Source organism: Streptomyces sp. NPDC048623 (genome assembly GCF_040650755.1).
In the GTDB taxonomy this organism is placed as follows: Bacteria; Actinomycetota; Actinomycetes; order Streptomycetales; family Streptomycetaceae; genus Streptomyces.
Genome location: NZ_JBEZHV010000014.1, coordinates 57672 through 115342, shown reverse-complemented (window position 1 = coordinate 115342; position 57671 = coordinate 57672). Strand labels below are relative to the sequence as shown.

The 57671-nt window shown below is 71.7% G+C and carries 53 protein-coding genes (2 of these 53 cut by a window edge); 48 read left to right on the top strand and 5 right to left on the bottom strand.

What is annotated here, in order from left to right:
* On the bottom strand, positions 1-1484 hold the 5' portion of the coding sequence (locus tag AB0C73_RS21285) for an elongation factor G-like protein EF-G2 (RefSeq protein ID WP_362532296.1). Its footprint begins 718 nt before the window's first position; the window shows 1484 of its 2202 coding nt (coding positions 1-1484); its start codon is at positions 1482-1484; the stop codon falls past the left edge of the window.
* Positions 1485-1822: 338 nt separating this feature from the next.
* Here AB0C73_RS21285 and pgsA point away from each other — a divergent pair, with 338 nt between their 5' ends.
* From pgsA to AB0C73_RS21210, 15 genes are all read left to right on the top strand, one after another.
* Entirely contained in the window at positions 1823-2482 is a 660-nt protein-coding gene (gene pgsA, locus AB0C73_RS21280; protein WP_362532293.1) for a phosphatidylinositol phosphate synthase, read from the top strand.
* Between the two features lie 95 nt (positions 2483-2577).
* On the top strand, positions 2578-3510 hold the full coding sequence (locus tag AB0C73_RS21275; protein ID WP_362532490.1) for a phosphatidylinositol mannoside acyltransferase: 933 nt from the start codon (positions 2578-2580) through the stop codon (positions 3508-3510).
* On the top strand, positions 3507-4664 hold the full coding sequence (locus AB0C73_RS21270) for a glycosyltransferase family 4 protein (RefSeq protein WP_362532291.1): 1158 nt from the start codon (positions 3507-3509) through the stop codon (positions 4662-4664). Before AB0C73_RS21275 ends, AB0C73_RS21270 begins: the two co-directional genes overlap by 4 nt.
* 57 nt (positions 4665-4721) lie before the next feature.
* The gene (locus AB0C73_RS21265) at positions 4722-5264 is read left to right on the top strand and encodes a hypothetical protein (RefSeq protein ID WP_362532289.1); all 543 of its coding nucleotides are present in this window, start codon (positions 4722-4724) and stop codon (positions 5262-5264) included.
* An 89-nt stretch (positions 5265-5353) separates the two neighbouring features.
* Entirely contained in the window at positions 5354-6304 is a 951-nt protein-coding gene (pdxS, locus tag AB0C73_RS21260) for a pyridoxal 5'-phosphate synthase lyase subunit PdxS (protein ID WP_362532286.1), read from the top strand.
* Between the two features lie 6 nt (positions 6305-6310).
* On the top strand, positions 6311-6898 hold the full coding sequence (gene pdxT, locus AB0C73_RS21255) for a pyridoxal 5'-phosphate synthase glutaminase subunit PdxT (protein ID WP_362532284.1): 588 nt from the start codon (positions 6311-6313) through the stop codon (positions 6896-6898).
* A 62-nt stretch (positions 6899-6960) separates the two neighbouring features.
* Positions 6961-7713 carry a YebC/PmpR family DNA-binding transcriptional regulator gene (locus AB0C73_RS21250; RefSeq protein ID WP_362532282.1) on the top strand — a complete coding sequence of 251 codons (753 nt, stop codon included), beginning with the start codon at positions 6961-6963 and terminating at the stop codon, positions 7711-7713.
* 130 nt (positions 7714-7843) lie between these two features.
* Positions 7844-8401, top strand: coding sequence for a crossover junction endodeoxyribonuclease RuvC (ruvC, locus tag AB0C73_RS21245; RefSeq protein ID WP_362532279.1), 558 nt, complete (start codon positions 7844-7846; stop codon positions 8399-8401).
* A complete protein-coding gene (ruvA, locus tag AB0C73_RS21240) occupies positions 8398-9030 on the top strand; it encodes a Holliday junction branch migration protein RuvA (RefSeq protein ID WP_362532276.1) in 633 nt (210 codons plus the stop codon). The genes ruvC and ruvA overlap by 4 nt, the downstream gene beginning before the upstream one ends.
* A 266-nt stretch (positions 9031-9296) precedes the next feature.
* A complete protein-coding gene (gene ruvB, locus AB0C73_RS21235; RefSeq protein ID WP_362532274.1) occupies positions 9297-10388 on the top strand; it encodes a Holliday junction branch migration DNA helicase RuvB in 1092 nt (363 codons plus the stop codon).
* A 174-nt stretch (positions 10389-10562) separates the two neighbouring features.
* Positions 10563-11018 carry a preprotein translocase subunit YajC gene (yajC, locus tag AB0C73_RS21230; protein WP_362532271.1) on the top strand — a complete coding sequence of 152 codons (456 nt, stop codon included), beginning with the start codon at positions 10563-10565 and terminating at the stop codon, positions 11016-11018.
* A gap of 144 nt (positions 11019-11162) precedes the next feature.
* Complete coding sequence (secD, locus tag AB0C73_RS21225) at positions 11163-12941, top strand: protein translocase subunit SecD (protein ID WP_362532269.1); 1779 nt, start codon at positions 11163-11165, stop codon at positions 12939-12941.
* Between the two features lies 1 nt (position 12942).
* Complete coding sequence (gene secF / locus AB0C73_RS21220) at positions 12943-14019, top strand: protein translocase subunit SecF (RefSeq protein ID WP_362532267.1); 1077 nt, start codon at positions 12943-12945, stop codon at positions 14017-14019.
* Positions 14016-14567, top strand: a complete 552-nt coding sequence (locus tag AB0C73_RS21215) for an adenine phosphoribosyltransferase (protein WP_362532265.1) — start codon at positions 14016-14018, stop codon at positions 14565-14567. Before secF ends, AB0C73_RS21215 begins: the two co-directional genes overlap by 4 nt.
* 286 nt (positions 14568-14853) lie before the next feature.
* Positions 14854-17319, top strand: a complete 2466-nt coding sequence (locus AB0C73_RS21210; protein ID WP_362532263.1) for a bifunctional (p)ppGpp synthetase/guanosine-3',5'-bis(diphosphate) 3'-pyrophosphohydrolase — start codon at positions 14854-14856, stop codon at positions 17317-17319.
* 95 nt (positions 17320-17414) lie between these two features.
* Here AB0C73_RS21210 and AB0C73_RS21205 read toward each other — a convergent pair whose 3' ends face one another.
* Both AB0C73_RS21205 and AB0C73_RS21200 read right to left on the bottom strand, forming a co-directional pair.
* Positions 17415-18644, bottom strand: coding sequence for a DUF349 domain-containing protein (locus tag AB0C73_RS21205; protein WP_362532261.1), 1230 nt, complete (start codon positions 18642-18644; stop codon positions 17415-17417).
* Between the two features lie 210 nt (positions 18645-18854).
* Entirely contained in the window at positions 18855-19640 is a 786-nt protein-coding gene (locus AB0C73_RS21200; protein ID WP_362532259.1) for a peptidylprolyl isomerase, read from the bottom strand.
* Between the two features lie 164 nt (positions 19641-19804).
* Between AB0C73_RS21200 and AB0C73_RS21195 the strand changes: the two genes are divergently transcribed.
* From AB0C73_RS21195 to rpsD, 5 genes are all read left to right on the top strand, one after another.
* Positions 19805-20524 carry an MBL fold metallo-hydrolase gene (locus AB0C73_RS21195; RefSeq protein ID WP_362532256.1) on the top strand — a complete coding sequence of 240 codons (720 nt, stop codon included), beginning with the start codon at positions 19805-19807 and terminating at the stop codon, positions 20522-20524.
* A 10-nt stretch (positions 20525-20534) separates the two neighbouring features.
* Positions 20535-21797 (top strand): histidine--tRNA ligase, encoded by a 1263-nt coding sequence (gene hisS, locus AB0C73_RS21190; RefSeq protein ID WP_362532253.1) that lies wholly within the window; start codon positions 20535-20537, stop codon positions 21795-21797.
* Between the two features lie 158 nt (positions 21798-21955).
* On the top strand, positions 21956-22591 hold the full coding sequence (locus AB0C73_RS21185; protein ID WP_362532250.1) for a vitamin K epoxide reductase family protein: 636 nt from the start codon (positions 21956-21958) through the stop codon (positions 22589-22591).
* Positions 22592-22645: 54 nt separating this feature from the next.
* Positions 22646-24001 (top strand): replication-associated recombination protein A, encoded by a 1356-nt coding sequence (locus AB0C73_RS21180; protein WP_362532247.1) that lies wholly within the window; start codon positions 22646-22648, stop codon positions 23999-24001.
* A gap of 402 nt (positions 24002-24403) precedes the next feature.
* On the top strand, positions 24404-25018 hold the full coding sequence (gene rpsD, locus AB0C73_RS21175) for a 30S ribosomal protein S4 (RefSeq protein WP_265867159.1): 615 nt from the start codon (positions 24404-24406) through the stop codon (positions 25016-25018).
* A 34-nt stretch (positions 25019-25052) separates the two neighbouring features.
* Here rpsD and AB0C73_RS21170 read toward each other — a convergent pair whose 3' ends face one another.
* A complete protein-coding gene (locus AB0C73_RS21170; RefSeq protein ID WP_362532244.1) occupies positions 25053-27224 on the bottom strand; it encodes an AAA family ATPase in 2172 nt (723 codons plus the stop codon).
* Positions 27225-27399: 175 nt separating this feature from the next.
* Here AB0C73_RS21170 and AB0C73_RS21165 point away from each other — a divergent pair, with 175 nt between their 5' ends.
* The 14 genes from AB0C73_RS21165 to nusB all read left to right on the top strand — a co-directional run bounded on the left by AB0C73_RS21165 (position 27400) and on the right by nusB (position 40693).
* On the top strand, positions 27400-27831 hold the full coding sequence (locus AB0C73_RS21165) for a DUF948 domain-containing protein (RefSeq protein ID WP_362532241.1): 432 nt from the start codon (positions 27400-27402) through the stop codon (positions 27829-27831).
* 5 nt (positions 27832-27836) lie between these two features.
* On the top strand, positions 27837-28190 hold the full coding sequence (locus tag AB0C73_RS21160) for a hypothetical protein (RefSeq protein ID WP_362532239.1): 354 nt from the start codon (positions 27837-27839) through the stop codon (positions 28188-28190).
* A complete protein-coding gene (alaS, locus tag AB0C73_RS21155; protein WP_362532236.1) occupies positions 28190-30859 on the top strand; it encodes an alanine--tRNA ligase in 2670 nt (889 codons plus the stop codon). The genes AB0C73_RS21160 and alaS overlap by 1 nt, the downstream gene beginning before the upstream one ends.
* A 2-nt stretch (positions 30860-30861) precedes the next feature.
* Positions 30862-31326 carry a Holliday junction resolvase RuvX gene (ruvX, locus tag AB0C73_RS21150; protein WP_123954413.1) on the top strand — a complete coding sequence of 155 codons (465 nt, stop codon included), beginning with the start codon at positions 30862-30864 and terminating at the stop codon, positions 31324-31326.
* Positions 31327-31427: 101 nt separating this feature from the next.
* A complete protein-coding gene (gene mltG / locus AB0C73_RS21145; RefSeq protein ID WP_362532232.1) occupies positions 31428-33191 on the top strand; it encodes an endolytic transglycosylase MltG in 1764 nt (587 codons plus the stop codon).
* The gene (locus tag AB0C73_RS21140) at positions 33191-34018 is read left to right on the top strand and encodes a shikimate dehydrogenase (RefSeq protein ID WP_362532229.1); all 828 of its coding nucleotides are present in this window, start codon (positions 33191-33193) and stop codon (positions 34016-34018) included. Before mltG ends, AB0C73_RS21140 begins: the two co-directional genes overlap by 1 nt.
* 209 nt (positions 34019-34227) lie before the next feature.
* Positions 34228-35412, top strand: a complete 1185-nt coding sequence (gene aroC, locus AB0C73_RS21135; protein WP_362532227.1) for a chorismate synthase — start codon at positions 34228-34230, stop codon at positions 35410-35412.
* Positions 35409-35927, top strand: a complete 519-nt coding sequence (locus tag AB0C73_RS21130; RefSeq protein ID WP_362532225.1) for a shikimate kinase — start codon at positions 35409-35411, stop codon at positions 35925-35927. The genes aroC and AB0C73_RS21130 overlap by 4 nt, the downstream gene beginning before the upstream one ends.
* Entirely contained in the window at positions 35924-37018 is a 1095-nt protein-coding gene (gene aroB, locus AB0C73_RS21125; RefSeq protein ID WP_362532222.1) for a 3-dehydroquinate synthase, read from the top strand. The genes AB0C73_RS21130 and aroB overlap by 4 nt, the downstream gene beginning before the upstream one ends.
* Positions 37015-37470, top strand: a complete 456-nt coding sequence (gene aroQ, locus AB0C73_RS21120) for a type II 3-dehydroquinate dehydratase (protein ID WP_362532219.1) — start codon at positions 37015-37017, stop codon at positions 37468-37470. Before aroB ends, aroQ begins: the two co-directional genes overlap by 4 nt.
* A gap of 148 nt (positions 37471-37618) precedes the next feature.
* Positions 37619-38437 (top strand): AAA family ATPase, encoded by an 819-nt coding sequence (locus AB0C73_RS21115; RefSeq protein WP_362532217.1) that lies wholly within the window; start codon positions 37619-37621, stop codon positions 38435-38437.
* A gap of 90 nt (positions 38438-38527) precedes the next feature.
* Positions 38528-39634 (top strand): aminopeptidase P family protein, encoded by a 1107-nt coding sequence (locus tag AB0C73_RS21110; RefSeq protein ID WP_362532214.1) that lies wholly within the window; start codon positions 38528-38530, stop codon positions 39632-39634.
* Positions 39635-39683: 49 nt separating this feature from the next.
* Positions 39684-40250, top strand: a complete 567-nt coding sequence (gene efp, locus AB0C73_RS21105) for an elongation factor P (protein ID WP_362532212.1) — start codon at positions 39684-39686, stop codon at positions 40248-40250.
* Positions 40251-40252: 2 nt separating this feature from the next.
* Positions 40253-40693, top strand: a complete 441-nt coding sequence (gene nusB / locus AB0C73_RS21100) for a transcription antitermination factor NusB (protein ID WP_362532209.1) — start codon at positions 40253-40255, stop codon at positions 40691-40693.
* A 172-nt stretch (positions 40694-40865) separates the two neighbouring features.
* On the opposite strand, the gene bldD is transcribed toward nusB, so the two are convergent.
* Positions 40866-41369 (bottom strand): transcriptional regulator BldD, encoded by a 504-nt coding sequence (gene bldD / locus AB0C73_RS21095; RefSeq protein ID WP_362532207.1) that lies wholly within the window; start codon positions 41367-41369, stop codon positions 40866-40868.
* 247 nt (positions 41370-41616) lie between these two features.
* On the opposite strand from bldD, the gene pyrR reads away from it, so the two are divergent.
* From pyrR to AB0C73_RS21025, 14 genes are all read left to right on the top strand, one after another.
* Entirely contained in the window at positions 41617-42183 is a 567-nt protein-coding gene (pyrR, locus tag AB0C73_RS21090) for a bifunctional pyr operon transcriptional regulator/uracil phosphoribosyltransferase PyrR (protein WP_362532204.1), read from the top strand.
* Positions 42184-42269: 86 nt separating this feature from the next.
* Complete coding sequence (locus tag AB0C73_RS21085; protein WP_362532201.1) at positions 42270-43262, top strand: aspartate carbamoyltransferase catalytic subunit; 993 nt, start codon at positions 42270-42272, stop codon at positions 43260-43262.
* 2 nt (positions 43263-43264) lie between these two features.
* Positions 43265-44551, top strand: a complete 1287-nt coding sequence (locus tag AB0C73_RS21080) for a dihydroorotase (RefSeq protein WP_362532199.1) — start codon at positions 43265-43267, stop codon at positions 44549-44551.
* Complete coding sequence (locus AB0C73_RS21075) at positions 44548-45156, top strand: hypothetical protein (protein ID WP_362532196.1); 609 nt, start codon at positions 44548-44550, stop codon at positions 45154-45156. Before AB0C73_RS21080 ends, AB0C73_RS21075 begins: the two co-directional genes overlap by 4 nt.
* Positions 45153-46295 (top strand): glutamine-hydrolyzing carbamoyl-phosphate synthase small subunit, encoded by a 1143-nt coding sequence (carA, locus tag AB0C73_RS21070; protein WP_362532193.1) that lies wholly within the window; start codon positions 45153-45155, stop codon positions 46293-46295. Before AB0C73_RS21075 ends, carA begins: the two co-directional genes overlap by 4 nt.
* Positions 46288-49596 (top strand): carbamoyl-phosphate synthase large subunit, encoded by a 3309-nt coding sequence (gene carB / locus AB0C73_RS21065; RefSeq protein ID WP_362532190.1) that lies wholly within the window; start codon positions 46288-46290, stop codon positions 49594-49596. Before carA ends, carB begins: the two co-directional genes overlap by 8 nt.
* 55 nt (positions 49597-49651) lie before the next feature.
* On the top strand, positions 49652-50761 hold the full coding sequence (locus AB0C73_RS21060) for a quinone-dependent dihydroorotate dehydrogenase (protein WP_362532188.1): 1110 nt from the start codon (positions 49652-49654) through the stop codon (positions 50759-50761).
* Positions 50758-51594, top strand: a complete 837-nt coding sequence (pyrF, locus tag AB0C73_RS21055; protein WP_362532185.1) for an orotidine-5'-phosphate decarboxylase — start codon at positions 50758-50760, stop codon at positions 51592-51594. Before AB0C73_RS21060 ends, pyrF begins: the two co-directional genes overlap by 4 nt.
* Positions 51595-51917: 323 nt before the next feature.
* Entirely contained in the window at positions 51918-52241 is a 324-nt protein-coding gene (mihF, locus tag AB0C73_RS21050) for an integration host factor, actinobacterial type (RefSeq protein ID WP_362532182.1), read from the top strand.
* Between the two features lie 73 nt (positions 52242-52314).
* The gene (gmk, locus tag AB0C73_RS21045; protein ID WP_362532180.1) at positions 52315-52878 is read left to right on the top strand and encodes a guanylate kinase; all 564 of its coding nucleotides are present in this window, start codon (positions 52315-52317) and stop codon (positions 52876-52878) included.
* A 52-nt stretch (positions 52879-52930) separates the two neighbouring features.
* Complete coding sequence (gene rpoZ, locus AB0C73_RS21040) at positions 52931-53203, top strand: DNA-directed RNA polymerase subunit omega (RefSeq protein WP_030810584.1); 273 nt, start codon at positions 52931-52933, stop codon at positions 53201-53203.
* Positions 53204-53319: 116 nt separating this feature from the next.
* Positions 53320-54537 carry a bifunctional phosphopantothenoylcysteine decarboxylase/phosphopantothenate--cysteine ligase CoaBC gene (coaBC, locus tag AB0C73_RS21035; RefSeq protein WP_362532177.1) on the top strand — a complete coding sequence of 406 codons (1218 nt, stop codon included), beginning with the start codon at positions 53320-53322 and terminating at the stop codon, positions 54535-54537.
* 240 nt (positions 54538-54777) lie between these two features.
* Positions 54778-55986, top strand: coding sequence for a methionine adenosyltransferase (gene metK, locus AB0C73_RS21030; RefSeq protein WP_362532175.1), 1209 nt, complete (start codon positions 54778-54780; stop codon positions 55984-55986).
* Positions 55987-56097: 111 nt separating this feature from the next.
* A protein-coding gene (locus tag AB0C73_RS21025; protein WP_362532172.1) for a primosomal protein N' crosses the window boundary here: on the top strand, positions 56098-57671 show its 5' portion. The gene runs 580 nt beyond the window's last position; 1574 of the gene's 2154 nt are visible here — the first part of the coding sequence; the start codon lies at positions 56098-56100; the stop codon falls past the right edge of the window.

Here is a 57671-nt window from a genome sequence, read left to right as displayed (position 1 = left end):
TCGCCCAGGCACCACAGGACGACCTGGTGGGTGTCCTGGTTCTGTTCGAGCCGCATCGTCGGGTCCTCGGCGACCAGTCGCGCCAGGCCCTGGGACAGCCGGTCCTCGTCGGCCTTGCTGTGCGCCTCGATCGCCAGCGGCAGCAGCGGCTCCGGCATGCTCCACGGTTCCATCAGGAGCGGGGCGTCCTTGGCGGACAGGGTGTCGCCGGTCTCGGCGCGCGCGAGCTTGGCGACGCAGGCGAGGTCGCCGGCGACGCAGTGGGCGAGGGTGTGCTGCTGCTTGCCGAAGGGGGCGGTCAGCGCCCCGATCCGCTCCTCGACGTCGTGGTCCTCGTGGCCCCGGTCGGCCAGGCCGTGCCCGGAGACGTGCACCGTCTCGTCGGGCCGCAGGGTGCCGGAGAAGACCCGGACCAGCGAGATCCGGCCGACGTACGGGTCGGAGGAGGTCTTCACGACCTCGGCGACCAGCGGCCCGTCCGGGTCGCACGCCACCGCGGGCCGGGTGCCGCCCTCCGGGGTGGTCACGGCGGGGGCCTCCCGCTCCAGCGGGCTGGGGAATCCGCCGGTGATCAGCTCTAGGAGCTCGACGGTGCCCAGGCCCTGCTTCCCGCCGTCCGCCGCCGGGGCCGCGGCGAGCACCGGGTGGAAGGAGCCGCGGGCGACGGCCTTCTCCAGGTCGTCGATCAGGGTCTTGAGGTCCACGTCCTCGCCGGCGAGATAGCGGTCCATCAGGGTCTCGTCCTCGCTCTCGGCGATGATCCCCTCGATCAGCCGGCCCCGGGCCTCCGCGATCAGCGGCCGCTGCGCCTCGTCGGGCGGGTCCTCCCGCCGTACCCCCGTGGAGTAGTCGAAGATCCGCTGTGTGAGCAGTCCCACCAGGCCGGTGGCCGGGGCGTGCCCGTCGGCGCTCTCGGCGCCGCGTACCGGCAGGTAGAGGGGGAGGACGGCGTCGGGGTCGTCGCCGCCGAAGAGCGTGCCGAGCAGGTCGGTGAGCCGGGTGAAGTCGGTGCGTGCCGTGTCGAGGTGGGTGACGACGATCGCCCGGGGCATGCCGACCGCGGCGCACTCCTCCCACACGGCGCGGGTCGAACCGACGACCGCGTCGGCCTCCTGCGCCGCCGAGACGACGAAGAGGGCCGCGTCCGCCGCGCGCAGACCGGCCCTCAGTTCCCCGACGAAGTCGGCGTATCCGGGTGTGTCCAGGATGTTGATCTTGTAGTCGCCCCATTCGACGGGGACGAGCGAGAGCTGTACGGAACGCTGCTGGCGGTGCTCGATCTCGTCGTAGTCGGAGACCGTCGCGCCGTCCTCGACCCGGCCGGCCCGGTTGACCGCGCCCGCGGTCTGGGCCAGTGCCTCGACGAGGGTCGTCTTTCCCGATCCGCTGTGGCCGACCAGCACCACGTTCCGCACCTTCGAGGGCCGGTCGGCCGTTGGAGCCCTGCCGGCGGCTCCGGAGCGGGGGTTCGCCTTGTCGCCCATGATGTGTTCCTCCCGACTGCTCGTACCTGCTCGTACGGTGTGGGGACGCGGGCACGGGGGAGGGGCGGCACCTGGCCGGCGGCGCACGGCCGCCCGTCGCGTGCGGCTCGCCTCCGGCGACGCCCGCGGTTGTCCTTCGAGCTTTGCACCGACGTCACGGTGCGTCCATACGTCGTACGCGCGGCGGTCGCCGGCCGGTGCGCGCGCCGCCGCCCGCGCCGCCGCCCTGGCCGTCCCCAGGGTGCCGCCGCTCCCGCCGGGGCCCGCGTGGCTACGATGGGCGAGCCGGTGGCCGTAGGGGCCGCGCGGCCCACGAACATCGGGAAGGCCACAAGGCCATGCTGAACAAGTACGCGCGTGCGTTCTTCACGCGTGTCCTCACGCCGTTCGCCGCGTTTCTGCTCCGCCGGGGGGTCAGCCCCGACGCCGTCACGCTCGTCGGCACGGCCGGGGTCGTCGCCGGCGCGCTGGTCTTCTTCCCCCGCGGAGAGTTCTTCTGGGGGACGATCGTCATCACGCTGTTCGTGTTCTCGGACCTCGTCGACGGCAACATGGCCCGGCAGGCCGGGATCTCCAGCCGCTGGGGCGCCTTCCTCGACTCGACCCTCGACCGGGTCGCCGACGGGGCGATCTTCGGCGGCTTCGCGCTCTGGTACGCGGGCAACGGCGACGACAACGTGCTGTGCGCGGTCGCGATCTTCTGCCTCGCCAGCGGCCAGGTCGTGTCGTACACGAAGGCGCGCGGCGAGTCGATCGGTCTGCCGGTGGCCGTCAACGGTCTCGTCGAACGCGCCGAACGCCTGGTGATCTCGCTGGTCGCCGCCGGCCTCGCCGGACTCCACGCCTTCGGCGTGCCCGGCATCCAGGTGCTGCTGCCGATCGCGCTGTGGATCGTGGCGGTCGGCTCGGCCGTGACGCTCGGACAGCGGGTCGTGACCGTACGCAGGGAGTCGGCGGAGGCGGACGCCGCCGCCCGGGGGAGCGAGGCGACGTCATGAGCGACCCGAAGGGCGGGAACGGCCCGGAGAACGGGAACGGTCCGAAGGGCGGGAGCGGCCCGGAGACCGGGAACGGCCCGAAGGACGCGAGCGGTCTGAAGGACCGGGTGACCGACGGTCTGTACGGGCTCGGCTGGGCCACTGTGAAGAAGCTGCCGGAGCCGGTGGCGAAGGGCCTCGGCCGGCGGATCGCCGACACCGTGTGGAAGCGGCGCGGCGCGAGCGTGCTGCGCCTGGAGTCCAACCTGGCCCGGGTCGTGCCCGACCCGACGCCCGCGCGCCTCGCCGCGCTCTCGAAGGCCGGCATGCGCTCGTACATGCGCTACTGGATGGAGTCCTTCCGGCTCCCGGCGTGGAGCAGGGAGCGGGCGGCGGGCAGCTTCGACCCCAAGGACGTGCACCATCTGACGGACGGGCTCGCCTCCGGCCGGGGCGTCATCCTCGCCCTGCCGCACATGGCGAACTGGGACCTGGCGGGGGTGTGGGTGACCCGCGGGCTCGGCGTGCCCTTCGCCACCGTCGCCGAGCGGCTCAAGCCGGAGTCGCTGTTCGACCGCTTCGTCGCCTACCGCGAGTCCCTCGGCATGGAGGTGCTGCCGCACACCGGCGGCTCCGCCTTCGGCACCCTCGCGCGGCGGCTGCGGGCCGGTGGCCTGGTCTGCCTGGTCGCCGACCGCGACCTGTCCGCCTCCGGCGTCGAGGTGGACTTCTTCGGCGAGCGGACGCGGATGCCCGCCGGGCCCGCGATACTCGCCCAGCAGACGGGGGCGCTGTTGCTGCCGGTGACGCTCTGGTACGACGACACCGACGTCATGAAGGGGCAGGTGCACGCCCCGGTCGAGGTACCCGCGTCAGGTACCAGGGCCGAGAAGACGTCCTCCATGACACAGGCCCTCGCCGACGTCTTCGCCGGGGGCATCGCCGAGCACCCGGAGGACTGGCACATGCTGCAGCGGCTGTGGCTCGCGGACCTGGAGAAGCGCCAGGAGAAGCGACAGGAGAAGGGGCAGGAGGACCGGACGGCGTGAAGATCGGGATCGTCTGCCCGTACTCCTGGGACGTGCCGGGCGGCGTCCAGTTCCACATCCGCGACCTCGCGGAGCACCTGATCCGGCTCGGCCACGAGGTCTCCGTCCTCGCGCCCGCCGACGACGAGACCCCGCTGCCGCCGTACGTGGTGTCGGCGGGCCGCGCGGTGCCCGTCCCGTACAACGGCTCGGTCGCCCGGCTCAACTTCGGCTTCCTGTCGGCGGCCCGGGTGCGGCGCTGGCTGCACGAGGGCACCTTCGACGTGGTCCACATCCACGAGCCGGCCTCGCCCTCGCTCGGGCTGCTCACCTGCTGGGCGGCGACGGGGCCGCTGGTGGCCACCTTCCACACCTCCAACCCGCGCTCGCGGGCGATGATCGCCGCGTACCCGATCCTCCAGCCGGCCCTGGAGAAGATCAGCGCGCGGATCGCGGTGAGCGAGTACGCGCGCCGCACCCTGGTCGAGCACCTGGGCGGCGACGCGGTCGTCATCCCCAACGGGGTCGACGTGGACTTCTTCGCGCGGGCCGAGCCCAAGAAGGAGTGGAGCGGGGGAACGCTCGGCTTCATCGGGCGGATCGACGAGCCGAGGAAGGGCCTGCCGGTCCTGATGAGGGCCCTGCCGAAGATCCTCGCCGAGCGGCCCGAGACGAGGCTGCTGGTGGCCGGCCGCGGCGACGAGGAGGAGGCCGTCGCCTCCCTGCCCAAGGAGATGCGCTCCCGGGTCGAGTTCCTGGGCATGGTCAGCGACGAGGACAAGGCGCGGCTGCTGCGCAGCGTCGACGTGTACGTGGCCCCCAACACGGGCGGCGAGAGCTTCGGCATCATCCTCGTCGAGGCGCTGTCGGCGGGTGCGCCGGTGCTCGCCGCCGACCTCGACGCCTTCGCCCAGGTCCTCGACCAGGGAGCGGCGGGCGAACTCTTCGCCAACGAGGACGCGGACGACCTGGCGGCCCGCGCGATCAGCCTCCTGGGCGACGCGCCGCGCCGCGAGGAGCTGCGCGAGCGCGGCTCGGCCCATGTCCGCCGCTTCGACTGGTCGACGGTCGGCGCGGACATCCTGGCGGTTTACGAGACGGTGACGGACGGCGCGGCCTCGGTGGCGACGGACGAGCGCACGAGCGGCGGCCTGCGGGCCCGGCTGGGGCTGTAGCGGGTCGCACACGGGCGGCGCCCGGCGGCCCGCGCCGCCCCGGTAGCCTGTGCGCCCGTGACCCAAACCCTGATCTGGACCGTCGCCGTGCTGATCCTCATCGGCGTCTACCTCAGCTGGACGGCCGGGCGGCTCGACCGGCTGCACACCCGAATCGACGCGGCCCGCGCCGCGCTGGACGCGCAGTTGCTGCGCCGGGCCTCGGTCACACAGGAGCTCGCCACCTCGGGGGTGCTCGATCCGGCCGCGTCGATCGTGCTGTACGAGGCGGCGCACGCCGCACGGCAGGCCGAGGAGGAGCAGCGGGAGGTCGCCGAGAGCGAGCTCAGCCAGGCGCTGCGCGCCGTGTTCGGGGAGCCCGAGCAGGTCGAGGTGGTCCGGGCCGCGCCGGGCGGACAGGAGGCCGCGGAGGAGCTCGCCGCGGCCGTGCGCCGGGTGCCGATGGCGCGCCGGTTCCACAACGACGCCGTACGGGCCGCCCGCGCCCTGCGCCGCCACCGCAAGGTGCGCTGGTTTCGGCTCGCGGGCCACGCCCCGTCCCCCCTGGCCTTCGAAATGGATGACGAACCGCCTGCCGCGCTTGCGGATCGTCCGGCCTGAGCCGCACCCACCTTCGTAACCTGTGAAAACGATCCACCGCCTCCGCATTGGCCCTTGATGTGGACCGCACCCGGCCTGTTTCCTCTCTCATGTCGTCAACCCCGTTGTCACATGTGAGGTACCTCGTGTCCAGCACGCCTTCCACCACCCCGCAGTCCCCCGAGACCGGCACCGCCCGCGTCAAGCGCGGCATGGCCGAGCAGCTCAAGGGCGGCGTGATCATGGACGTGGTCAACGCCGAGCAGGCGAAGATCGCCGAGGACGCCGGCGCCGTGGCCGTCATGGCCCTGGAGCGGGTCCCCGCGGACATCCGCAAGGACGGCGGCGTGGCCCGCATGTCCGACCCGAACATGATCGAGGAGATCATCGGCGCGGTCTCCATCCCGGTCATGGCCAAGTCCCGCATCGGCCACTTCGTCGAGGCCCAGGTCCTCCAGTCCCTCGGCGTCGACTACATCGACGAGTCCGAGGTCCTCACCCCGGCCGACGAGGTCAACCACTCCGACAAGTGGGCCTTCACCACCCCCTTCGTCTGTGGCGCCACCAACCTGGGCGAGGCCCTGCGCCGCATCGCCGAGGGCGCGGCCATGATCCGTTCCAAGGGCGAGGCCGGCACCGGCAACGTCGTCGAGGCCGTCCGCCACCTGCGCCAGATCAAGAACGAGATCGCCAAGCTGCGCGGCTTCGACAACAACGAGCTGTACGCCGCCGCCAAGGAGCTGCGCGCCCCGTACGAGCTCGTCAAGGAGGTCGCCGAGCTCGGCAAGCTGCCCGTCGTGCTGTTCTCCGCCGGTGGTGTGGCCACCCCGGCCGACGCCGCGCTGATGCGCCAGCTCGGCGCCGAGGGCGTCTTCGTCGGCTCCGGCATCTTCAAGTCGGGCGACCCGGCCAAGCGCGCCGCCGCCATCGTGAAGGCCACCACCTTCTACGACGACCCGAAGATCATCGCGGACGCCTCCCGCAACCTGGGCGAGGCCATGGTCGGCATCAACTGCGACACCCTCCCCGAGGCCGAGCGCTACGCGAACCGGGGCTGGTAAGCACCCATGAGCACCCCCGTCATCGGAGTCCTGGCCCTCCAGGGCGACGTACGGGAGCACCTGATCGCCCTGGCCGCGGCGGACGCCGTGGCCAGGCCGGTCCGGCGCCCCGAGGAACTCGCCGAGGTCGACGGTCTCGTCATACCCGGCGGTGAGTCCACCACCATCTCCAAGCTGGCCGTGCTCTTCGGCCTCATGGAGCCGCTGCGCGAGCGGATCGCGGGCGGCATGCCCGTCTACGGCACCTGCGCGGGCCTGATCATGCTCGCCGACAAGATCCTCGACCCGCGTTCGGGCCAGGAGACCTTCGGCGGCATCGACATGATCGTGCGCCGCAACGCCTTCGGGCGCCAGAACGAGTCCTTCGAGGCGGGCGTCACCGTCACCGGCATCGACACCCCGGTCGAGGGCGTCTTCATCCGCGCCCCGTGGGTGGAGTCCGTCGGCGCCGAGGTCGAGGTGCTCGCCGAGCACGAGGGCCACATCGTCGCCGTGCGCCAGGGCCGGGCCGTCGCCACCTCGTTCCACCCCGAACTGACCGGCGACCACCGGATCCACGAGCTGTTTGTGGACATGGTGCGCGCCGAGCGGTGACCCGATCCTTGTAGGATCACTGGGGTTCGTTCAGAAAATGGTTACGCGAAGGAGACAGGCAGATGTCCGGCCACTCTAAATGGGCTACGACGAAGCACAAGAAGGCCGTGATCGACGCCAAGCGCGGCAAGCTCTTCGCGAAGCTGATCAAGAACATCGAGGTCGCGGCCCGCACCGGCGGTGCGGACCCGGAGGGCAACCCGACGCTGTTCGACGCCATCCAGAAGGCGAAGAAGCAGTCGGTTCCCAACAAGAACATCGACTCCGCGGTCAAGCGCGGCGGTGGCCTCGAGGCCGGCGGCGTCGACTACGCCACGATCATGTACGAGGGTTACGGCCCGAACGGTGTCGCGGTGCTCATCGAGTGCCTCACCGACAACCGCAACCGCGCCGCCTCCGACGTGCGCGTCGCCATGACCCGCAACGGCGGCTCCATGGCCGACCCGGGCTCCGTCTCGTACCTGTTCAACCGCAAGGGCGTCGTCATCGTCCCCAAGGGTGAGCGGACCGAGGACGACGTCCTGGAGGTTGTGCTCGAAGCCGGTGCCGAGGAGGTCAACGACCTCGGCGAGAACTTCGAGATCATCAGCGAGTCCACCGACCTCGTCGCGGTCCGCACCTCGCTCCAGGAGGCCGGCATCGACTACGACTCGGCCGAGTCCAGCTTCGTCCCGACCCTCCAGGTCGACCTCGACGAGGAGGGCGCGCGCAAGATGTTCAAGCTGATCGACGCGCTCGAGGACAGCGACGACGTGCAGAACGTCTACGCCAACTTCGACGTCAGCGACGAGATCATGGAGAAGGTCGACGCCTGAGCCCCCCTTCGGGGTTGCTCAATCGATGGCTGCTGATTTCGACGGGCCGACAGGACACACCCTGTCGGCCCGTCGCGTTGTCAGTGGCGACGGATAGCCTGCACCGGACAGATGAACGAAGGGAGGGGGCGTGCGCGTACTCGGGGTGGACCCCGGACTGACGCGATGCGGTGTGGGCGTGGTCGAGGGCGTCGCCGGACGGCCGCTGACCATGCTCGGCGTCGGAGTCGTCCGCACGGCCGCCGACGCCGACATCGGCATCCGCCTGGTCGGCATCGAGCGCGGGATCGAGGAGTGGATCGACCGCTTCGAGCCCGAACTCGTCGCCGTGGAGCGGGTGTTCAGCCAGCACAACGTACGTACGGTGATGGGCACCGCCCAGGCCAGCGCCGTCGCCATGCTGTGCGCCGCCCGTCGCGGTCTGCCCGTCGCCCTGCACACCCCGAGCGAGGTCAAGGCCGCCGTCACCGGCAGCGGCCGCGCCGACAAGGCCCAGGTCGGAGCCATGGTCACCCGGCTGCTCCGGCTCTCCGCCCCGCCCAAGCCGGCGGACGCCGCCGACGCCCTCGCGCTCGCCATCTGCCACATCTGGCGCGCCCCCGCCCAGAACCGCCTCCAGCAGGCGGTCGCTCAGAACCGCCTCCAGCAGGCCGTAGCCCTGCACGCCTCGAAGGGCCGCACCACATGATCGCCTTCGTCAGCGGCCCCGTCGCCGCCCTCGCCCCCACGACCGCCGTCGTCGAGGTCGGCGGCGTCGGCATGGCCGTCCAGTGCACCCCGAACACCCTCGCGGGCCTCCGCGTCGGCGAACACGCGCGCCTGGCCACGTCGCTCGTCGTACGCGAGGACTCGCTCACCCTGTACGGCTTCGCGGACGACGACGAGCGGCAGGTCTTCGAGCTGCTGCAGACCGCCAGCGGAGTCGGCCCCCGGCTCGCCCAGGCCATGCTCGGTGTGCACAGCCCCGACGCACTGCGCCTCGCGGTGTCCACCGGCGACGAGAAGGCGCTGACCGCGGTGCCCGGCATCGGCAAGAAGGGCGCCCAGAAACTCCTCCTCGAACTGAAGGACAAGCTCGGCGCCCCGCTCGGCAGCAGCGGCCTGGTCGGCCAGCAGCGCGCCGTCGCCGCCGGCCCCGCGCCCTGGACCGAGCAGCTCTCCGCCGCGCTCGTCGGCCTCGGCTACGCGAGCCGTGAGGCGGAGGACGCCGTAGCGGCCGTCACCCCGCAGGCCGAGGCCGCGATCGCGGAGACCGGCTCGGCGCCGGTGCCGCAGCTGCTGCGGGCGGCGCTCCAGACGCTGAACCGGGCGCGCTGACGGGGGGCCGCTGCGCGGGGCCTTTCCCCACCCCGCCCCTTCCCGAACCGGGGGCTCTGCCCCCGGACCCCCGCGCCTCAAACGCCGGCGGGGCTGGATTTTCAGCCCGTCCGGCGTTTGAGGACACGGCCGCAGGCCGTACGGGGTCCGGGGCGAAGCCCCGGTTCGGGAAGGGGCGGGGTGGGGGAGAAGCCCGCCGCAGGCGCCCCCCACCGCGTCACCGCCCCGCACCACACACCACCGCACCACACCAGAAGGCAGACACCGTGAACTGGGACGACGAGACGGCGCCGGCAGCCGAGGAACGGATCGTCGGCGCCGCCGCCGAGGGCGACGACCAGGCCGTCGAGGCCGCGCTGCGCCCCAAGGACCTGGGCGAGTTCATCGGCCAGGAGAAGGTGCGCCAGCAGCTCGACCTGGTCCTCAAGGCCGCCCGCCAGCGCGGCGCCACCGCCGACCACGTGCTGCTCTCCGGCGCCCCCGGCCTCGGCAAGACCACCCTGTCGATGATCATCGCCGCCGAGATGAACGCGCCGATCAGGATCACCTCCGGCCCCGCCATCCAGCACGCCGGCGACCTCGCCGCGATCCTCTCCTCCCTCCAGGAGGGCGAGATCCTCTTCCTCGACGAGATCCACCGGATGTCCCGGCCCGCCGAGGAGATGCTCTACATGGCGATGGAGGACTTCCGCGTCGACGTCATCGTCGGCAAGGGCCCCGGCGCCACCGCCATCCCGCTCGACCTGCCGCCCTTCACCCTGGTCGGTGCCACCACCCGGGCCGGCCTGCTGCCGCCCCCGCTGCGCGACCGCTTCGGCTTCACCGCGCACATGGAGTTCTACGAGCCGCACGAGCTGGAGCGGGTGGTGACCCGCTCCGCCGGACTCCTCGACGTCGCCGTCGACCCGGCCGGCGCCGCCGAGATCGCCGGCCGCTCCCGCGGCACCCCGCGCATCGCCAACCGGCTGCTCCGCCGCGTCCGCGACTACGCCCAGGTCAAGGCCGACGGCGTGATCACCCGGGAGATCGCCGCCGCCGCCCTCGGCGTGTACGAGGTCGACAGCCGCGGCCTCGACCGGCTCGACCGCGCCGTCCTGGAGGCCCTGCTCAAGCTGTTCGGCGGCGGACCGGTGGGCCTGTCCACCCTCGCGGTCGCGGTCGGCGAGGAGCGCGAGACCGTCGAGGAGGTCGCCGAGCCCTTCCTCGTACGGGAGGGACTGCTCGCGCGTACGCCCCGTGGCCGGGTCGCCACTCCGGCGGCATGGACCCACCTCGGACTGGTTCCGCCGCAGGCCACGGGCCCGGGCGGGGCCGGGGGCAGTGGGGAAAAGGGACAAGCGGGGCTGTTCGGGATGTGATGGTTGTGACGGCGCGGAGACTCGCCCGGTCAGGAACCACGGTGCGATGCTGGGCGTTGTTCCATCGATGCGGACTCGCCTAGACTCCGCCGTTGCCGACCTTTCTGGTCGGCGAGCCCACCCCCGAAGATCAGGCCGCGGATTCCCCGCGACCGTGCGAAGGAATCCCTTCCCGTGAACCTCGTGACCCTCCTCCCCTTCATCGTCCTCATCGGGGCCATGTTCCTGATGACCCGCTCCGCCAAGAAGAAGCAGGCGCAGGCGGCTCAGATGCGCAACGAGATGCAGCCCGGCACCGGCGTACGCACCATCGGGGGGATGTACGCCACCGTCAAGGAGATCGGCGACGAGACCGTTCTCCTTGAGGTCGCGCCCGGCGTGCACGCCGTCTACGCCAAGAACGCGATCGGTGCGGTGCTCGAAGACTCCGAGTACAACCGGATCGTCCACGGCGACGACGACACCGACACCGTCGTTCCGGACGACGCCTCCTCGCTCACCGAGGACGCCGACGCCGTCGTGGGCCAGGAGGGGGCGGCCAAGGCCGATCTGACCAAGAAGGACGCCGCTCCGGCGGACGCCGAGGTCGAGAAGGACGGCAAGGCCGACGGGGAGACCGAGGCGAAGTAATCGCCCCCGGGACGCGCGCGGACGCCCACCGGCGTCCGCCGCCCCGGAACGGTTCCACGTCTACGGGGGCAGGTCCCCACACACACTTCGTGGCCGTCGCGCGCTCACCCGGCGCGGGGCGGTTTGGACAGGGAGAAACGACAGGTGGCAGCACCGAAGAAGGGCCGAAGGCCGGCGGGGGGCCAGAGCCGGCCGGGCCGCGCCCTGGCACTCATTGTGATCGCCATGGTCGCGCTCACCGGCGGCATGTTCTGGTCGGGGCACACCACCCCGCGCCTGGGCATCGACCTCGCCGGCGGCACGTCGATCACGCTCAAGGCGAAGGCGGAGCCCGGCAAGGAGTCCGCCGTCAACGAGACCAACATGAACACGGCCGTGGGCATCATCGAGCGCCGTGTCAATGGTCTGGGTGTCTCCGAGGCCGAGGTCCAGACGCAGGGCCGCGAGAACATCATCGTGAACATCCCGCGAGGGGCGAACGAGAAGCAGGCTCGCGAGCAGGTCGGCACGACCGCGCAGCTGTACTTCCGGCCGGTCCTGGCCGTCGCCGCCGCCAGCCCTGCGCCGAACCCGAGCGCCACGCCGAGCGGCTCCGCCACCCCGTCCGCGAAGCCCTCCGGTGCCACCGCGGACCAGCCCAAGGGCGGCAAGTCGGCGACGCCGACCGCGACCGCCTCCAGCACCGGCCAGGGCCGTGCGGTCTCCGAGGCCCTGAAGGCCCCGAGCCCGACGCCGACCGCGAGCTCCTCCGCGTCGCCGAAGGCCACCACGCCGCCGGCCACGACGCCGCCGGCCGACCCGGCCACCGCGAAGCTGGAGCAGCAGTTCGCCACGCTCGACTGCACTCCCAAGGTCGAGGGCGACAAGAAGGTCGTACCCAACCCGGCGCGCGGTGTCCCGGCGGATCAGCCGACCGTCGCTTGCGGCCAGGAGGGTGACGCCAAGTACCTGCTCGGTCCGGCCGAGGTCGACGGCAAGGACGTCGCCGACGCCAAGGGCGTCCTCGACCAGCAGCGCGGCATGTGGATCGTGACCATGGACTTCACCGACGCCGGTTCGAAGAAGTTCCAGAAGATCACCAGCAAGCTGTCGATGCAGACCGAGCCGCAGAACCAGTTCGCGATCGTCCTCGACGGCGAGGTCGTCTCGGCCCCGTCCGTGCGCCAGACGCTGTCCGCCAGCGCCGAGATCTCCGGCAGCTTCAACCAGCAGTCGGCCCAGGACCTCGGCAACATCCTGTCGTACGGCGCCCTGCCGCTGACCTTCGACACCCAGAGCGTCGACACGGTCACCGCCGCCCTCGGCGGCGACCAGCTGCAGGCCGGTCTGATCGCCGGCGCCATCGGCCTCGCCCTGGTCATCATCTACCTGGTGGTCTACTACCGCGGCCTGTCGCTCATCGCGATCGCCAGCCTCGGCGTCTCGGCCCTGCTCACCTACGTGATCATGGCTCTGCTCGGCCCGACCATCGGCTTCGCGCTGAACCTGCCGGCCGTCTGCGGTGCCATCGTGGCCATCGGTATCACCGCCGACTCGTTCATCGTGTACTTCGAGCGCATCCGCGACGAGATCCGCGAGGGCCGCACCCTGCGCCCGGCCGTCGAGCGCGCCTGGCCGCGGGCCCGCCGCACCATCCTGGTCTCCGACTTCGTGTCGTTCCTCGCCGCCGCGGTGCTCTTCATCGTCACCGTCGGCAAGGTCCAGGGCTTCGCGTTCACCCTCGGCCTGACCACGCTGCTCGACATCGTGGTGGTGTTCCTCTTCACCAAGCCGGTCATGACGCTGGTGGCCCGCACCAAGTTCTTCGGCAACGGCCACAAGCTGTCCGGCCTCGACCCGAAGAGCCTCGGCGCCAAGCCGCCGCTGCGCCGCACGCGCCGCACCTCCGCCCCCGCCGGCCCCGTCGACCCGAAGGAGGCGTGAGATGTCGAAGCTCGGCGATCTCGGCGCCCGACTCCACCGCGGTGAGGTCGGCTACGACTTCATCGGCAACCGCCGCATCTGGTACGGCATCTCGATCCTCATCACCATCACGGCCATCGTCGCCCTCGCGGTGCGCGGCCTGAACATGGGCATCGAGTTCCAGGGCGGCGCCGTCTTCACCACCCCGAAGACGAACGTCTCCGTCACGCAGGCCCAGGAGTACGCCGAGGAGGCCTCCGGCCACACGGCGGTCGTCCAGAAGCTCGGCAGCGGCAGCCTGCGCATCCAGGTCGGCGGCCTCGACACCGCCAAGTCCGACCAGGTCCGCTCGGAGCTCGCCAAGGACCTGAACGTGCCCGAGCCGAAGATCGCGGCCGAGCTCGTCGGCCCCAGCTGGGGTGAGCAGATCGCCAACAAGGCCTGGACCGGCCTCGGGATCTTCATGATCCTCGTGGTGATCTACCTCGCCATCGCCTTCGAGTGGCGGATGGCCCTCGCGGCGCTCGTCGCGCTGATCCACGACCTCACCATCACCGTCGGCATCTACTCGCTGGTCGGCTTCGAGGTCACGGTCGGCACGGTCATCGGTCTGCTGACCATCCTCGGTTACTCGCTCTACGACACGGTCGTCGTCTTCGACTCGCTCAAGGAGCAGACGAAGGACATCACCAAGCAGACCCGCTGGACCTACAGCGATGTCGCGAACCGCTCGATCAACGGCACCCTGGTCCGTTCGATCAACACCACGGTCGTGGCCCTGCTCCCGGTCGCCGGCCTGCTGTTCATCGGCGGCGGCGTCCTCGGCGCCGGCATGCTGAACGACATCTCGCTGTCGCTGTTCGTGGGTCTCGCCGCCGGCGCGTACTCCTCGATCTTCATCGCCACCCCGCTCGTCGCCGACCTCAAGGAGCGCGAGCCGGCGATGCAGGCCCTGCGTAAGCGCGTCCTCGCCAAGCGGGCCGCCGCGGCCGCCAAGGGCGAGGAGCTCGACGGCGACCTCGCGGACGCCACGGGCGCCGAGCCGGCCGTCGTCGGCCAGCGCGGCCGCCGCGGCCGCCCCTCCGGGCGGCGCGGATGACCGCCGAGGCACCGAGCACCGCCGAGCTGCTGCTCAGCCGCATCCGGGACGTCGCCGACTACCCGAAGCCCGGAGTGCTGTTCAAGGACATCACCCCGCTGCTCGCGGACCCCGAGGCGTTCGGTGTGCTCACCGACGAGCTGGCCGGGCTGTGCGCCGCGCACGGCGCCACGAAGATCGTGGGCCTGGAGGCCCGCGGCTTCATCCTGGCCGCGCCCGTCGCCGTCCGCGCCGGACTCGGCTTCATCCCGGTCCGCAAGGCCGGCAAGCTGCCCGGGGCGACCCTGCGGCAGGCGTACGAGCTGGAGTACGGCACCGCCGAGATCGAGGTGCACGCCGAGGACCTGAACGCGGGCGACCGTGTCATGGTCATCGACGACGTCCTCGCCACCGGCGGCACAGCCGAGGCGTCCATCGAGCTCATCCGGCGCGCCGGGGCCGAGGTCGCCGGCGTGGCGGTGCTCATGGAGCTCGGCTTCCTGCCGGGCAGGGCCCGCCTGGAGCCCGTCCTCGGCGACGCACCGCTCACCGCGCTCATCACGGTCTGACGGCCCACCGTCCGACCCGCATCGAAGTCGCCCCGGCCGAGGCCCACAGCCTCCGGCCGGGGCGGCTTCGCGTCGCGGCCGGCCCGTACGAGCCGCGGCCCGGGAATCCCCGGGCCGCCCCCGTCGTTTTTCGGACACAGCCCGGAACCGGTCCCCGGCGGCGTCTCGGCCCTCAGGCAGGTGAGCACAGGCGCTCCCAGGTCGATACCATGGCCTTTCCGGGCCTGACCGGGGGACCCGGAACCTCCCCCAGACTCCGTCCGGGGGTACCCCCAGAGGAGCGCTCTTGCCAGACGAGGCCCAGCCACTCTCCGCCGCGCAGCCCGACAAGCAGGCCGACCAGGCCGCGCAGGGCACCGCCGCGCCCCAGAACCCGCCTGCGGAGACCAAGGCCCGGCCCGCGGCACCCGCACCGGCCCCGTCCGCCCGGCCCACGCCGGCCCCGCCCGCCCGCTCCGGCGGCTCCTCCAGCCGCGTCCGGGCCCGCCTCGCGCGGCTCGGCGTCCAGCGCTCCTCCCCGTACAACCCGGTCCTCGAACCGCTGCTGCGGATCGTGCGCTCCAACGACCCCAAGATCGAGACGGCGACGCTGCGCCAGGTCGAGCGCGCCTACCAGGTCGCCGAGCGCTGGCACCGCGGCCAGAAGCGCAAGAGCGGCGACCCGTACATCACCCACCCGCTCGCCGTCACCACCATCCTCGCCGAGCTCGGCATGGACCCGGCGACGCTGATGGCCGGACTGCTCCACGACACCGTCGAGGACACCGAGTACGGCCTGGAGGACCTGCGCCGCGACTTCGGCGACCAGGTCGCCCTGCTCGTCGACGGCGTCACCAAGCTCGACAAGGTCAAGTTCGGCGAGGCCGCGCAGGCCGAGACCGTCCGCAAGATGGTCGTCGCCATGGCCAAGGACCCCCGGGTCCTCGTCATCAAGCTCGCCGACCGCCTGCACAACATGCGCACCATGCGCTACCTCAAGCGGGAGAAGCAGGAGAAGAAGGCCCGCGAGACCCTGGAGATCTACGCCCCGCTGGCCCACCGGCTGGGCATGAACACCATCAAGTGGGAGCTGGAGGACCTCGCGTTCGCGATCCTCTACCCCAAGATGTACGACGAGATCGTCCGGCTCGTCGCCGAGCGCGCCCCCAAGCGCGACGAGTACCTCGCGATAGTGACCGACGAGGTGCAGGCCGACCTGCGGGCCGCCCGGATCAAGGCCACCGTCACCGGCCGCCCGAAGCACTACTACAGCGTCTACCAGAAGATGATCGTCCGCGGCCGTGACTTCGCGGAGATCTACGACCTGGTCGGCATCCGCGTCCTCGTGGACACCGTCCGCGACTGCTACGCGGCCCTCGGCACCGTCCACGCGCGATGGAACCCGGTCCCCGGCCGGTTCAAGGACTACATCGCGATGCCGAAGTTCAACATGTACCAGTCGCTGCACACGACGGTCATCGGCCCCAACGGCAAGCCCGTCGAGCTGCAGATCCGCACCTTCGACATGCACCGCCGCGCCGAGTACGGCATCGCCGCGCACTGGAAGTACAAGCAGGAGGCCGTCGCAGGCGCCTCCAAGGTGCGCACCGACGCGCCCCGGAAGGCCGGCAAGGACGACCACGTCAACGACATGGCGTGGCTGCGGCAGCTGCTCGACTGGCAGAAGGAGACCGAGGACCCGGGCGAGTTCCTGGAGTCGCTGCGCTTCGACCTCTCGCGCAACGAGGTCTTCGTCTTCACCCCCAAGGGCGACGTCATAGCGCTGCCCGCCGGCGCCACCCCGGTCGACTTCGCCTACGCCGTGCACACCGAGGTCGGCCACCGCACCATAGGAGCCCGGGTCAACGGGCGCCTGGTGCCGCTGGAGTCCACCCTGGACAACGGCGACCTGGTCGAGGTCTTCACCTCCAAGGCGGCCGGCGCCGGACCCTCCCGCGACTGGCTCGGCTTCGTCAAGTCGCCGCGCGCCCGCAACAAGATCCGCGCCTGGTTCTCCAAGGAACGCCGCGACGAGGCCATCGAACAGGGCAAGGACGCCATCGCGCGGGCCATGCGCAAGCAGAACCTGCCGATCCAGCGCATCCTCACCGGCGACTCGCTGGTCACCCTCGCCCACGAGCTGCGCTACAGCGACATCTCCTCGCTGTACGCGGCGATCGGCGAGGGCCATGTCACCGCCCAGTCCATCGTCCAGAAGCTGGTCCAGGCCCTCGGCGGCGAGGAGGCCGCCGTCGCGGACATCGCCGAGACCGCCCCGCCGACCCGCGGCCGTGCCAAGCGCCGCTCCAGCGCCGACCCCGGCGTGGTCGTCAGGGGCGTCGAGGACGTCTGGGTGAAGCTGGCCCGCTGCTGCACCCCGGTGCCCGGCGACCCGATCATCGGCTTCGTCACCCGCGGCAGCGGCGTCTCGGTGCACCGCAGCGACTGCGTCAACGTCGAGTCCCTGTCCCGGGAGCCCGAGCGGATCCTGGAGGTCGAGTGGGCCCCCACCCAGTCCTCCGTCTTCCTCGTCGCCATCCAGGTCGAGGCCCTGGACCGCTCCCGGCTCCTCTCCGACGTCACCCGGGTCCTCTCGGACCAGCACGTCAACATCCTCTCGGCCGCCGTCCAGACCTCCCGCGACCGGGTCGCCACCTCCCGCTTCACCTTCGAGATGGGCGACCCCAAGCACCTGGGGCACGTGCTGAAGGCGGTACGGGGCGTGGAGGGCGTGTACGACGTGTACCGCGTGACCAGCGCGCGCAGGCCGTAGCGGGGCCGACGGCACACGAGGAGGGCCCCCGGAGCAGTGCTCCGGGGGCCCTCCTCGTACCGCTGCGGGGTCCTCCGCCACGGGGCCAGAGCCTCTCAGCCGCCGAACTCCTGCAGGCCCTTCAGAGCCTGGTCCAGCAGGGCCTGGCGGCCCTCCAGCTCCCTGGCGAGCTTGTCGGCCCTGGCGTCGTTGCCGGCGGCGCGGGCCGCGTCGATCTGCTTCTGGAGCTTGTCGACGGCGTCCTGGAGCTGCCCCGTGAGGCCGGCCGCGCGGGCCCGGGCCTCCGGGTTGGTGCGGCGCCACTCGGCCTCCTCGGCCTCCTGGATGGCCCGCTCCACCGAGTGCATCCGGCCCTCGACCTTCGGGCGGGCGTCGCGCGGCACGTGACCGATGGCCTCCCAGCGCTCGTTGATCGAGCGGAAGGCGGCACGGGCGGCCTTGAGGTCAGAGACCGGCACCAGCTTCTCCGCCTCGGCCGCGAGCTCCTCCTTCAGCTTGAGGTTCTCGACCTGCTCGGCGTCGCGCTCGGCGAACACCTCGCCGCGGGCCGCGAAGAACACGTCCTGGGCGCCGCGGAAGCGGTTCCACAGGTCGTCCTCGTGCTCGCGCTGCGCCCTGCCCGCCGCCTTCCAGTCCGCCATCAGCTCGCGGTAGCGGGCGGCCGTCGCACCCCAGTCGGTCGAGTTCGACAGCGCCTCGGCCTCGGCGACCAGCCGCTCCTTGGTCCTGCGGGCCTCCTCGCGCTGCGAGTCGAGCGCCGCGAAGTGGGCCTTGCGGCGCTTGGAGAACGCCGAGCGGGCGTGCGAGAAGCGGTGCCACAGCTCGTCGTCGGACTTCCGGTCGAGCCGCGGCAGGCCCTTCCAGGTGTCCACCAGGGCCCGCAGCCGCTCACCGGCGGCACGCCACTGCTCGCTCTGCGCCAGCTCCTCGGCCTCGGCGACCAGCACCTCCTTGGCGGTGCGCGCCTCGTCGGCCTGCTTCGCCTTCTGGACCTTGCGCTCCTCGCGGCGCGACTCCACCGACTCCGTCAGCTTGTCGAGCCGGGCCTTCAGCGCGGCGAGGTCGCCCACCGCGTGGTGCTCCTCGACCTGCTTGCGGATGTGCTCGATGGCCGTCGTGGCGTCCTTCGCCGAGAGGTCGGTGGTCCGCACCCGCTTCTCGAGGAGGCCGATCTCGACCACCAGGCCCTCGTACTTGCGCTCGAAGTAGGCCAGCGCCTCCTCGGGGCTGCCGGCCTGCCACGATCCGACGACCTGCTCGCCCTCGGCCGTACGCACGTACACGGTGCCCGTCTCGTCGACGCGGCCCCACGGGTCGCTGCTCACAGCGCCTCCTCACCATGATGCCGTCGCGGGGGCCCCGCCCCCTGGCATCGTCCACGGATTCCCGGCGGGTCTCGCCCGCCCTCCACAGCGCGGCCGTCGGCCGAGCGCTGTACAACGCCAATCTAGGCGAACGGCGGCCCGGCTGTCCGCACTCAGCGCGACCGAAATTCAACGGTCATACGCAGGTGTGGTCGCCGGGCCGCCCCGCACTCACTTCTTGACGACAGTGGCCTTCTCGATCGTGACCGCCTTCTGCGGCGCGCCGTCGCCCGCACCGCCCGCGACGCCCGCCTTCGCCACGTCCTCGACGACCTTCAGGCCGTCCGCGTCGAAGGTGCCGAACGGGGTGTAGGACGGCGGGAGCTTGGTGTCCTTGTAGACGAGGAAGAACTGGCTGCCGCCGGTGTTCGGGCCCGCGTTCGCCATCGCCACGGTGCCCTTCGGGAAGGTGACCGCGCCGTCCGCGCCGGCCTTGCCCAGGCCGTTCAGGTTCTCGTCCGGGATGGAGTAGCCCGGACCGCCGGTGCCGTCGCCCTTGGGGTCGCCGCACTGGAGCACGAAGATCCCCGAGGTGGTCAGCCGGTGGCACTTGGTCCCGTCGAAGTACTTCTTGTCGGCGAGGTGCTTGAAGGAGTTCACGGTGTGCGGGGCCTTCGCCGCGTCCATCGTGACCTTGATGTCGCCGACGTTCGTCTTCAGGGCCATCGTGTACGTGGCCTTCTGGTCGATCGACATCGCCGGCTCGGGCTGCGCCGAGGGGCTCTGCTCCGCGCTCGGCGTGCCGGTCGGCTCGGCGGCGGCGCTGTCGTTCCTGGCGTCGTCGCCGGTCAGCGCCACCGAGGCCCACACGGCCAGGCCGGCCGCGAGCACCACCGCCAGCGACGAGGCGATGACGGTGTTCCGGCGCGCCTTGCGCCGTGACTCGGCACGCCGCTGCTGCTGCCGCGCGTACTTCTCCCTGGCGAGCTGCCGCCGCCGCTGATCGCTGGTGACCACCGGGTCCGCTCCTTGTCGATCGGGTGTTCCTGTCCGGGTCGGATGTGCCCGTACCGTATACGGGTTGGCTGTGGAATACGCAGCGCCGGTAGGCTCTGATCTGCTGCATTCCGCTGCGAACCGCACTGGCGCAGCCAACTGCCGGACGACAAATAAGGACGATCGTGCTGATTGCCGGGTTCCCCGCCGGGGCCTGGGGCACCAACTGTTACGTGGTCGCCCCCGCCGCAGGCGAGGAGTGCGTCATCATCGACCCGGGCCACCAGGCCGCCCAGGGTGTCGAGGAGACGCTCAGGAAGCATCGGCTCAAGCCCGTCGCCGTGATCCTCACCCACGGCCACATCGACCACGTCGCCTCCGTCGTCCCGGTCTGCGGCGCCCATGACGTACCCGCGTGGATCCACCCCGCCGACCGGTACATGATGAGCGACCCGGAGAAGGCCCTCGGCCGCTCCATCGGGATGCCCCTCATGGGCGAGCTGACCGTGGGCGAGCCGGACGACGTGCACGAGCTCACCGACGGCGCCGCGCTGAAGCTCGCCGGACTCGAACTGTCCGTCGCGCACGCGCCCGGCCATACCAAGGGGTCGGTGACCTTCCGGACGCCGGAGACCACGGAGATCCCCTCCGTCCTCTTCTCCGGTGACCTGTTGTTCGCCGGCTCCGTCGGACGCACCGACCTGCCCGGCGGTGACATGGACGAGATGCTCGAATCGCTGACCCGCGTGGTCCTGCCGCTCGACAACTCGACCGTCGTCCTGTCCGGCCACGGTCCCCAGACGACCATCGGCCAGGAGCGCGCCACCAACCCGTATCTGCGGCAGGTGGCGGCGAGCCGCCAAGGGAGCAGCAGCACCACGCAGGCTCCCCGACGAGGAATGTGACGAGACTTTCGTGAGCACCTTCAAGGCCCCCAAGGGCACGTACGACCTGATCCCGCCGTTCTCGGCGACGTACCTGGCGGTCCGTGACGCCATCGCCGCGCCGCTGCGGAAGGCCGGCTACGGCTATGTCGAGACCCCCGGCTTCGAGGACGTGAACCTCTTCGCCCGCGGTGTCGGCGAGTCGACCGACATCGTGACCAAGGAGATGTACGCCTTCGAGACCAAGGGCGGCGACAAGCTGGCCCTGCGTCCCGAGGGCACCGCCTCCGTGCTGCGCGCGGCCCTGGAGGCCAGCCTGCACAAGCAGGGCAACCTGCCGGTCAAGCTCTGGTACTCGGGCTCCTACTACCGCTACGAGCGCCCGCAGAAGGGCCGGTACAGGCACTTCTCGCAGGTCGGCGCCGAGGCCATCGGTGCCGAGGACCCGGCGCTCGACGCCGAGCTGATCATCCTGGCCGACCAGGCCTACCGGGCGCTCGGGCTGCGGAACTTCCGCATCCTGCTGAACTCGCTCGGCGACAAGGAGTGCCGCCCCGTCTACCGCGAGGCCCTGCAGACCTTCCTGCGCGGTCTCGACCTCGACGAGGAGACCCTGCGCCGCGCCGAGATCAACCCGCTGCGCGTGCTCGACGACAAGCGCGAGGCGGTGCAGAAGCAGCTTGCCGACGCCCCGCTCCTTCGCGACTACCTGTGCGACGCGTGCAAGGCGTACCACGAGGAGGTGCGCGCGCTGATCACCGCGGCGGGCGTGATCTTCGAGGACGACCCGAAGCTGGTGCGCGGCCTCGACTACTACACCCGGACCACCTTCGAGTTCGTCCACGACGGTCTCGGCTCGCAGTCCGCGGTGGGCGGCGGCGGCCGCTACGACGGCCTGTCCGAGATGATCGGCGGCCCCGCGCTGCCGTCCGTCGGCTGGGCGCTCGGCGTGGACCGTACGGTGCTCGCCCTGGAGGCGGAGGGCGTCGAGCTCGACCTGCCCGCCACCACCAGCGTCTTCGCCGTGGCCATCGGCGAGGAGGCGCGGCGCGTGCTGTTCGGCAAGGTCACCGAGCTGCGCAAGGCGGGGATCGCGGCGGACTTCTCCTTCGGCGGCAAGGGCCTCAAGGGCTCGATGAAGGACGCCAACCGCTCCGGCGCCCGCCTGACCGTCGTGGCGGGCGAGCGCGACCTCGCCGAGGGCGTCGTCCAGCTCAAGGACATGGAGTCCGGCGAGCAGGCCGCCGTCGCGCTGGAGGGTCTGGTCGACGCGGTGAAGGCCAAGCTGGCCTGAGCCCGACATTTGCCGTACGGAGAGGGCCCCTGGTCGTGCGACCAGGGGCCCTTACCGTCCGCTCACCCCGGTCGTGCGACCGTGTGCGGCACAATGGCCATGGCCTGGACAGTCCGGGCAGCCTGGACAGTCCGGACGGCGGAACGAGGAAGCGCGACATGACGAAGGCAGCGACCGGCGAGGCCACCGCCGTGGAGGGCGGCGACGGCGCCGCCCGCACCATCGGCGCGAGCCGCGCCTTCGCCTGGCTCCTGGCGATCACCGGTGCCGCCGGGCTGCTCGCGTCCTGGGTCATCACGATCGACAAGTTCAAGCTCCTGGAGGACCCGAACTTCACCCCGGGATGCAGCCTGAACCCCGTCGTCTCCTGCGGCAGCGTCATGAAGAGCGAGCAGGCCTCGGCGTTCGGTTTCCCGAACCCGATGCTGGGGCTCGTCGGGTTCGCCGTGGTGATCGCCATCGGCGTCGGGCTGCTGGCCGGAGCCCGCTACCGGCGCTGGTACTGGCTCGGCCTGAACGCCGGAATGCTCTTCGGTGTCGGTTTCTGCACCTGGCTGATGATCGAGGCGCTGTACGAGATCAACGCGCTGTGCCTGTGGTGCGTCCTCGTCTGGGTCGCCACGCTCGTCATGTTCTGGTACACGACCTCGTTCAACGTCCGGAACGGGGTGCTGCCCGCGCCCGCCGGGCTGCGCACCTTCTTCGACGAGTTCACCTGGGTCCTGCCGGTGCTGCACATCGGCATCATCGGCATGCTGATCCTGACCCGCTGGTGGGACTTCTGGACCAGCTGACCGGCCCCTGCCGCGTGCGGGCGTTGTCAGTGCTCTGACTTAGGCTTCTCTTCCGTGGAGCCCGACCTTTTCACCGCAGCAGCCGAAGAACGCCAGGAGAAGGACCCGGCCAGCAGCCCGCTGGCCGTGCGGATGCGTCCGCGCACCCTCGACGAGGTCGTCGGCCAGAGCCATCTGCTCAAGCCCGGCTCCCCGCTGCGCCGACTCGTCGGCGACGGATCCGGCGGTCCTGCGGGCGCCTCCTCGGTGATCCTCTGGGGCCCGCCCGGCATCGGCAAGACCACTCTCGCGTACGTGGTCTCCAAGGCCACCAACAAGCGCTTCGTGGAACTGTCCGCGATCACCGCGGGCGTCAAGGAGGTCCGGGCCGTCATCGACGGGGCCCGGCGGGCCGTCGGCGGCTTCGGCAAGGAGACCGTCCTCTTCCTCGACGAGATCCACCGCTTCTCCAAGGCCCAGCAGGACTCCCTCCTCCCGGCCGTGGAGAACCGCTGGGTCACCCTGATCGCCGCCACCACCGAGAACCCGTACTTCTCGGTGATCTCCCCGCTGCTCTCCCGCTCGCTGCTGCTCACCCTGGAGCCGCTCACCGACGACGACCTGCGCGGGCTGCTGCGCCGGGCCCTGGAGGAGGAGCGCGGGCTCGGCGGGGCGGTCACGCTGGACGAGGACGCCGAGGCGCATCTGCTGCGGATCGCCGGCGGCGACGCCCGGCGCGCCCTGACGGCCCTGGAGGCGGCGGCCGGCGCGGCGATCGCCAAGCAGGAGCCGACCATCACCCTGGAGACGGTCGAGCAGACCGTCGACCGGGCGGCGGTGAAGTACGACCGGGACGGCGACCAGCACTACGACGTGGCGAGCGCGCTGATCAAGTCGATCCGCGGCTCCGACGTGGACGCGGCGCTGCACTACCTGGCCCGCATGATCGAGGCGGGGGAGGACCCCCGGTTCATCGCCCGGCGGCTGATGATCTCGGCGAGCGAGGACATCGGCCTGGCCGATCCGAACGCGCTGCCGCTCGCCGTGGCCGCCGCCCAGGCCGTCGCGATGATCGGCTTCCCCGAGGCGGCGCTGACCCTGAGCCACGCCACCATCGCCCTGGCGCTCGCCCCGAAGTCCAACGCGGCGACGAACGCGATCTTCGCCGCCCGGGCCGACGTCCGGGGCGGCCTGGCCGGCCCCGTCCCGGCGCATCTGCGCGACGGGCACTACAAGGGCGCCGCCAAGCTGGGCCACGCGCAGGGCTATGTGTATCCGCACGACGTGCCGGGCGCCATCGCCCCCCAGCAGTACGCGCCGGACGCGGTCCACGGCAGGCGCTACTACGAGCCCACGCGCTACGGCGCGGAGGCGCGCTACGCGGACGTGGTCGACAAGGTCCGCGAGCGCCTCAGGGGCGAGGGAGGCTGAGCGGGGCCATGCTGCTCAGGGACAGGGACAGGGACAGGGACAGGGGGAGGCCGAGGGGCCCTGGCGCGGGGCGCCCGGCGGACCCGGTACACTGACCGGAAGTGCTGCGTCCTGTGTCCGGCTTCGGCCGGCATCACCAGAACAGGACGGACAGCCGGAGTCCCGGTCCTCGGGCGGGGTCTCCAGGAGCGTCGCGCACCTTCGAAGGTGTCGCGGGCAACCCACCACCACCGGGATTCCCCGGAGCGGGCGGTGGGTCGTTCGCGTGCTGCACGTATGTGCCCAGACCAGGGAGCGGCTGCCCGGCAGGTCCCTCGCGGACCCGAAGGGTCTTCCCGGCTGCGGATGGCGACCTCCCTAACCCTGGTGAAGCCGTATTCGAACAGTGAGAGAGGTTGGTTCATGCCGAACCAGTCCCGTCCCAAGGTCAAGAAGTCGCGTGCCCTCGGCATCGCGCTGACCCCGAAGGCCGTCAAGTACTTCGAGGCCCGCCCCTACCCGCCGGGCGAGCACGGCCGTGGCCGCAAGCAGAACTCGGACTACAAGGTCCGTCTGCTCGAGAAGCAGCGTCTGCGCGCCCAGTACGACATCAGCGAGCGCCAGATGGCGCGCGCCTACGACCGCGCCAAGAAGGCCGAGGGCAAGACGGGCGAGGCGCTGGTCGTCGAGCTCGAGCGCCGTCTCGACGCCCTGGTCCTGCGTTCGGGCATCGCCCGCACCATCTACCAGGCCCGTCAGATGGTCGTCCACGGCCACATCCAGGTCAACGGTGGCAAGGTCGACAAGCCGTCCTTCCGCGTCCGTCCCGACGACGTCGTGATGGTCCGCGAGAAGTCGCGCAACAAGACCCTGTTCCAGGTGGCCCGCGAGGGTGGCTTCGCCCCCGACGGCGAGACCCCGCGCTACCTGCAGGTCAACCTGAAGGCCCTGGCCTTCCGCCTGGACCGCGACCCGAACCGCAAGGAGATCCCGGTCGTCTGCGACGAGCAGCTGGTCGTCGAGTACTACGCCCGTTGATCCTCAGCGAGCTGTAGTACCACCTCCGCGGTGTTCAGCCCGCCGCTTCCCCACCCGACACGGTGGGGGAGCCGGCGGGCTTCCGCGTGTCGGGGACCGGAGCCCGGCCGGTACGGAACGGGCGCGGCGCCCGCGGCCCGGCCAGGCCCCGTACGGCGGTGTCCCGGCGCTCGGCCAGCGCCCGGTCCACCGCCGCGTCCACCGAGAGCCGCTCGCCCTCGTCGTACCAGGCCGCGTACGCCTCCTCGCCGAGCAGCTCGCCCGCCTGCCGCGCGCACAGCGCCCGCGCCCCGTTGAAGTGCGCCGAACCGAACAGCGGCAGCCCCACCGACTGCCACACCGGCATCGCCGCCCCCTGGAGCAGCGCCGCCTCGGCCGGATCACCTTCGACCGCCGTCACCAGCGCGAGCAACTCGATCGCGAGCACCAGCCCCACCAGGTCGTGGAAGGCGTGGTTGATCGTGACGCACTCGGTGAGCAGCTCCCGTGCCGACAGCGGATCGCCGTCCGTCAGCGCCGCGTAGGCCAGGACGTACAGCGCGTACGCCCGGGTCCACCGCTCGCCGCGCTCCTCGCAGACCTCCCGCACCTCCGCGCACAGCGCGACCGCGCCCTCCAGATCACCCCGGAAGGCCCGCGCCATCGCCAGCTCCACCTGCCCCATCAGGACGTTGCTGTTCAGCTCGCCGATCTCCCGGTACGCGTCGAGCGCCCGTCCGATCAGCTCCTCGGCCCGCGGCAGGTCGTCCGAGAGCAGCGCCATGCATCCCATGCGGTGCGTCGCGTACGCCTCGGCCACCGCGTTCCCGGTGATCCGGGCCCGCTCCCGGCATTCGTGCAGTGCCGCCACCGCCGCCGTCGGATCGCCCTGCAGGATCGCCACGTAACCGAGCACCCACAGCGCCTTCAGGCGCGCCTCCTCGTGCAGCGCGACCGGCTGGTGCGAGGAGGCGCCGAGCGCCCGGTCCAGCCAGTGCCGGCCCTCCGACAGACGTCCGCAGCCCGCCCAGTAGAACCAGAGCGTCCCCGCCAGGTGCTGGCCGAGCATGGAGTCCTCGGGCGACTCCAGGCACAGTTCCAGCGCCGCGCGCAGATTCGGCAGCGCCACGTCGGTGACCGCGGCGACCTCGGCCTGCCGCGGGCTGAACCACTCCAGCTCGCACCAGGTCGCGAGCCCCATGTACCAGTCCCGGTGCCGGCGCCGCATCCGCTCGGTGTCGTCGAGCGCCGCCAGCCACTCCGCCCCGTACGCCCCGACCGTGCCGAGCATCCGGAAGCGCGGGCCCGCCGCCGTGTCCTCGCGGGACACCAGGGACTGCGCGAGCAGCTCCCCGAGCACGTCGAGCACCCGGTCCGCGGGCAGCCCCGGGCCCCCGCACACGTACTCCACCGCCTCCAGGTCGAAGGGCCCCGCGAACACCGAGAGCCGTGCCCACAGCAGCCGCTCCTCCGGAGTGCACAGCTCATGGCTCCAGCCGATGGCCGTCCGCAGCGTCTGGTGCCGGGGGAGCGCGCCGCGCCGTCCGCCGTCGAGCAGCCGGAACCGGTCCTCAAGGCGCCGAAGCAGCTGCTCCGGGGTCAGCAACGGCAGCCGCGCCGCCGCCAGTTCGAGCGCCAGCGGGATCCCGTCGAGGCGCCGGCACAGCTCCCGCAGCGCCTGGGCGTCCCCGGCCGGAGGCGCCCCCGCCTCCACCGCCCGCCCGGTCAGCAGCTCCCGCGCGTCCGCGGCGCCCATCGGCGCCAGCGTGCACACCGCCTCGCCGTCCACCCGCAGCGGCCGGCGCCCGGCCGCGAGCACCGTGAGCCCCGGACAGCCGGCGAGCAGCTCCCGCAGCAGCCCCGCGCACTCCTCCACCAAGTGCTCGAAACCGTCCACGACAAGCAGCAGCCGCAGCTCCGCGAGGTGTTCCAGGAGCACCTCGCGCGGCCCGCGCACGGTGTGGTCGGTCAGCCCGAGCGCCTCCATCAGGGCATGTGCCACCAGGCCCGGATCGCGCAGCGCGGACAGCTCCACGAGCCGCACCCCGTCGACGTAGCGTTTCTGCAGCGCCGAGGCGGCCCGCAGGGCCAGGCGCGTCTTGCCCACCCCGCCCACCCCGACGACCGTGACCAGCCGGAACTCGGCGAGCATCCGGGCCAGTTGGTCCTGTTCGGCGGCCCGGCCCACGAACCGGTTCGGTTCCGCCGGAAGATTGCTCCGTCGCATGGCACACGGAGCGTACTCATCCGCGCGCACTCCGTACAATCGGTGTCGGCAACTCCCCTCCGCGCGAGCGCTTATGCGGTACGGCCGCCAACCGCGGGCGCGATAGGGTCGGAGGACGCATACACACGGGTCCGACGACCGTCCGGGACCCGACGACAGCAGAGAGCGGTGCAGAGTGACCGGTGGTGAGGTTGCCGGGCTCCTGGTGGCCGTGTTCTGGGCGATCCTCGTCTCCTTCCTTGCCGTGGTGCTGGTGAGGCTGGCGCAGACGCTCCGGGCGACCACCAGGCTCGTGGCGGACGTGACCGAGCAGGCCGTGCCGCTGCTCGCCGACGCCTCCGCGACCGTGCGCTCCGCACAGACCCAGCTGGACAAGGTCGACGCCATCGCGTCCGACGTCCAGGAGGTCACCTCCAACGCCTCCGCGCTCGCCGGCACCGTGGCCTCCACCTTTGGCGGCCCGCTCGTCAAGGTCGCCGCCTTCGGCTACGGCGTGCGCCGGGCCCTGGGCCGCAGCCGTCAGGACGGGCCGCCCGCGGACGACCGGCGTACTGTGATCGTCGGTCGTACCGTGCCGTCCGCCAGACGCCGGAAGCAGAAGGGCTGAGCACGATGTTCCGCCGTACGTTCTGGTTCACCGCGGGCGCGGCCGCCGGTGTGTGGGCCACCACCAAGGTCAACCGGAAGCTCAAGGAGCTGACACCGGAGAGCCTGGCCGCGCAGGCGGCGAACAAGGCCGTCGAGGCCGGACACCGGCTCAAGGACTTCGCTCTCGACGTGCGGGCGACCATGGTCCAGCGGGAGGCCGAGCTCGGCGAGGCCCTCGGCCTGGACAGCGCGCCACCCGCGGAGCAGGAGCGCGGGCTTCCCGCCCAGCGCCGCAGGGCCGCGCTCGGGAGCCGCCCCGCCCAGGACACGACCACCTACTCGATCTCGTACAACCGAAACCGGAATGAGGACCACTGATGGAGTCGGCTGAAATCCGCCGCCGCTGGCTGAGCTTCTTCGAGGAGCGCGGGCACACCGTCGTCCCTTCGGCGTCGCTCATCGCGGACGACCCGACTCTGCTGCTCGTCCCGGCCGGCATGGTGCCGTTCAAGCCCTACTTCCTGGGTGAGGTCAAGCCGCCCTTCGCGCGCGCCTCCAGCGTGCAGAAGTGCGTGCGCACGCCCGACATCGAAGAGGTCGGCAAGACCACCCGCCACGGCACGTTCTTCCAGATGTGCGGCAACTTCTCCTTCGGCGACTACTTCAAGGAAGGCGCCATCAAGCTCGCCTGGGAGCTGCTGACCACCCCGGTCGAGCACGGCGGCTACGGCCTTGAGCCGGAGAAGCTCTGGATCACGGTCTACCAGGACGACGATGAGGCCGAGCAGATCTGGCGCGACGTCGTGGGCGTGCCCGCCGAGCGCATCCAGCGCCTCGGCAAGAAGGACAACTTCTGGTCCATGGGCGTCCCCGGCCCCTGCGGCCCCTGCTCCGAGATCAACTACGACCGCGGCCCCGAGTTCGGCGTCGAGGGCGGCCCGGCCGTCAACGACGAGCGGTACGTCGAGATCTGGAACCTCGTCTTCATGCAGTACGAGCGGGGCCAGGGCATCGGCAAGGAGGACTTCGAGATCCTCGGCGACCTGCCGTCCAAGAACATCGACACCGGCCTCGGCCTCGAGCGCCTGGCGATGATCCTCCAGGGCGTGCAGAACATGTACGAGACGGACACCCTCAAGGTCGTCATCGACAAGGCCACCGAGCTCACCGGCGTCGCCTACGGCAAGGCCCACGACTCGGACGTCTCGCTGCGCGTGGTCGCCGACCACATGCGCACCTCCGTCATGCTCATCGGCGACGGCGTCACCCCCGGCAACGAGGGCCGCGGCTACGTGCTGCGCCGCATCATGCGCCGCGCCGTCCGCAACATGCGTCTGCTCGGCGCCACCGGCCCGGTCGTCGGCGAGCTCGTCGACACGGTCATCCGCACCATGGGCGAGCAGTACCCGGAGCTGGAGACCGACCGCAAGCGCATCGAGACGGTCGCCCTCGCCGAGGAGGCCGCGTTCCTCAAGGCCCTCAAGGGCGGCACCAACATCCTCGACACCGCCGTCACCGAGACCAAGGCCGCCGGCGGCACGGTCCTGGCCGGCGACAAGGCCTTCCTGCTCCACGACACCTGGGGCTTCCCGATCGACCTCACCCTGGAGATGGCCGCCGAACAGGGCCTCTCCGTGGACGAGGACGGCTTCCGCCGCCTGATGAAGGAGCAGCGGGAGCGCGCCAAGGCCGACGCCCTGGCCAAGAAGACCGGCCACGCCGACCTCACCTCGTACCGCGAGATCGCCGACTCGGCCGGTGCCACCAGCTTCACCGGCTACACCAACACCGAGGGCGAGACCACGGTCGTCGGTCTGCTCGTCAACGGTGTCCCGTCGCCGGCCGCCTCGGAGGGCGACGAGGTCGAGGTCGTCCTCGACCGCACCCCGTTCTACGCCGAGGGCGGCGGCCAGCTCGCCGACCAGGGCCGGATCAAGCTGCACTCCGGCGCCGTCATCGAGATCCGCGACGTGCAGCAGCCGGTCCCCGGCGTCTCCGTGCACAAGGGTTCGGTGCAGGTCGGCGAGGTGACCGTGGGCGCCACCGCCTACGCCGCCATCGACGTGCGCCGCCGCCGGGCCATCGCCCGCGCCCACAGCGCCACCCACCTGACCCACCAGGCGCTGCGCGACGCCCTCGGCCCGACCGCCGCCCAGGCCGGTTCGGAGAACTCCCCGGGCCGCTTCCGCTTCGACTTCGGTTCGCCGAACGCCGTCCCCGGTGCCGTCCTCACGGACGTCGAGCAGAAGATCAACGAGGTGCTCGCCCGCGAGCTGGACGTGCACGCCGAGGTCATGCCGATCGACGAGGCCAAGCGCCAGGGCGCCATCGCCGAGTTCGGCGAGAAGTACGGCGAGCAGGTCCGCGTCGTCACCATCGGCGACTTCTCCAAGGAGCTGTGCGGCGGCACCCACGTGCACAACACCGCCCAGCTCGGCCTGGTGAAGCTGCTCGGCGAGTCGTCGATCGGCTCGGGCGTGCGCCGTATCGAGGCCCTCGTCGGCGTCGACGCGTACCACTTCCTCGCCCGTGAGCACACGGTCGTCGCCCAGCTCCAGGAGCTGGTCAAGGGCCGCCCGGAGGAGCTGCCGGAGAAGATCTCCTCGATGCTCGGCAAGCTGAAGGACGCCGAGAAGGAGATCGAGAAGTTCCGCGCCGAGAAGGTGCTCCAGGCCGCCGCCGGTCTGGTCGACTCGGCCCGGGACATCCACGGCGTCGCCCTGGTCACCGGCCAGGTCCCGGACGGCACCGGCGCCGACGACCTGCGCCGGCTGGTCCTCGACGTCCGCGGCCGCATTCCGTCCGACCGCCCGGCCGTCGTGGCCCTGTTCACCACGGCCAACGGCAAGCCGCTCACGGTCATCGCCACCAACGAGGCCGCCCGCGAGCGCGGCCTCAAGGCCGGCGAGCTGGTCCGCACGGCCGCCAAGACCCTCGGCGGCGGCGGTGGCGGCAAGCCGGACGTCGCCCAGGGCGGCGGCCAGAACCCGGAGGCCGTCGGCGAGGCCATGGCCGCCGTCGAGCGCCTCGTCGTGGAGACGGCGTGACGATGCGCCGAGGACGTCGGATCGCCGTCGACGTCGGGGACGCCCGGATCGGGGTCGCCTCGTGCGACCCCGACGGGGTCCTGGCCACGCCGGTGGAGACCGTGCCGGGGCGTGACGTCCCGGCCGCCCACCGGCGGCTGCGCCAGATCGTCGAGGAGTACGAGCCGATCGAGGTCGTCGTGGGCCTGCCCCGCTCGCTCAGCGGGCGGGAGGGCCCGGCCGCGACCAAGGTCCGCGCCTTCGCCCGCGAGATGGCCAAGGGCATCGCGCCCGTCCCGGTCCGGCTCGTCGACGAGCGGATGACCACGGTCACGGCGACCCAGGGCCTGCGGGCCTCGGGCGTGAAGTCCAAGAAGGGACGGTCCGTGATCGACCAGGCCGCCGCTGTGATCATCCTGCAGAACGCTCTTGAGTCCGAACGGGTATCAGGTAATCCGCCCGGCGAGGGCGTCGAAGTGGTCATCTGATCGCGATACGGTAACGTTCCGCGCGATGCGGCGGTGTTCGAACAGCTGCCGCACAACGTAGAGGCGGAACGTCCGGAAGCCTCGCGGCTGTTTGGGGATCGATGACTGAGTATGGCCGGAGCCCCGGCTCCGAACCGTGGCACCCCACGGACCCCTTGTACGGGGACCAGGGGTGGGAAGGCCAGCAGCAGTACCCGCAGCAGCAGTACCAGCAGCAGGCTCCGTACGGCGGGCAGGACCCGTACGCCCAGCAGCAGCCGTACGCCGGCGACCCGTACGGGCAGCAGCCTCAGCAGCACCCGCAGGCCCAGCAGCACCCGCACCCCCAGCAGCCGCAGCAGCACCAGCAGGGCTACGACCAGTACGGCGGTCAGCAGTACGGCGGTCAGCAGTACGGGAACCCGGCCGGTTACGACACGCCCGGGTATCCCGCACAGCAGTACGACGGCAACTGGGAGACGGGCCAGGCGGCGATGCCGTACAACGCCCCGCCCGCCGATCCGTACGGCGGCGGGCAGCCCGACCTCTACGGCACTCCCGAGGCCTACCCGCCGCCGCAGCCCCCCGGCCGGCGCCAGGTGCCGCAGCAGCCGGTGACCGACTGGGACGCGGAGCCGGAGGAGGAGAACCACCCCTTCTTCACCGGCGAGGACGCCTCCGGCAACGAGTCCCGTCGCTACGACGACGAGGACGCGTACGACGACGAGTACGAGGACGACGAGCCGGAGGGCCGCAGTTCCGGACGCCGCGGCGGGAAGAACGGCCGGGGCGGCAAGGGCGAGAAGGGCAAGAAGGCCAAGAACGGCATGGCCTGCCTGGTCGTCGCGGTCGTCCTGGTCGGCGGCGTGGGCGGCCTCGGCTATGTCGGCTACCAGTTCTGGCAGGGCCGTTTCGCCGCCGCGCCCGACTACACCGGCCAGGGCAGCGGGGGCGTCCAGGTGGAGATCCCCAAGGGCGCCGGCGGCTACGAGATCGGCAACATCCTGAAGAAGGCCGGCGTCGTCAAGAGCGTCGACGCCTTCGTCTCCGCCCAGCAGAAGAACCCCCAGGGCATGACGATCCAGGCGGGCGTCTACACGCTGAAGAAGGAGATGTCGGCGGAGAGCGCGGTCTTGCTGATGCTCAACCCGGCGAGCCAGAGCAACCTCGTCATTCCCGAGGGCAGGCGCAACGTCTGGGTGTACGCGGAGATCGACAAGCGACTCGAACTCGAACCCGGCACGACCCAGGGCATCGCGAAGGCGAAGGCGAACGAGCTCGGCCTGCCGGACTGGGCGAAGAACCACAAGAACGTCAAGGACCCGCTGGAGGGCTTCCTCTTCCCGGCGAAGTATCCGGTCGCCAAGGGCAGCAAGCCCGAGGACGCCCTGCGCAAGATGGTGTCCCGCGCGAACCAGGAGTACGCGAAGTTCGACCTGGAGGCCAAGGCCAAGGCGCTCGGCGTCGAGGGTCCCTGGGAGCTCGTCACCATCGCCAGTCTGGTCCAGGCGGAGGGCACGTCGCACGACGACTTCCGCAAGATGGCCGAGGTCGTCTACAACCGGCTCAAGCCGTCGAACCCGCAGACCTACGGCGGGCTCGAGTTCGACTCGACGTACAACTACATCAAGAACCAGAGCACGGTCGACCTGTCGCTCACGGCGCTGCGGAAGTACGAGAACCCGTACAACACGTACTACGTCAAGGGCCTGCCGCCCGGTCCGATCAGCAACCCCGGCGTCCAGGCGATGACGGGCGCGGTCGAGCCGACGCACGACGGCTGGTACTACTTCATCTCGCTCGACGGGAAGACCTCCCAGTTCACGAAGACGAACGCGGAGCACCAGAAGCTCGTCGAGAAGTTCAACGAGTCGAGGAAGAACTGATGGCGGCAGCCCGCCGGGCGGCCGTGCTCGGCTCGCCCATCGCCCACTCGCTCTCCCCGGTCCTGCACCGGGCGGCGTACGCCGAACTCGGCCTCGACGACTGGTCCTACGGCCGCTTCGAGGTCGACGAGGCCGCGCTGCCCGGGTTCGTCGGCGAGCTCGACGACTCCTGGGCCGGGCTCTCGCTGACCATGCCGCTCAAGCGGGCGGTCATCCCGCTGCTCGACGAGATCACCGACACCGCGGCCTCGGTCGAGGCCGTCAACACGGTGGTGTTCACGGACGACGGGCGCCGGATCGGCGACAACACCGACATCCCCGGCATGATCGCCGCGCTGCGCGAGCGGGGCGTCGAGAAGACCGACTCCGCCGCGGTCCTCGGCGCGGGCGCCACCGCCTCCTCGGCGCTCGCCGCCCTCGCCCGGATCTGCTCGGGGCCGGTCACCGCGTACGTACGGAGCGCGGCGCGCGCCGACGAGATGCGCGGCTGGGGCGAACGGCTCGGCGTGGACGTGCGCACCGCCGCCTGGGGCGACGCGGCGGAGGCCTTCGCCGCGCCGCTGGTGATCGCGACGACCCCGGCCGGGACCACGGACGCCCTGGCCGACGCCGTCCCCGCCGCCCCCGGCACGCTCTTCGACGTGCTCTACGACCCCTGGCCGACGCGTCTCGCCGCCGCCTGGTCGGCGCGCGGCGGAAAGCTCGTGGGCGGGCTCGACCTGCTCGTCCACCAGGCGGTGCTCCAGGTGGAGCAGATGACGGGCCGCACACCGGCGCCGCTGGCCGCGATGCGGGCCGCGGGCGAACAGGCGCTCGCCGAGCGCTGAGCGCCGGCGGAGGAACCGGAGGCCTCACCCTGACCTGTGAGGCCTCACCCCGACCGGTGAGACCTCACTCGACTCGTGAGACGCGCGTCCCGACCCGTGGACCGGCGATCGATCGGCCGCCCGGACGTGGGAGGATCAGGGGAGGCGGGCCCGGGCCGCGCACCCTGGTCCAGCCTCGCAGTGCCCAGGCGCGAGCATGAGGAGCATCGTTGAGCAGGTTGCGTTGGCTGACGGCGGGGGAGTCGCACGGCCCCGCGCTGGTCGCGACCCTTGAGGGACTTCCGGCCGGTGTTCCGGTCACCACGGAGCTGGTGGCCGACCATCTCGCCCGGCGGCGCCTCGGCTATGGACGCGGTGCCCGCATGAAGTTCGAGCAGGACGAGGTCACCTTCCTGGGTGGTGTCCGGCACGGGCTCTCGCTGGGCTCGCCGATCGCCGTCATGGTCGGCAACACCGAGTGGCCCAAGTGGGAGAAGGTCATGTCGGCCGACCCGGTCGACCCCGCCGAGCTCAAGGAGACCGGCCGCAACGCGCCGCTCACCCGCCCGCGGCCCGGCCACGCCGACCTGGCCGGCATGCAGAAGTACGGCTTCGACGAGGCCCGGCCGATCCTGGAGCGCGCCAGCGCCCGCGAGACCGCCGCCCGCGTCGCGCTCGGCGCCGTCGCCCGCTCCTTCCTGAAGGAGGCGGCCGGCATCGAGATCGTCTCCCACGTGGTGGAGCTCGCCGCGGCGAAGGCCCCGTACGGCGTCTACCCGACCCCGGCGGACGTCGAGAAGCTCGACGCCGACCCTGTGCGCTGCCTCGACGCCGACGCGTCGAAGGCGATGGTCGCCGAGATCGACCAGGCCCACAAGGACGGCGACACGCTCGGTGGTGTCGTCGAGGTCCTCGCGTACGGCGTGCCGGTCGGCCTCGGTTCGCATGTGCACTGGGACCGGCGGCTCGACGCGCGGCTCGCCGCCGCGCTCATGGGCATCCAGGCCATCAAGGGCGTCGAGGTCGGCGACGGCTTCGAGCTCGCCCGCGTGCCCGGCTCGAAGGCCCACGACGAGATCGTGCGCACCGAGGACGGCATCAGGCGCACCTCCGGCCGCGCCGGCGGCACCGAGGGCGGTCTGACCACCGGTGAGCTGCTGCGCGTGCGCGCCGCGATGAAGCCCATCGCGACCGTCCCGCGCGCGCTCGCCACGATCGACGTCGCCACCGGCGAGGCCGCGGCCGCGCACCACCAGCGCTCCGACGTCTGCGCCGTGCCGGCCGCCGGCATCGTCGCCGAGGCCATGGTCGCGCTGGTCCTCGCGGACGCGGTCCTGGAGAAGTTCGGCGGCGACTCGGTCCCCGAGACCCGCCGCAACGTGCAGTCGTACCTCGACCACCTCCAGATCCGGTGACCGGCGGCCCGCTGGTCGTCCTCGTCGGCCCGATGGGCTCCGGCAAGTCCACGGTGGGCGCGCTGCTCGCCGAGCGGCTCGGCGCCGCGTACCGGGACACCGACGCGGACATCGTCGCCGCCGAGGGACGCGAGATCTCGGACATCTTCGTCGAGGACGGCGAGGAGCACTTCCGCGCCCTGGAGCGCGCGGCCGTGGCCACCGCCCTGGCCGAGCACGAGGGCGTCCTCGCGCTCGGCGGCGGCGCCGTGCTCGACGCCGGCACCCGCGAGCTGCTCGCGCCGCTGCCCGTCGCGTACCTCTCGATGGACATCGAGGCCGCCGTCCGCCGGGTCGGCCTCGGCGCCGCCCGGCCGCTGCTCACCGTCAACCCGCGTCGGCAGTGGCGCGAACTGATGGACGCGCGCCGCCATCTGTACGAAGAAGTCGCGAGCGTCGTGGTCGCCACCGACGAGCGCACGCCCGAAGAGGTCGCCGACGCGATCCTCGACGCACTGGAGTTGAAGGACGTATGACGGACCAGGAAGTGACCCGTATCCAGGTCGGCGGCTCCGCGGGCACCGATCCGTACGAGGTGCTGGTCGGCCGGCAGCTGCTCGGTGAGCTCGGTGGGCTGATCGGCCCGCAGGTCAAGCGCGTGGCCGTGATCCACCCGGAGGCGCTCGCCGAGACGGGCGAGGCGCTGCGCGCCGACCTCGCCGACCAGGGCTACGAGGCCGTCGCCATCCAGGTGCCCAACGCCGAGGAGGCGAAGACCGCCGAGGTCGCCGCCTACTGCTGGAAGGCGCTCGGGCAGACCGGCTTCACCCGCAGCGACGTCATCGTGGGCGTCGGCGGCGGCGCCACCACCGACCTGGCCGGCTTCGTCGCCGCGACCTGGCTGCGCGGTGTGCGCTGGATCGCGGTGCCCACCACTGTGCTCGGCATGGTCGACGCGGCCGTCGGTGGCAAGACCGGCATCAACACCGCCGAGGGCAAGAACCTCGTCGGCGCCTTCCACCCGCCGGCCGGTGTGCTGTGCGACCTGGCCGCGCTCGAATCGCTGCCGGTGCACGACTACGTCTCCGGGCTCGCCGAGATCATCAAGGCCGGCTTCATCGCCGACCCGGTCATCCTCGACCTGATCGAGGCCGACCCCGAGGCCGCCCGCACCCCGGCGGGCCCGCACACCGCCGAGCTGCTCGTGCGCTCGATCAAGGTCAAGGCCGAGGTCGTCTCCGGCGACCTCAAGGAGGCCGGCCGCCGCGAGATCCTCAACTACGGACACACCCTGGCGCACGCGATCGAGAAGAACGAGCGCTACAAGTGGCGCCACGGTGCCGCCGTCTCCGTCGGCATGGTCTTCGCCGCCGAGCTCGGCCGGCTGGCCGGCCGTCTCGACGACGCCACCGCCGACCGGCACCGCGCCGTCCTGGAGTCCGTCGGCCTGCCGCTCACCTACCGCGGCGACCAGTGGGCGAAGCTCCTGGAGACCATGAAGGTCGACAAGAAGTCCCGCGGCGACCTGCTGCGCTTCATCGTCCTCGACGGCCTCGCCAAGCCCGCGGTCCTCGAGGGCCCCGACCCGGCGGTGCTCATCGCGGCGTACGGCGAGGTGTCCGCGTGAGCGAGCCGCGCCGCGTCAGGCGCGTCCTCGTCCTGAACGGCCCGAACCTCGGCCGGCTCGGCTCCCGCGAGCCCGACATCTACGGCGCCACGTCCTACAAGGGCCTGGTGGAGTCCTGCCGCACGCTCGGCGAGCAGCTGGGCTTCGACGTCGAGGTGCGCGAGACCAACGACGAGGGGGAGATGATCCGCTGGCTGCACGAGGCCGCCGACGGCTCCCTCCCGGTCGTCCTCAACCCCGGCGCGTTCACCCACTACTCGTACGGGATGCGCGACGCGGCCGCCCAGCGCACGGCGCCGCTGATCGAGGTGCACATCTCCAACCCGTACACCCGCGAGGAGTTCCGCCACACCTCGGTGGTCGCCGCCGTGGCCACCGGCACCATCGCCGGCTTCGGCATCGGCTCCTACCGCCTGGCACTGCGCGCGCTGGCAGAGGAACTGGACGCCTGAGCCAGGGAGTGTCTTGCCCTCACCCCCACGGGTGAGGGCTCGCACCCCCGGCCGATTCCGCCGGGCCGTTTCCCCTGGGGAAGGCGGGGGCGGTAACGTTCCGGCAACGACGGAAACAGGGCCGGCAGGGAACGGAGTGGGGCACCGGATGCAGCACGGAATGGGGGCTCCGCTGCCACCGCAGGAACCCGCGGGCCGCACCGGCTGGGCACAGGGCCCGCACATCCACGCCCCCGGCGCGCCGCTCCAGGGCGGGCACCCGCCCGTGCCGCCCCCGCCGGTGCCCGGGCACCACCAGCCCTATCCGCCGCCGCCGGCCCCGCAGGGCCCGCCGCCCGGATGGGGCGGGGCCCCCGCCGGGCAGGCCACCGGGCACATCACCGTGCCGCCCCCGGTCACCGGCACCGGCGGCGCGACCATAGCCGTGCTGCTCATCGGCCCGGCGGGTGCGGGCAAGACGACCGTCGCCCGCCACTGGGCCGGCCGCCGGCCCGTGCCGACCGCCCACATCAGCCTCGACGACGTCCGCGAATGGGTCGTGTCCGGCTTCGCCGACCCCCAGTCGGGCTGGAACGAGAACTCCGAGGCGCAGTACCGGCTCGCCCGCCGCACCTGCGGCTTCGCCGCCCGCAACTTCCTCGCCAACGGCATCTCCTGCATCCTCGACGACGCCGTCTTCCCGGACTGGCCGGTCGTCGGCCTCGGCGGCTGGAAGCGCCATGTCGGCCCCGGGCTGCTCCCGGTCGTGCTGCTGCCCGGCCTGGACATCGTCCTGGAGCGCAACGCCGAGCGCAGCGGCAACCGGCGCCTCGCCGACGAGGAGGTCGCCGCGATCCACGGCCGGATGGCCGGCTGGTACGGCTCCGGGCTTCCGATCATCGACAACTCGACGTACGACGTGGAGACCACCGCCCGGGTCCTGGACGACGTCCTCGCCCGCGCGATCTCCGGCCAGCCGCCGGCTTAGGGGCCTGTCCGGAAAGTCCCGCCCGGCTCACCGTGCCCGGTCGGGCGTCCACAACAGGCCGGGGTGCCCGGGCGCTCGTAGGCTCGGAGCATGTCAGAGGTGTATGCGGACCGCCGGATCCGGCTGCGCGACCGGTGCGCGGCCGCGGGCAGCCCGGCGGCCCTGGTCTCCCGCCCCGCCAATGTCCGCTATCTCACGGGCGGTTCGCCCGCCGGGGCCGTGCTGCTGCTCGGGCCCGACGAGGACGTGCTGCTCTGCCCCACCGCGCCGGGCGACGATCCGGCCGACGGGCACCTCGACGACCAGCTGCGCCGCCTCGTCGTGCCCGGCGACGGCGGGGACCCGGCGGTCGCGGCCGCCGGCTTCGCCCGCAAGGCCGGGGCCGACGCCCTCTCCGTCGAGGAGCACCATCTGACCGTGGCAAGGCACCGCGCCATGGGCGCCGCCGCGCACGGGCTGCGGCTCGCCGACCTGTCCTGCGCCGTCGAGCAGCTGCGGATCGTCAAGGACGAGGACGAGATCGGCTGTCTGCGGATCGCCGCCGAGATCGCCGACCAGGCGCTCGGCGAGCTCCTGGAGTCGATCCTGGTCGGCCGCACCGAGCGGCACCTGGCCCTGGAACTGGAGCGGCGCCTTGTCGACCACGGCGCCGACGGGCCGGCCTTCGCGACCTCCGTCGCCACCGGGCCGCACTCCGGCCGGGCCGCGCACCGGCCCACCGACCGGCGGGTCGAGGAGGGCGACTTCCTCACCGTCTGCCTCGGCGCCACCTACCGCGGCTACCGCTGCGAGATCGGCCGCACCTTCGTCATCGGGACCACCCCGGCCGACTGGCAGATCGAGCTGTACGACCTCGTCTTCGCCGCTCAGCGGGCCGGCCGCGAGGCACTCGTCCCCGGCGCCGAGTACCGCGACGTCGACCGGGCGGCCCGGCAGATCCTCGCCGGGGCCGGCCACGGCGATACCACCACCGCCCTCACCGGGCACGGTGTGGGCCTGGAAATCGACGAGGACCCGCAGCTCGCACCCGCGGCCATGGGTAAACTGGACGCTTGCGTGCCGGTCACCGTCGAACCGGGGGTCCACCTCCCGGGCCGGGGCGGGGTCCGGATCGATGACACGCTCGTCGTACGCCAGGAGGCGGACGGCGGACCCGAGCTACTCACCATCACGACCAAGGAACTGCTCGCGCTCTAGCCCGCGCCGTTCCTCTTGGTCCACGTCAGTACCAGGAGATTCCGCAACCGTGGCTTCCACGAACGACCTCAAGAACGGCATGGTGCTCAAGCTCGAAGGCGGCCAGCTCTGGTCCGTCGTCGAGTTCCAGCACGTCAAGCCCGGCAAGGGCCCGGCCTTCGTGCGCACCAAGCTCAAGAACGTGCTGTCCGGCAAGGTCGTCGACAAGACCTTCAACGCGGGTGTGAAGGTCGACACCGCCACCATCGACCGCCGTGACATGCAGTTCTCCTACATGGACGGCGAGTACTTCGTCTTCATGGACATGGAGACCTACGACCAGCTGCCCGTCGACAGGAAGGCCGTCGGCGACGCCGCCAACTTCCTCATCGAGGGCTTCACGGCCTCCGTCGCGCGCCACGAGGGCGAGGTGCTCTACGTGGAGCTCCCGGCCGCCGTCGTGCTGGAGATCCAGCACACCGACCCGGGCGTCCAGGGCGACCGCTCCACCGGCGGCACCAAGCCCGCCACGCTGGAGACCGGCCACGAGATCCAGGTCCCGCTCTTCGTCACCACCGGTGAGAAGGTCAAGGTCGACACCCGCACCAGCGCCTACCTCGGCCGGGTGAACGACTAACCGTGGCCGCCCGGAGCAAGGCCCGCAGGCGGGCCTTCCAGATTCTGTTCGAGGCCGACCAGCGAGGTGCCTCGGTGCAGGAGGTCCTCGCGGACCAGGTCCGGCTGCACCGGTCCGACAACCGCCAGCCGCCGGTGAACGACTTCACCATGCAGCTCGTCGAGGGCTACGCGAAGCACGTGGCCCGGATCGACGAGCTCATCGCGACCTACGCGGTGGACTGGGACCTCGACCGGATGCCGGTCACCGACCGGAACATCGTGCGCCTCGCCGCGTACGAGCTGATCTGGGAGGACGGCACCCCGGACGCCGTGGCGATCGACGAGGCCGTGAACCTCGCCAAGGAGTTCTCCACGGACGAGTCGCCGACCTTCGTCAACGGTCTGCTCGCGCGCTTCAAGGACCTGAAGCCGCGCCTGCGCCGGGACGGCGCGGACGCCTAGGCCACGGCCTGGTCCCGCACGCCCCCCTGGCAGTCGAAAGGGGCCCGCAGCACCTCGGGTGCTGCGGGCCCCTTCGTCGTACCGCCGAACCGGTACGCGGAAACGCCGGGGCCCCGGGAGTCGAGGTGACTCCCGGGGCCCCGGCGGCACGTTTCTGCGGTGACCTGGCAGGTCAGTTGGCGTCCTCGTGGGCGACCGCGCGGCGCGCGTCCGCGTCGAGCACGCCCCAGCTGATCAGCTGCTCGGTGAGGACCGAGGGGGACTGGTCGTAGATGACGGCGAGGGTGCGCAGGTCGTCCTGGCGGATCGACAGCACCTTGCCGTTGTAGTCGCCGCGCTGCGACTGGATCGTCGCCGCGTAGCGCTGGAGCGGGCCGGCCTTCTCCGCGGGGACGTGGGCCAGGCGCTCCAGGTCCAGGACCAGCTTCGGCGGCGGCTCGGCGGCACCGCCAGGGGTCGTGCCCGGCAGCAGTTCCTGCACCGGCACGCCGTAGAAGTCCGCCAGCTCGGCCAGGCGCTGCACCGTCACGGCGCGGTCACCACGCTCGTACGAACCGACCACGACCGCCTTCCAGCGGCCCTGGGACTTCTCCTCCACCCCGTGGAGGGAAAGGCCCTGCTGGGTGCGGATCGCACGGAGTTTGGCCCCGAGCTGCTTTGCGTATTCGCTGGACATAACGCTCCCGGACGCTGAGACGACGTTGCGGCTGCGCCGCGCGGCTGGTAACTCACTGTGAGGTTACGCAGCGTGACACTCTCCCGTCAAGCCGAATGGTCCATACCGCCTCCTCCCGGGGGACGGCGCGCGGAGTGGCGGCCCGGGGGCGAGCGGGACGCCCGCACCCCCCTGGTAAGGTGGGTGGCGCAAATCCGACGTCCTTTAAGGTCCGTCCCGTGAGGCGGAGAAGGAGGTCCGTTTTCATATGGACGCACAGCAGCAGTACGGCGAGACGGCGCGGCCCGTTCTGGAGGCCCCCGACATCGCACGGGTCCTGACCCGTATCGCCCACGAGATCGTCGAGCGCGCCAAGGGCGCCGACGACGTGGTCCTCCTCGGCATCCCCACCCGCGGCGTGTACCTCGCCCGCCGGCTGGCCGAGAAGCTCGACTCCATCACCGGCGGCAAGATCCCGGTCGGTTCCCTGGACATCACCATGTACCGGGACGACCTGCGGCTGAAGCCCGCCCGCGCCATCGGCCGCACCGAGATCCCCGGTGACGGCATCGACGGGCGCCTCGTCGTCCTCGTCGACGACGTCCTCTTCTCGGGCCGCACCATCCGCGCCGCCCTCGACGCCCTCGGCGACATCGGCCGGCCGCGCGCCGTCCAGCTCGCCGTCCTCGTCGACCGCGGCCACCGCGAGCTGCCCATCCGCGCCGACTACGTCGGCAAGAACCTCCCCACGTCGCTGCGGGAGACGGTCAAGGTCCTGCTCGCCGAGGAGGACGGTCGCGACACCGTGCTGCTCGGCAGCCAGCCCGCCTCCTGACACCTTCACCGGCCCCCCGCGGGAGCCGGGGCACCCCCCTGCGCCCCCGCATGCCCTCACCCTCCCCACCACGGAGCGAAACCCCGATGATGCGTCACCTCATCTCGGCCGCCGACCTCACCCGCGACGACGCCGTCCTGATCCTCGACACCGCCGAGGAGATGGCCCGGGTGGCCGACCGGCCCATCAAGAAGCTGCCGACCCTGCGCGGCCGGACCATCTGCAACCTGTTCTTCGAGGACTCCACCCGCACCCGGATCTCCTTCGAGGCGGCCGAGAAGCGCCTGTCCGCGGACGTCATCAACTTCGCCGCCAAGGGCTCCAGCGTCTCCAAGGGCGAATCCTTGAAGGACACCGCGCAGACCCTGGAGGCGATGGGCGTCGACGCCGTCGTCATCCGGCACAGCGCCTCCGGCGCCCCGTACCGCCTGGCCACCTCCGGCTGGATCGACGCCCCCGTCATCAACGCCGGCGACGGTACCCACCAGCACCCCACCCAGGCCCTGCTCGACGCCTTCACCATGCGCCGCCGCCTGGTCGGCCGGGACGCCGGACTCGGCAAGGACCTGGCGGGCAGGCGCATCACCCTCGTCGGCGACGTGCTGCACAGCCGGGTCGCCCGCTCCAACGTCGACCTGCTGCACACCCTCGGCGCCGAGGTCACCCTGGTGGCCCCGCCCACCCTGGTCCCGGTCGGCGTCGAGACCTGGCCCTGCGAGGTGTCGTACGACCTCGACAGCGTGCTGCCGAAGTCCGACGCGGTGATGATGCTGCGTGTGCAGCGCGAGCGGATGAACGCCGCCTTCTTCCCGACCGAGCGCGAGTACTCGCGCCGCTACGGGCTCGACGGCGACCGGATGGCGAAGATGCCGGAGCACGCCATCGTCATGCACCCCGGCCCGATGGTCCGCGGCATGGAGATCACCGCCGAGGTCGCCGACTCCGACCGCTGCACGGTCGTCGAGCAGGTCGCCAACGGCGTGTCCATCCGGATGGCCGTCCTCTACCTGCTGCTCGGCGGCTCCGAGCCCGCCGCCGCCCCCGCCCCCAGCACCACCCGCACCGAGGAGAGCAAGTAAGCATGAGCAAGATCCTGATCCGCGGTGCGAAGGTGCTCGGCGGCGAGGCGCAGGACGTCCTCATCGACGGCGAGACCATCGCGGCGGTCGGTACGGGCCTGTCGGCCGAGGGCGCCCAGGTGATCGAGGCCGAGGGGCAGATCCTGCTGCCCGGCCTGGTCGACCTGCACACCCATCTGCGCGAGCCCGGCCGCGAGGACTCCGAGACCGTCCTCACCGGCACCCGCGCCGCCGCCTCCGGCGGCTACACCGCCGTCTTCGCCATGGCCAACACCCACCCCGTCGCCGACACCGCCGGTGTCGTCGAGCAGGTCTACCGCCTCGGCAAGGAGGCCGGCTACTGCGACGTGCAGCCCATCGGCGCCGTCACCGTCGGCCTGGAGGGCAGGAAGCTCGCCGAGCTCGGCGCCATGCACGACTCCGCCGCCGGCGTCACCGTCTTCTCCGACGACGGCAAGTGCGTCGACGACGCCGTGATCATGCGCCGCGCCCTGGAGTACGTGAAGGCCTTCGGCGGCGTCGTCGCCCAGCACGCCCAGGAGCCCCGCCTCACCGAGGGCGCCCAGATGAACGAGGGCGTCGTCTCCGCCGAGCTCGGCCTCGGCGGCTGGCCCGCCGTCGCCGAGGAGTCGATCATCGCCCGCGACGTCCTCCTCGCCGAGCACGTCGGCTCCCGCGTGCACATCTGCCACCTCTCCACCGCCGGCTCCGTCGAGATCGTCCGCTGGGCCAAGTCCCGCGGCATCGACGTCACCGCCGAGGTCACCCCGCACCACCTCCTCCTCACGGACGAGCTGGTCCGCTCGTACAACCCGGTCTACAAGGTCAACCCGCCGTTGCGCACCGAGCGTGACGTCATGGCGCTGCGCGAGGCCCTCGCCGACGGCACCATCGACATCGTCGCCACCGACCACGCCCCGCACCCGCACGAGGACAAGGACTGCGAGTGGGCCGCCGCCGCCATGGGCATGGTCGGCCTGGAGACCGCGCTGTCCGTGGTCCAGCAGACGATGGTCGAGACCGGCCTGCTCGACTGGGCCGGCGTCGCCGACCGGATGTCCGTGAAGCCCGCGCGGATCGGACGGGCCGACGGCCACGGACGCCCCGTCTCGGCTGGTGAGCCCGCGAACCTGACCCTGGTGGATCCGGCATACCGTGGTGTCGTGGACCCCGCCGACTTCGCCTCCCGCAGCCGTAACACCCCCTACGAGGGCCGCGAGCTTCCGGGACGCGTCACCCACACGTTCCTGCGGGGCCGGGCAACGCTCGTCGACGGGAAGCTGGCGTGACACCACTCATCCAACTGGCCGAAGCCGCCGCCGCGGCCGAACAGAAGTCCGCCGAGGTCACCGACTGGGCCGGCCGGCTCGGCTGGGTCGCCGGACTCCTGCTCTTCATCACCCTCGTCTACTGGCTGATGCGCCAGGGATGGAAGTGGCGCGGCAGCCTCCAGTCCGGCCTCCCGCCCCTCCCCGAGGTGCCGGAGACCCCCGGTGAGACCACGCTGGAGCTGAGCGGCCGCTACCACGGCTCCACCACCGCCGGACAGTGGCTCGACCGGATCGTCGCCCACGGCCTGGGCACCCGAAGCCGCGCCGAGCTCACCCTCACCGACGCCGGGATCACCGTCGTACGCCCCGGGGCGCACGACTTCCTGATCCCCGCCGCCGCCCTGCGCGAGGCCCGCCTCGACAAGGGCATCGCCGGCAAGGTCCTCACCGAGGGCGGCCTGCTCGTCGTGACCTGGGAGCACGGCGACACGCTGCTCGACTCCGGCTTCCGCGCCGACCGGGCCGCGGAGCACGCCGCCTGGGTCGAGGCGATCAACTCCATGAGCACCACGCACCACGCGCACACGCACCACGCACGCACGACGGAAGGCACCGCACGATGACGACCTCCACAAGGGGAGCTGCCAGGGTTCCCGCCGTACTCGTCCTGGAGGACGGCCGCATCTTCCGCGGCCGCGCCTACGGGGCCGTGGGGGAGACCTTCGGCGAGGCCGTGTTCTCCACCGGCATGACCGGCTACCAGGAGACCCTCACCGACCCGTCGTACCACCGCCAGGTCGTCGTGATGACCGCCCCGCACGTCGGCAACACCGGCGTCAACGACGAGGACCCCGAGTCCGCCCGCATCTGGGTCTCCGGCTACGTGGTCCGCGACCCCGCCCGCGTCCCCTCCAACTGGCGCGCGAAGCGCTCCCTCGACGAGGAGCTGCGCCACCAGGGCGTCGTCGGCATCCAGGGCATCGACACCCGCGCGCTCACCCGCCACCTGCGCGAGCGCGGCGCCATGCGCGTCGGCATCTTCTCCGGCAGCGCCCTGCCCGACGACGGCACCCTGCTCGCCGAGGTGCGCCAGCAGCCCGAGATGCAGGGCTCTGACCTCTCCGCCGAGGTCGCCACCAAGGAGACCTACGTCGTCCCGGCGATCGGTACGAAGAAGTTCACCGTCGCCGCCGTCGACCTCGGCATCAAGGGCATGACCCCGCACCGGATGGCCGAGCGCGGCATCGAGGTCCACGTGCTGCCCGCCACCGCCACCGCCGAGGACGTCTACGCCGTCCGGCCCGACGGTGTGTTCTTCTCCAACGGCCCGGGCGACCCGGCCACCGCCGACGGCCCCGTCGCCGTCATGCAGGAAGTGCTGCGCCGCAGGACCCCGCTCTTCGGCATCTGCTTCGGCAACCAGATCCTCGGCCGCGCGCTCGGCTTCGGCACGTACAAGCTGAAGTACGGCCACCGGGGCATCAACCAGCCCGTCCAGGACCGCACCACCGGCAAGGTCGAGGTCACCGCGCACAACCACGGCTTCGCCGTCGACGCGCCCCTCGACAAGATCTCCGACACGCCCTTCGGGCGCGCCGAGGTCTCCCACGTGTGCCTGAACGACAACGTCGTGGAGGGCCTCCAGCTGCTCGACCAGCCCGCGTTCTCCGTCCAGTACCACCCGGAGGCGGCCGCGGGTCCGCACGACGCCGCGTACCTCTTCGACCGCTTCGTTTCGCTGATGGAGGCCGAGCGTGCCTAAGCGCACCGACATCCAGTCCGTTCTGGTCATCGGCTCCGGCCCGATCGTCATCGGGCAGGCCGCCGAGTTCGACTACTCCGGCACCCAGGCCTGCCGGGTGCTGAAGTCCGAGGGCCTCCGGGTCATCCTGGTCAACTCCAACCCGGCCACGATCATGACCGACCCGGAGATCGCCGACGCCACCTACGTCGAGCCGATCACCCCCGAGTTCGTCGAGAAGATCATCGCCAAGGAGCGCCCCGACGCCCTCCTGCCGACGCTGGGCGGCCAGACGGCCCTCAACACGGCCATCTCCATGCACGAGCAGGGCGTCCTGGAGAAGTACGGCGTCGAGCTCATCGGCGCCAACGTGGAGGCGATCCACAAGGGCGAGGACCGCGACCTCTTCAAGGGCGTCGTCGAGGCCGTCAACACCAAGATCGGGCAGGGCGAGTCCGCCCGCTCGGTCATCTGCCACTCGATGGACGACGTCCTCAAGGGCGTCGAGACGCTCGGCGGCTACCCCGTCGTCGTCCGCCCCTCCTTCACCATGGGCGGCGCCGGCTCCGGCTTCGCGCACGACGAGGACGAGCTGCGCCGCATCGCCGGCCAGGGCCTCACGCTCTCCCCGACCACCGAGGTGCTCCTGGAGGAGTCCATCCTCGGCTGGAAGGAGTACGAGCTGGAGCTCATGCGCGACAAGCACGACAACGTCGTGGTCGTCTGCTCCATCGAGAACTTCGACCCCATGGGCGTGCACACCGGCGACTCGATCACCGTCGCCCCGGCGATGACGCTGACCGACCGCGAGTACCAGGTCCTGCGTGACATCGGCATCGCGATCATCCGCGAGGTCGGCGTCGACACCGGCGGCTGCAACATCCAGTTCGCGGTCAACCCCGACGACGGCCGCATCATCGTCATCGAGATGAACCCGCGCGTCTCCCGCTCCTCCGCGCTCGCCTCCAAGGCCACCGGCTTCCCGATCGCCAAGATCGCCGCCCGGCTCGCCGTCGGCTACACGCTTGACGAGATCCCGAACGACATCACCGAGAAGACCCCGGCCTCCTTCGAGCCGACCCTCGACTACGTCGTCGTCAAGGCCCCGCGCTTCGCCTTCGAGAAGTTCCCGCAGGCCGACTCCACGCTGACCACCACCATGAAGTCGGTCGGCGAGGCCATGGCCATCGGCCGCAACTTCACCGAGGCCCTGCAGAAGGCCCTGCGCTCCCTGGAGAAGAAGGGCTCGCAGTTCGCCTTCACCGGCGAGCCGGGCGACAAGGACGAGCTGCTGCGCACGGCGGCCCGCCCGACCGACGGCCGGATCAACACGGTCATGGAGGCCATCCGGGCCGGCGCCACGCCCGAGGAGGTCTTCCAGGCCACCAAGATCGACCCGTGGTTCGTCGACCAGCTCTTCCTGATCAAGGAGATCGCCGACGACCTGGCCGCCGCCGCGAAGCTCGACCCCGAGCTGCTCGCCGAGGCCAAGCGCCACGGCTTCTCCGACGCCCAGATCGCCGAGATCCGCGGGCTGCGCGAGGACGTCGTCCGCGAGGTCCGGCACGCCCTCGGCGTCCGCCCGGTCTACAAGACGGTCGACACCTGCGCCGCCGAGTTCGCCGCGAACACCCCGTACTTCTACTCCTCGTACGACGAGGAGACCGAGGTCGCGTCCCGCACCAAGCCCGCGGTGATCATCCTGGGCTCCGGCCCGAACCGCATCGGCCAGGGCATCGAGTTCGACTACTCCTGCGTCCACGCCTCCTTCGCGCTCAGCGACGCGGGCTACGAGACCGTGATGGTCAACTGCAACCCGGAGACCGTCTCCACGGACTACGACACCTCCGACCGGCTCTACTTCGAGCCGCTCACCCTGGAGGACGTCCTGGAGATCGTGCACGCCGAGTCGCTGGCCGGCCCGGTCGCCGGTGTCGTCGTCCAGCTCGGCGGCCAGACCCCGCTCGGCCTCGCCCAGGCGCTCAAGGACAACGGCGTGCCGGTCGTCGGCACCTCGCCGGAGGCCATCCACGCCGCCGAGGACCGCGGCGCCTTCGGCCAGGTCCTCGCCGAGGCCGGCCTGCCCGCCCCCAAGCACGGCACCGCGACCACCTTCGCCGGCGCCAAGGCCATCGCCGACGAGATCGGCTACCCCGTCCTCGTCCGCCCGTCGTACGTGCTCGGCGGCCGCGGCATGGAGATCGTGTACGACGAGGCGCGCCTGGAGTCGTACATCGCCGAGTCCACCGAGATCAGCCCCACCCGGCCGGTCCTGGTCGACCGCTTCCTCGACGACGCCATCGAGATCGACGTCGACGCGCTCTACGACGGCCACGAGCTCTACCTCGGCGGCGTCATGGAGCACATCGAGGAGGCCGGCATCCACTCCGGCGACTCGGCCTGCGCCCTGCCCCCGATCACCCTCGGCGGCTTCGACATCAAGCGGCTGCGCGCCTCCACCGAGGCCATCGCCAAGGGCGTCGGCGTGCGCGGCCTGATCAACATCCAGTTCGCGATGGCCGGCGACATCCTGTACGTCCTGGAGGCCAACCCGCGCGCCTCCCGCACCGTCCCCTTCACCTCGAAGGCGACCGCGGTGCCGCTCGCGAAGGCCGCCGCCCGCATCTCGCTCGGCGCCTCCATCGCCGAGCTGCGCGCCGAGGGCCTGCTGCCGAAGATCGGCGACGGCGGCACCCTGCCGCTCGACGCGCCGATCTCCGTCAAGGAGGCCGTCATGCCGTGGTCGCGCTTCCGCGACATCCACGGCCGCGGCGTGGACACCGTCCTCGGCCCGGAGATGCGCTCCACCGGCGAGGTCATGGGCATCGACTCGGTCTTCGGCACGGCGTACGCCAAGTCGCAGGCCGGCGCCTACGGCCCGCTGCCCACCAAGGGCCGCGCGTTCATCTCCGTCGCCAACCGCGACAAGCGCTCGATGATCTTCCCGGCCCGTGAGCTGGTCGCCCACGGCTTCGAACTGCTCGCCACCTCCGGCACCGCGGAGGTCCTCAAGCGCAACGGCATCAACGCCACCGTCGTGCGCAAGCTGTCCGAGGGCGAGGGCCCGGGCGGCGAGAAGACCGTCGTCCAGCTCATCCACGACGGCCAGATCGACCTGATCGTCAACACCCCGTACGGCACCGGCGGCCGCCTCGACGGCTACGAGATCCGTACGGCGGCGGTGTCCCGCGGCGTCCCGTGCCTCACCACGGTCCAGGCGCTCGCGGCGGCCGTCCAGGGCATCGACGCACTCAACCACGGCGACGTGGGCGTCCGCTCGCTCCAGGATCACGCGGCGCATCTGACCGCGGCCCGCGACTAGCAGCCCACAAGGGGGACACCGGGAACGGTGTCCCCCTCTTGCTGAGGACACCTTCATGTACAAGTTCTTCTTCACCCTGGTCTTCAAGCGGATGGATCCCGAGGAGGCCCACCACCTGGCCTTCCGCTGGATCCGGCTCGCCGCCCGCGTCCCGGTCCTGCGCACCTTCGTCGCGGCCGTCCTCGCCCCCCGGTACGAGGAGCTGCGCACCGAGGCCCTCGGCCTGCGGATGCACGGCCCCTTCGGCCTGGCCGCCGGCTTCGACAAGAACGCCGTCGCCATCGACGGCATGTCGATGCTCGGCTTCGACCATGTCGAGATCGGCACCGTCACCGGCGAGGCCCAGCCCGGCAACCCCAAGAAGCGCCTCTTCCGGCTGGTCCCGGACCGCGCCCTGATCAACCGCATGGGCTTCAACAACGAGGGCTCGGCCGCCGTCGCCGCCCGCCTCGCCGCCCGCAACCCGGTTTTCAGGACCGTCGTCGGCGTCAACATCGGCAAGACCAAGGTCGTCCCCGAGGCCGAGGCCGCCGCCGACTACGTGAAGTCCACCGAGCGGCTCGCCCGGCACGCCGACTACCTGGTCGTCAACGTCTCCTCGCCGAACACCCCCGGCCTGCGCAACCTCCAGGCCACCGAGTCGCTGCGCCCGCTGCTCAGCGCCGTCCGCGAGGCCGCCGACCGCTCCGTGACCGGCCGCCGGGTCCCGCTCCTGGTGAAGATCGCCCCCGACCTCGCCGACGAGGACGTGGACGCGGTCGCCGACCTGGCCCTGGAACTCGGCCTCGACGGCATCATCGCCACCAACACCACCATCGCCCGCGAGGGCCTGGGCCTGAGGTCCGACCCGGCGCTGATCAAGGAGACCGGCGGACTGTCCGGCGCACCGGTCAAGCAGCGCTCCCTGGAGGTGCTGCGCCGGCTGTACGCGCGCGTGGGCGACCGCATCGTCCTCGTGGGCGTCGGCGGCATCGAGAACGCCGAGGACGCCTGGCAGCGGATCCTCGCCGGCGCGACCCTGGTGCAGGGCTACAGCGCCTTCATCTACGAGGGCCCGTTCTACGCCCGCGCGATCCACAAGGGCCTGGCCGCGCGCCTCGCGGCCTCCCCGTACGCCACCCTCGCCGAGGCCGTCGGCGCCGACCACCGAAAGGCCGCCAAGTGACTCCTTCCTTCGGGACCCGCCTGCGCTCCGCCATGGACGAGCGCGGACCGCTGTGCGTCGGCATCGACCCGCACGCCTCGCTGCTCGACTCCTGGGGCCTCGCCGACGACATCCAGGGCCTGGAGCGCTTCACGTACACCGTGGTGGAGGCCCTGGCCGGCACGGTCGCGGTCTTCAAGCCGCAGGCCGCCTTCTTCGAGCGCTTCGGCTCGCGCGGTGTCGCGGTCCTGGAGCGGGCCACGGCCGATCTGCGCGCGGCCGGCGGCCTGGTCGTGATGGACGCCAAGCGCGGCGACATCGGCTCCACCATGGGCGCCTACGCGGAGGCCTTCCTGCGCAAGGACTCCCCGCTCTTCTCCGACGCGCTGACCGTCTCCCCGTACCTCGGTTACGGCTCCCTGAAGCCGGCCGTCGACCTGGCCCGCGAGTCCGGCGCCGGGCTCTTCGTGCTCGCGTTGACCTCCAACCCGGAGGGCGCGGAGGTCCAGCGGGCCGTCCGCGAGGACGGGCGGACCATCGGCGCGACGATGCTGGCGCACCTGGCCGAGGAGAACGCGGGGGAGACCCCGATGGGTTCCTTCGGCGCGGTGGTCGGCGCCACCCTCGGCGATCTGTCCTCCTTCGACCTGGACATCAACGGTCCGCTGCTCGCCCCCGGCATCGGCGCCCAGGGCGCGACCCCGGCCGACCTGCCGAAGGTCTTCGGCGCCGCGGTCCGCAACGTGGTGCCGAACGTCAGCCGCGGGGTCCTGAAGGCGGGCCCGGACGCCGGTGCGCTGCGTTCGGCCGCGGAACGTTACGCGAACGAGATCAGGGAGGCCGTGGGCGCCTGAGGCACCCCGGTGGCCCTTTTCGGCCGGTTCTTGTCAATCCGCAGGTCGGGCGGCGTGTTGTCGTCGTCTCACTCCTTGACAAAACTTGGCCCAAAACGGAGTCGTTATGCCGGAAAAGTCCTGGTCGGTCGATGCTGACCAGGACTTTTCGTCTGTTCTCGCTGACTCGGGCGGCCTTGGCCGCTAGTCTCCGGGGCAGAGTCGGCGTTCGGCGTACTCCACGTCGGGCGTTGCTCCACTGGTGTGGGGTGCGTCGCTCCTGCGGGACGGGCAGCTTCCCACCGGTCCGTATCCGACAGTTCGACATCCGAGGTGACGTAGGCGTGGCTCTTCCGCCCCTTACCCCTGAACAGCGCGCAGCCGCGCTCGAAAAGGCCGCCGCGGCTCGCCGGGAGCGGGCCGAGGTCAAGAATCGACTCAAGCACTCCGGCGCCTCCCTCCACGAGGTCATCGAGCAGGGCCGCAAGAACGAGGTCATCGGCAAGATGAAGGTCTCGGCCCTGCTCGAGTCCCTGCCGGGCGTGGGCAAGGTCCGCGCCAAGCAGATCATGGAGCGGCTCGGCATCTCCGAGAGCCGCCGGGTCCGGGGTCTCGGCTCCAACCAGATCGCGTCCCTGGAGCGCGAGTTCGGCGGCGCCGGCGCCTGAGCGCGCCGCGGCCGTACCGGCTGCCCGGGACCAGGCGTCCCGGGCACACCGGTGAAGCTGGAATAATCGCTGCATGGCAGCAGAGGTACGTCCGCGGCTGACCGTGCTCTCCGGCCCCTCCGGGGTGGGCAAGAGCACGGTTGTCGCTCATATGCGCAAGGTCCACCCCGAGGTCTGGCTCTCGGTGTCGGCCACGACACGGAAGCCGCGACCCGGCGAGCAGCACGGTGTCCAGTACTTCTTCGTCACGGACGACGAGTTCGACAAGCTGGTCGCCAACGGTGAGCTCCTGGAGTGGGCCGAGTTCGCGGGCAACCGCTACGGCACCCCGCGGCGCGCGGTCCTCGACCGCCTGGAGGCCGGCGAGCCGGTGCTCCTGGAGATCGACCTCCAGGGCGCCCGCCAGGTCAAGGAGTCGATGGACGACGCGCAGCTGGTCTTCCTGGCCCCGCCGAGCTGGGAGGAACTGGTCCGCCGCCTCACCGGCCGCGGCACCGAGTCGGCCGAGGTCATCGAGCGCCGTCTGGAGGCCGCGAAGATCGAGCTGGCCGCCGAGTCGGAGTTCGACACCACGCTCGTCAACACCTCGGTCGAGGACGTCGCGCGTGAGCTGCTAACGTTGATGAACGTTGTCTGATCTTTTGTCCGTCATGATCCGTGACCGGATATCCATCTTCGGAAGGTAGAGCGTGTCCTCTTCCATCACCGCGCCCGAGGGCATCATCAACCCGCCGATCGACGAGCTGCTCGAGGCGACGGACTCCAAGTACAGCCTCGTGATCTACGCCGCCAAGCGCGCGCGCCAGATCAACGCGTACTACTCGCAGCTGGGCGAGGGCCTGCTCGAGTACGTCGGTCCGCTCGTCGACACGCATGTCCACGAGAAGCCGCTCTCGATCGCGCTGCGCGAGATCAACGCGGGCCTGCTGACCTCCGAGGCCATCGAGGGCCCGGTCCAGTAAGCACCGCTCTTGTAGCGTTCGTCACCACAGGCCCGGCGGAACATCCGCCGGGCCTGTGGTGTCTGATGGAGTCGTAACGCAGAGCCGTACGCATGTGGATGCGGGGAGTGACAGTGATGACGACGAAGCCGAAGGTCGTTCTGGGCGTGAGCGGCGGCATCGCCGCGTACAAGGCGTGCGAGCTGCTGCGCAGGCTCACCGAGTCGGGCCACGACGTCCGGGTCGTCCCGACCGACTCCGCGCTGCACTTCGTCGGCGCCGCCACCTGGTCCGCACTCTCCGGTCACCCGGTCTCCACCGAGGTCTGGGACTCCGTCCACGAGGTCCCGCACGTGCGCATCGGCCAGGGCGCCGACCTCGTCGTGGTCGCCCCCGCCACCGCCGACATGCTGGCCAAGGCCGCCCACGGCCTCGCCGACGACCTGCTCACGAACACGCTGCTCACCGCTCGCTGTCCGGTGGTCTTCGCCCCGGCCATGCACACCGAGATGTGGGAGCACCCGGCCACCCAGGAGAACGTGGCCACCCTGCGCCGCCGCGGCGCCGTGGTCATCGAGCCCGCCGTCGGGCGCCTGACCGGCGTCGACACCGGCAAGGGCCGGCTGCCCGACCCCGGCGAGATCTTCGAGGTCTGCCGCAGAGTGCTTGCGCGCGGTGTCAGCGCGCCCGACCTGGCCGGCCGCCATGTCGTGGTCAGCGCGGGCGGCACCCGCGAGCCCCTCGACCCGGTCCGCTACCTCGGCAACCGCTCCTCCGGCAAGCAGGGTTACGCCCTCGCCAAGGCCGCCGCCGCCCGCGGCGCCCGGGTCACCCTGATCGAGGCCAACACCGGGCTTCCCGACCCGGCGGGCGTCGACGTGGTCCGCATCGGCACCGCCATCCAGCTGCGCGAGGCCGTCCTCAAGGCGGCCGCCGACGCCGACGCCGTGGTGATGGCCGCCGCGGTCGCCGACTTCCGGCCCGCCGCGTACGCCTCCGGCAAGATCAAGAAGAGCGACGACGGCGGCGCCCCCGTCGTCGAGCTGGTGCGCAACCCGGACATCCTCGCGGAGATCTCCGCCGACCGCGCCCTGCCCGGCCAGGTCGTCGTCGGCTTCGCCGCCGAGACCGACGACGTGCTCGCCAACGGCCGCACGAAGCTCCGGCGCAAGGGCTGCGACCTGCTCGTCGTCAACGAGGTGGGGGAGCGCAAGACCTTCGGCTCGGAGGAGAACGAGGCGGTGGTCCTCGCCGCCGACGGCGCCGAGATTCCGGTGCCGTACGGTCCCAAGGAAGCGCTGGCCGAGACGGTGTGGGACCTGGTCCTGCCGCGCCTTCGCCCTCTCTCCGGGTGAATCGCGCGCCAACGGGAAGAAACGGGCGGGATGTGCCCGGAGGCCGCGAGAGTTTCCGTAAAATCGGGCATAACGGCGGTTGCGAGCCCCGAATGGTGCACAGATCACGCAATCGCCGGGCAGACGTCCTGGCCAGAAGGCCGATCGTGCCCGATAGACTGTCTGTGGAACGTCGCGGGGCGCAGCCCCCTGCCGGTCCGTACGTGATAGCCAGCAGCCGCTGCAACCCCAGGGAGCGTTGTGTCCCGTCGTCTGTTCACCTCGGAGTCCGTGACCGAGGGTCACCCGGACAAGATCGCTGACCAGATCAGCGACACCATCCTCGACGCACTGCTCAAGGAGGACCCCACCTCCCGCGTCGCCGTCGAGACGCTGATCACGACCGGCCTCGTGCACGTCGCCGGTGAGGTCACCACCAAGGCCTGGGCGGACATCCCGACCCTCGTCCGCAACAAGATCCTCGAGATCGGTTACGACTCCTCGAAGAAGGGCTTCGACGGCGCCTCGTGCGGTGTGTCGGTGTCCATCGGGTCGCAGTCCCCCGACATCGCGCAGGGCGTGGACACGGCGTACGAGTCCCGGGTCGAGGGCGACGAGGACGAGCTGGACAAGCAGGGCGCCGGTGACCAGGGCCTGATGTTCGGCTACGCCTCGGACGAGACCCCGGAGCTGATGCCGCTCCCGATCCACCTGGCGCACCGCCTGTCGCGCCGCCTGACCGAGGTGCGCAAGAACGGGACGATCCCGTACCTGCGCCCGGACGGCAAGACCCAGGTCACCATCGAGTACGACGGCGACAAGGCCGTCCGTCTCGACACGGTCGTCGTGTCCTCGCAGCACGCGTCGGACATCGACCTGGAGTCGCTGCTGGCGCCCGACATCCGTGAGTTCGTGGTCGAGCACGTGCTGAAGCAGCTGGTCGAGGACGGCATCAAGCTCGACACCGACGGCTACCGGCTCCTGGTCAACCCGACCGGGCGCTTCGAGATCGGCGGCCCGATGGGCGACGCCGGCCTCACCGGCCGGAAGATCATCATCGACACCTACGGCGGCATGGCCCGCCACGGCGGCGGCGCGTTCTCGGGCAAGGACCCGTCGAAGGTCGACCGCTCGGCCGCGTACGCCATGCGCTGGGTCGCGAAGAACGTGGTCGCGGCCGGGCTCGCCTCGCGCTGCGAGGTGCAGGTCGCGTACGCCATCGGCAAGGCCGAGCCGGTCGGCCTGTTCGTGGAGACCTTCGGCACCCACACGATCGAGACCGAGAAGATCGAGCACGCCATCGCCGAGGTCTTCGACCTCCGCCCGGCCGCGATCATCCGCGACCTCGACCTGCTCCGCCCGATCTACGCCCAGACCGCCGCCTACGGCCACTTCGGCCGCGAACTGCCGGACTTCACCTGGGAGCGCACCGACCGCGTGGACGCCCTGAAGCAGGCCGCCGGCCTGTAGGGGAGTGTCTGGCGGAGCCCCACCGCTCACGCCCGGAGCCCGGTACCCCTCGCAGGGGTGCCGGGCTCCGGGCATGTCCGGCTGTCGGTGGCGTCTGGTAGGTATGGGGCTGTGAGCAGCGAGAACGAGAAGCCCGGTGGTGACGGGGGCGGGGCGCACGAGGAGCCCGAGCAGCTCGCGCTCATCCGGGAGACCGTGCGCAAGGCCAAGGTGCCCCGGGCGAAGCCGCGGACCTGGCGGGGGGCCGCGCTCGCCAAGGAGCTCCCGGTCGCGCGGGTGGTGGTCAACAAGGGCGTGCTGCACCTCGACCAGTTCTTCGACTACGCCGTGCCCGAGGAGCTGGACGAGGCCGCGCGGCCCGGCGTGCGGGTGCGGGTGCGGTTCGGGGCCGGGGCGCACCAGGTGCGGGGCGGGCGGCGTGAGGGCGGGCGGCTGATCGACGGGTTCCTGATCGAGCGGCGGGCGGAGTCCGACTACTCCGGGCCGCTCGCCGCGCTCGCCGACGTCGTCTCGCCCGAGCCGGTGCTCGGCCCCGAGCTGCTCGGCCTCGCCCGGGCGGTCGCCGACCGGTACGCCGGCAGCCTCGCCGACGTCCTCCAGCTCGCGGTCCCGCCGCGCAACGCGCGGGCCGAGAGCAAGCCCTCGCCCGAGCCGCTCCCGCCGCCGCGCCCGCCCGAGCCGGGCAGCTGGGCGCGGTACGAGCGGGGCGCGGCGTTCCTGACCGCCCTGGCCCGCGGCGGCGCGCCCCGGGCCGTGTGGAACGCGCTGCCCGGGCCGCACTGGGCCGAGGAGATCGCCCGCGCCGTCGCCGCCACGCTCGCCTCCGGGCGCGGAGCGCTCGTCGTCGTGCCCGACGGCCGGGCCGCCGCGCGCGTCGACGCCGCCCTCGTCGCCCTGCTCGGCGAGGGCCGGCACGCGCTGCTCACCGCCGAGACCGGACCCGAGAAGCGGTACGCGCACTGGCTCGCCGTCCGGCGCGGCGCCGTCCGTGCCGTCGTCGGCACCCGCGCCGCCATGTTCGCGCCGGTCCGCGACCTCGGGCTCGCCGTCATCTGGGACGACGGCGACACCAGCCACAGCGAACCGCACGCCCCCCAGCCGCACGCCCGCGACGTGCTGCTGCTCCGTGCCGCCCACGACCGCTGCGCCTTTCTGCTCGGCTCGGTCAGCTGCACCGTCGAGGCCGCCCAGCTCGTCGAGTCCGGCTGGGCCCAGGCGCTGCTCCCGGGCCGTGAGCAGGTACGGGCCGCCGCCCCCCGCGTCCGTACCGTCGGCGACACCGACCTGGCGCGCGACGAGGCCGCCCGCGCCGCCCGGCTGCCCACCCTCGCCTGGCAGGCGGTACGGGAGGGGCTGAAGACCGGGCCCGTGCTCGTCCAGGTGCCGCGCCGGGGCTACGTACCGCGCCTTGCGTGCGAGCGGTGCCGGACACCGGCCCGCTGCCGGCACTGCTCCGGGCCCCTGGAAGCCCCCGAGCAGCAGGAGCTGCACTGCGCCTGGTGCGGGCGCGGCGCACCCGACTGGCACTGTGCGGCCTGCGGCTCCGTCCGCCTGCGCGCGCAGATCGTCGGTGCCCGGCGCACCGCGGAGGAGCTCGGCCGGGCGTTCCCGGCGGTGCCCGTACGGACCTCCGGACGCGACCACGTCCTCGACCGGGTGCCGGACCGGCCCGCGCTCGTCGTCAG

Excerpts from the sequence above, each read along its gene's own strand:
- AB0C73_RS21115 (WP_362532217.1), top strand. The coding sequence starts at position 37,619 with ATGCAGCACGGAATGGGGGCTCCGCTGCCACCGCAGGAACCCGCGGGC.
- ruvX (WP_123954413.1), top strand. The coding sequence starts at position 30,862 with ATGCGCCGAGGACGTCGGATCGCCGTCGACGTCGGGGACGCCCGGATC.
- coaBC (WP_362532177.1), top strand. The coding sequence starts at position 53,320 with ATGACGACGAAGCCGAAGGTCGTTCTGGGCGTGAGCGGCGGCATCGCC.
- secF (WP_362532267.1), top strand. The coding sequence starts at position 12,943 with ATGTCGAAGCTCGGCGATCTCGGCGCCCGACTCCACCGCGGTGAGGTC.
- rpsD (WP_265867159.1), top strand. The coding sequence starts at position 24,404 with ATGCCGAACCAGTCCCGTCCCAAGGTCAAGAAGTCGCGTGCCCTCGGC.
- ruvA (WP_362532276.1), top strand. The coding sequence starts at position 8,398 with ATGATCGCCTTCGTCAGCGGCCCCGTCGCCGCCCTCGCCCCCACGACC.
- AB0C73_RS21170 (WP_362532244.1), bottom strand. The coding sequence starts at position 27,224 with ATGCGACGGAGCAATCTTCCGGCGGAACCGAACCGGTTCGTGGGCCGG.
- pdxS (WP_362532286.1), top strand. The coding sequence starts at position 5,354 with ATGTCGTCAACCCCGTTGTCACATGTGAGGTACCTCGTGTCCAGCACG.
- alaS (WP_362532236.1), top strand. The coding sequence starts at position 28,190 with ATGGAGTCGGCTGAAATCCGCCGCCGCTGGCTGAGCTTCTTCGAGGAG.
- AB0C73_RS21060 (WP_362532188.1), top strand. The coding sequence starts at position 49,652 with ATGTACAAGTTCTTCTTCACCCTGGTCTTCAAGCGGATGGATCCCGAG.
- aroB (WP_362532222.1), top strand. The coding sequence starts at position 35,924 with ATGACGGACCAGGAAGTGACCCGTATCCAGGTCGGCGGCTCCGCGGGC.
- AB0C73_RS21110 (WP_362532214.1), top strand. The coding sequence starts at position 38,528 with ATGTCAGAGGTGTATGCGGACCGCCGGATCCGGCTGCGCGACCGGTGC.
- pyrR (WP_362532204.1), top strand. The coding sequence starts at position 41,617 with ATGGACGCACAGCAGCAGTACGGCGAGACGGCGCGGCCCGTTCTGGAG.
- bldD (WP_362532207.1), bottom strand. The coding sequence starts at position 41,369 with ATGTCCAGCGAATACGCAAAGCAGCTCGGGGCCAAACTCCGTGCGATC.
- mltG (WP_362532232.1), top strand. The coding sequence starts at position 31,428 with ATGACTGAGTATGGCCGGAGCCCCGGCTCCGAACCGTGGCACCCCACG.
- AB0C73_RS21160 (WP_362532239.1), top strand. The coding sequence starts at position 27,837 with ATGTTCCGCCGTACGTTCTGGTTCACCGCGGGCGCGGCCGCCGGTGTG.
- AB0C73_RS21185 (WP_362532250.1), top strand. The coding sequence starts at position 21,956 with ATGACGAAGGCAGCGACCGGCGAGGCCACCGCCGTGGAGGGCGGCGAC.
- pdxT (WP_362532284.1), top strand. The coding sequence starts at position 6,311 with ATGAGCACCCCCGTCATCGGAGTCCTGGCCCTCCAGGGCGACGTACGG.
- AB0C73_RS21215 (WP_362532265.1), top strand. The coding sequence starts at position 14,016 with ATGACCGCCGAGGCACCGAGCACCGCCGAGCTGCTGCTCAGCCGCATC.
- AB0C73_RS21140 (WP_362532229.1), top strand. The coding sequence starts at position 33,191 with ATGGCGGCAGCCCGCCGGGCGGCCGTGCTCGGCTCGCCCATCGCCCAC.
- carA (WP_362532193.1), top strand. The coding sequence starts at position 45,153 with ATGACGACCTCCACAAGGGGAGCTGCCAGGGTTCCCGCCGTACTCGTC.
- pgsA (WP_362532293.1), top strand. The coding sequence starts at position 1,823 with ATGCTGAACAAGTACGCGCGTGCGTTCTTCACGCGTGTCCTCACGCCG.
- AB0C73_RS21080 (WP_362532199.1), top strand. The coding sequence starts at position 43,265 with ATGAGCAAGATCCTGATCCGCGGTGCGAAGGTGCTCGGCGGCGAGGCG.
- gmk (WP_362532180.1), top strand. The coding sequence starts at position 52,315 with ATGGCAGCAGAGGTACGTCCGCGGCTGACCGTGCTCTCCGGCCCCTCC.
- AB0C73_RS21085 (WP_362532201.1), top strand. The coding sequence starts at position 42,270 with ATGATGCGTCACCTCATCTCGGCCGCCGACCTCACCCGCGACGACGCC.
- AB0C73_RS21250 (WP_362532282.1), top strand. The coding sequence starts at position 6,961 with ATGTCCGGCCACTCTAAATGGGCTACGACGAAGCACAAGAAGGCCGTG.